Below are 57,671 nucleotides of genomic sequence, written 5' to 3' on the forward strand. Positions count from 1 at the left end.
GATTTTGATATATAATATACTTACTGAGGAGGTGCTTTATGCAAAATTATAATAAAGGAAAAATGGAAAATACATTTAGCTTATTTTCAGCAATTTCGATAATTTTAGGGATTGTAATAGGATATATTTCAATAATAAATATAGAAATTAATAAGGTATATGTTGTTGGAATAATTCTATCTGTGGTATTAATATGTTTTGGTATTTATTTTTATTTAAAAAAGAAAAGTTATAAAAGAATAAGAGAATTGAGAAATAACTGGGGAAATGAAGTTAGCAAGAAAAGAAACTTTGAACATATTAGAAAATTATATGATATATTAAAAAATGAAGAGGGATTTTACATAGATCAGCAAACTTGGCTAGATTTAGATATGGATAAAGTATTTTTAAAATTGGACAGAACTTTATGTACTCCTGGTGAACAATATCTTTATTATATGCTTAGAAAGCCATGCTTTAGTGAAGACAAACTTAAAGAGACTGGAGAAAAAATAGAGTATTTTAGAAATAGTGAAGCTGTAAGGGATAAAATTAGATTTTTTCTAGATAAGTTAGGAAAGGATAGAAAGGCCGCTTTTATCGAATTTTTAAATGGAAAATTTGAATATTCAAAAATCTTAAAAGTAGTATTAAATGTCCTTGCATTAGCGGCATTAGTAGCAGTTATATATGTTGTAGAGAAAAATCCTTCTACAGGTATTTTAGCAGTATTTGGTATATATTTTATAAATTTATCCATTCACTCAAAAGTTAAGAAAAAAATAGGAGCAGATACTTCTTGTATAAAATATATGTACAGGGTTTTAACTGCTGCAAAGAATATATCTTCATTAAATAATTTAAATAAAAACATAGAAGAGATAAATATTTTAAAGAAGGAAATAAGTAAATGCAGTAAGCTTATGAGAAGTTCTGCTTCTATTGCTATGGCTGTACCTGAAGGAGTAGATTTACTTTTAGATTACATAAATATATTCTTTTTAATGGAGACTAGATCATATTTTTCCGCAGTTAAGGAAATAGAAAAGCAAAGAGAAAGTATAAAAAAAATATATGAAAGTTTAGGTAAGATAGATGCTTATATCTCTATAGCGTCCTATAGGGAAGATTTAAAGGAGTATGCAGAACCTATTTTTGTAAAGGAAAGCAATGAACTTATTTTAAAAGAAGTGGCACATCCATTAATAGAAAATGCTGTATGTAATTCTTTGAATATGGACAATAATATAATAATAACTGGTTCTAATATGTCTGGTAAATCTACATTTTTAAGAACTGTAGGAATAAATGCATTGTTTGCTCAGACAATATATACTTGTATTTGTAAGGAATATAGGGGAAGTTTCTTTAGGGTTATAACTTCTATAAGTGTAAATGACAACATAACTGAAGGAAAAAGTTATTACTTAGGTGAAGCAGAAGCTCTTCACAGAATAATAAACTCTTCTGGTTTTAATAAATATCCTGTACTTACATTAATAGATGAGATATTTAGAGGTACAAATCCTGTGGAGAGAGTAAATGCTGCTGCAGAGATTTTAGATTATTTAGCTAAAAATAATTGCCGTATTATAGTAGCTACTCATGATTTAGAAATAACTAATATGGTAAGGGAAACTTATTACAATTACTACTTTACTGAAAATGTAACTAAAGAAGGTTTGAATTTTGAGTACAAAATAAGAGAAGGTATATCACCTACTAGAAATGCAGTTAAGATACTTGAGTATTTAGGATATCCAGAGGAGATAATAAACAATATTAATAATAGGATAGAACGTAAGGAAGCAGTAGTGTAGCTAAAGTTATTATAAACTTAGGATTTTAATTAGATTGTGAGGATTTTTAATGGGTAAATCGTTATTTGTAGCAGAAAAGCCTTCTGTGGCCATGGAGTTTGTAAAGCTCTTAAATATAAAAGGAAATAAGAGAGATGGATATTGGGAAGGTGACAAGGCAGTTTTCACTTGGTGCGTAGGTCACATGGTAACCATGAGCTATCCAGAAGTCTACGATCCAGAGCTTAAAAAATGGTCCTTAAATACATTGCCTTTTTTACCCGAGGAATACAAATACGAAATAATTCCTGCAGTGGCAAAGCAGTTTAATATAGTTAAGGATCTTATTTTAAGAGGGGATATAGATAAAATATATGTGTGTACAGACTCAGGAAGAGAAGGAGAATACATATATAGGCTAGTGGACATGATGGTTGGAAATCCTAAAAAGGAAAAGAGAAGGGTTTGGATAGACTCCCAAACAGAAGAAGAAATAAAAAGAGGAATAAAAGAGGCAAAGCCCTTAGAAGAATATGATGCATTAGCGGATTCTGCTTATTTAAGAGCTAAAGAGGACTACTTGCTTGGAATTAATTTTTCAAGACTTTTGACTATTATATATGGAAAAACTCTTTCAAATTCCATAAATACAGATAATTCAGTGGTGGCAGTGGGAAGAGTAATGTCCTGTGTTCTAGGTATGGTAGTGGATAGAGAAAGAGAAATAAGAGAATTTAGAGAAACACCTTTTTATAGGATAGTAGCTTTCCTAAATCTTAGTAAAGATGAAAATTCTAATTATGAAGGCGAATGGAAAGCGGTGGAAGGATCTAAATATTATAGTTCGCCTAAACTATACAGTGAAGTGGGTTTTAGAGAAAAGGAAGAAGCACAAAAATTTATAGAGGAAATTCTAAATAGTTTAGATGAAAATAACAATGAAAATAAAGAAGAAGGTAAAAATGCATTTATTGAAAAGGTTGAAAAAAAGGTTGAAAATAAGAATCCACCTCTTCTATTTAATTTAGCAGAACTTCAAAATGAATGCTCTAAGAGGTTTAAAATAGATCCTGATATGACATTGAGTACAGTTCAAAGTTTGTATGAAAAGAAACTATTAACTTATCCAAGAACCGATGCTAGGGTTTTATCCACTGCAGTGGCAAAAGAAATTCATAAAAACTTAAAGAAACTTACTTTTTTTAAAGGGGATGAAAAGGCAGTAGAATTTTCAAAGAAAATTTTAGAGGAAAAGTGGAATAGTAAGATTATAAAGAGCAAATATGTAAATGATAAAAAGATTACAGACCACTATGCTATTATTCCTACAGGAGAGGGTTTTGAGAACTATGATAGGTTAAAGCCTCTAGAGAAGGATGTTTACAAATTAGTACTTAGAAGATTTTTAGCTATATTTTATCCCAATGCTAAATATACAAAGTTTTCGCTTATAACCAAGGTAGGATATGAGAGATTCTTTACCAGTGCAAAAACTTGTACTTCTAAGGGGTATTTAGAGGTTTTAGGAGATGAAAAAGAAAATAAAAATGCTCTTTCACCAGAGTTTTTTAAAAACTTAAAAAAGGGACAATGTGTAAATGTAGAGAACATGGATATTAAAGAGGGAAAAACTTCTGCACCTAAGAGATATACATCAGGAACTATGATAATAGCCATGGAGAATGCAGGTAAGCTTATAGAGGATGAAGAACTTAGAGAGCAGATAAAGGGTAGTGGTATAGGTACTAGTGCCACTAGAGCTGAAATATTAAAAAAATTAAATAGAATAGAATATATAAGAACTAATAATAAAACTCAAGTGGTAACTCCAACAGTTAAAGGTGAAATGATATACGAGGTAATAAAAAAATCAATCCCGTCTTTATTAAACCCTAAGCTTACAGCAAGTTGGGAAAAAGGATTAGGAATGGTGGCAGAAAAGGAAATTCATCCAAAGGAATTTATGGATAAATTAGAGAAATACATACAAAGCAATGTACAGAAGGTATTGAAGGGAAGCAGAGTAATAGAGGGAGAAAGATTATTCAATAGAGTTTTACAGGACAATGATTTAAAATTAGATAAAGAGAAGGTTCAACAGGTACTAGGCATATGTCCTTTTTGTCACAATGGGCACATAGTTAAAAATAAAAAGGGCTATGGATGCAATAAATGGACGGAAGGATGCAAGTTTTTTATAGGAGAAATTTGCGGAGTGAAAATACCTAGACAGCAAGTTCAAAAATTAATACAAAATGGAAGTACGGATATAATTTCTGGATTCAAATCTAAAAAAGGAAATGTATTTAATGCTAAATTAGTATTGAAGGATAACAAAATAAATCTTAGCTTTGAAAATTAACAAAAACATATACAGAAATAAAAAAGAAAGATAAAAGGAGAGAGAAATATATGGAAGAAACTACTATAATTTTAATGGAAAGAAATAAGGAAACGGGATATTTAGAAAAAGAAGTAAATAGTTATACTCTTGAAGAAAATGGGAACTTAATAGATGGAATTTATTTAGTTAGGGAAAATGAAGAAGGACTTATTCATTTAAAACTAACTACAGATAGAGAAGTAGAAGATAGTGAATTTGACGCAATATATGACAACTACAATGGAGAAGAGTTTGGTGAATTAATAATGTCTATAGAGGAAGTGGAGGACACTTATAATCCCACTTGGGAAGTAGTATTTCCTTTTATAGAAAATAGGGATATGTTCCAAAATAAGCTTCAAGAAGTTTTAAATAAGCATAAGGAAATTTTAGATAAGTCTGAGAAAATTACAGCAGAGGCTTAATGAATAAATCTATAGTTACAATCACTAAGTTTAATCAATAAATGCCAATGAACAGTGACAAATTTTAAGGATAATCAATAATCCCCAATGACAAGTTACAATCATCAAGCATAAGGCACATTCAAATAAATAACAAGGCAGTATGCTAGTCTATTTTGCGTCATACTGCGTTAGCAGAACCCACCGATAGTTCTACTAGCGGCGGAACCTGCTTCCTTGTCTGACACAAAATATACCAGCATCTTTCACTTGTTATTTATTTTCATGTACCTAAACCAATAAGTAAATTGGCTTAGTAGTTTTGGTGATTAGACACTAGTAATTGGGGATTTATTATTGTGTTAGTATTTTGTTATCTTTTTTCTTTTATGAGACCTTTTCTATATGCAATTAAAAGCATTTCTAAATCTTTAATTTGTTTTTTTATTTCACTACCTATATCCGTATCTGCCACTCTTTTTCTACTGGTTACGTGTTCTAGTATTATAGTAGAAGAAAGAATATCCTTATTTTCTTTTATAGCCTTTTGCATAGATTCAAAAGGTTCATGAGAGGTAAGTAGTAGTCCGTAAGAATTATATATTAATGTATAGCCAGCGATACCAGTTTGCGGCTGATATGCTCTACAAAAACCTCCGTCAATTACAAAAAGCTTACCATTAGCTTTTATAGGACTTTCTCCTTCCTTAGATTTAACAGGAATATGACCATTTATTATATGAGAAGAATCTGGATTTAGATTAAATTCCTTTAATATGGTATTACACATTTCATCATTATCCCTATATTTATAGTAGCTGTCCTTCTTTTCTTTATGGGTAGTTTTATCATCTATAAAGTACCTTTCAAAGGTAGTCATTCTCTCTTTACCAAACACTGGAGAATCAGGACCGCACCATAAATACCACAATATATCCATTCCATAGGCTTTAGATTTTTTATCATATTTAAAGAAATATGCTTCCCTTGCATATCTATCTAAAGCATCAAGTAACTCTTTTCCCTTATGCTTACCATGGGCAATCTTTACTTCTTTAAAAGAACCATCTTCATTAAGAGGTATACAGCCATGGTATAATAAATTGGAATTATAAACCGTATACATGCCGCCTTTGCTATACATAAAGCGTATATGTCTTTGAAGTTTTTCACTGTTTACAAAAGAGTTAGTTAATTTATTTATTAGACATTGTTCTTCTTTAGTTAGTTTATAAGGGTCTTTCCAATCAATTGTAGGGAAATTAGTGTCATTCATCTTATATGTTTTTCCATACAAGTTGATGGTACCTTTTTCAATATCTATTTTATCTAGAAGCAATCTATCATCCATTAAAAATTCAGGATGAGATTTTATTAATTCACCTTCTAGCTTAAATTGCATAATGGATATAGCTTTGTGCATTCTTGAGAATAAAACAATATCTGTTTCACTAAGTTGCTTGTCTAAAGTTTTAGGTTTGAAATTTTTGCAAGGATCATTTTCATAGTTATTCATAGCAAAAGTAGCTAGTGGAAGAAGGTTTATTCCATAGCCATCCTCTATAGTAGATAAATTAGCATATCTTAGTGATATTCTAAGTACATTAGCTATGCAACACTTTGAACCTGCTGCAGCTCCCATCCAAAGTATGTCATGGTTCCCCCATTGGATATCTAAGGAGTGATGTTTTATTAGTCGCTCCATAATGATATCGGCCCCAGGACCTCTATCATAAATATCTCCTACAATATGAAGTCTATCCACTACTAGCCTTTGAATTACTTTTGAAATAGCTGTGATAAATTCGTCTGCTCTATCTATATCAATTATAGTTTCTATAATTCCATTGTAATATTCTAATTTATTTACTTTTTTATTTCCCTCATGTAGTAATTCTTCTATTATATATGCAAAGTCTTGCGGTAATGCCTTTCTCACTTTTGAACGGGTATACTTTGAGCAAACTTCTCTACATAATTCTATAAGTCTATAAAGAATTATCTTGTACCAATCTTTTAAATTAGTTTCTTCCTTTTTTATAAGTTCTAGTTTTTGCTCTGGATAATAAACTAAAGTTGCTAGGCTTTCCTTTTCTCTTTCCCTTAAAGAATTGCCGAAAACATCACTTATTTTTCTCTTAATAACTCCAGAAGCATTTTTTAATACATGAGTAAAAGATTCATATTCACCATGTACATCACTTATGAAATGTTCCGTTCCTTTTGGTAGATTAAGTATAGCTTGTAAATTTATAATTTCTGTACTAGCAGAACCTATAGAGGGATACTGTTTTGCCAATAATTCTAAATATCTTAAGTCTTCTTTAATCAAATCTATGTTATTTTCGTCACAGAAGGTCATGACTTTTCCTCCTCAAAATATTATTAAAATAGCACACATTAATTATATCATTTTATTATATTTTGTACACTATTTATAGTAAAAAAAATAATAAGTAATCACATATAATATATAGTATACAATTTATAAGCTATAATTTTAATATATAATATGAAAATATAGAGGAAAAGTTCTAAATATATGAGTAGGAATTTAAGATAATTATGTTAAAGATTTAATTTCATATCGTTGTCTTTTATTAATCCTTTTTTTCTCATAAGTGTAGAAAATATAATGGTAAGTATTGCAGGTGCTATAAATTCAAGAATTGCTATGTATATTATTAATGTAGTAGGGGATTTATAGGAACTCATAGTAGCGAAGGTGCCAATAGGACCTACTAATCCACTGGTACCCATACCGGCTCCTAAAGGATTATTTTCTAATTTAAATATAGTTGTAGATAAAGGGCCTAATATAGCACCAGCTAGAGTTGGAGGTATCAGTATTAGAGGGTTTCTTATTATATTAGATATTTGGAGCATGGATGTACCGATACCTTGAGATATTAATCCTCCAAGTTTATTTTCTCTATAGCTAGCTACAGCAAATCCCACCATTTGAGCACAGCAACCCACTGTAGCTGCACCAGCAGCTAATCCAGACATTTTAAGTGATATGGCAATGGCAGCACTGCTAATAGGTGCTGTAAGCGCAAGACCCATTAAAGTTGACACGGCTATGCCCATAGGAATAGGGTGAAGAGTAGTTGCTAAATTTATTACATGACCTAAATCTCCCATTAAAGTAGACACAAATGGTCCAATAAATTTACCGGCAATACATCCACAAATAATAGTGACAGCAGGTGAAATAATAATATCTACTTTTGTTTTTCCAGAAACTAAGCTTCCAATTTCACTGCCAACTATTCCCGCTACATATGCTCCTACAGGTCCACCTAGAATATATCCAAAGGCTCCTGTGGTAGCAGAGGAAAATACTACTAGTGGGCTACATTTAAACCCCCAAGCTATGGCAACAGCTATGGCAGAACCAACCACAGGAGATTTTGCTGAAATAACTGTAGAAAACTCCTGTATAAAGTTTAAACCAGGGATTTTAGAAATTTGAGATAATATAAGTCCTATTATTAATGAAGAAAATAATCCCAAAGCCATGTAACTTAATCCGTCAATAAGATATCTTTTAAGAAGTTTTTTTAATGATTCCTTTAAATTTTTCATACTTATTCCTCCATATATTAATATTAAAAACAATTACAAAGTTAATTATTAAAAAATAATATATCCTATTAAAAGTGTAGGCTAAATTATAAAGTGTATAACATATTTTATCCTATGCCTATCAGTTTTACTCCAATTTTACAAGGTGCAGAAAAGAAGGCCGCATAGTGGTAAGCAAATCTACTCATATATGCTATATAGTTTAGCATAAGTAAATTATTTCGTAAATCTTAAACAAACATAACTTCAATTGTAATTTTTTAAAACTTCAATTCGTAATTTGAAACTCGTCCACAAAATTTTTAACCAAATAATGCGGTTTTAGGGTGTTATTACAATCAATATTTATCCAAAAACCTATGTATATTTAGTGTATAAATTGTATATTACTAATTGCAGTTTTAAAACTGTAATTTTGAAATACACTATGTAATATGATATAATGGAAACATATCAGTTAAATTAAACAAGTAGGTAATGTTGAGGCAGTATCTATGACTTGTTATTTATTTTAATGTACCTAAGTTAAATATGACACAAAACTATTAAAAGAGGAGAAAAAATAATGAATGAAAAATATTCAAAAGCAAAAGAAATGTTAAAAGACACTATTAATAAAATAGAACATATAATAGATGAAGAAAGTCCAACAGGCTTAGAAAAAGGAATAACTTGTGGTGAAATTGATGAACTAATAGCTGCTTTAGATAAAATCTCTGAAATAATAGATAGGTATGAATAGTAATATGGTGAAATTTAGATAGTTGCATAGTATATAAATAGAATAGAAAAGTACCAGTTTTATATTTTGTAAGATTGGTATTTTTTTATATATTCTTATAAATAAAATCTTTGAACAATAAAGTAGTTAAAAACTAATTTACAATTTATTCATAAAATATACATGGATGTAATAAAAGTAACTGTTTGACAAGAATACCTTATATTGATACAATTACGTAAAGACACTATATACATATTAAACAATTATGAGGAGGTATGAGGTATGAACAGTATAACTGCTTTAGAAAGAAAAGAAAAAGGTATAAAGGCAAGAAAGGCTGGATACATACCAGGAGTATTGTATGGTACGGAAATTAAAGAATCTCGTCCAGTGAAGTTTGAAAAAGCTAAAATGATGAAGATATTAAAGAATAGTGGGGATAGTGCAAAGCTAATTCTTAAATTGGAAGATGACAAAAAATATGGAGTTATAAAAAATATTCAAAGAAATCCAATTAATGTAGAAGAAATATATAACATTGATGTGCTAGTAGCATCAAAGGATGAAGAAATAAAACAAGCTGTTCCTATTATATTGGAAGGAAGAACAAATATAGAAAATAGAGGTCTTACAGTACAAACTCAATTAACAGAAGTAGAGGTAGTGGCAAAGGCTATAAATATCCCAGAAAGCTTTGTAATAAATATAGAAGATAGAATTAATGGAGATGTAATTACTGTAAAACAAATAGAGCAAAACGAAGATTTTAAAATAATAAGTGATCCAGAAGGGGTCATAGGTGCAGTATTTTATGCTAAAAAAGAAGAGCAAAGTGAATAAAAGAGAAGCTTATTATATAAGTATTAGGTTAATTAAAAAACCCTATGTTTTTTATAAACATAGGGTTTTTAACTACATTTAATTCAAAACAGCTTAAATCTCTTCCGCTTCCATTAACAAAGTTTTTATAAGCGTTTTAACTGGTACTATTTCTTTTAATTTATAAGCATTTTCACCACAGAATATAAGTCCTTCATCCACATTTCCCTCAACGGAGTTAATAAGGGCTTTAGATATACAGTAAGGTGTAGTTTGGGGATTACAATGAGTTAAGCATTTATAACATTTATCTATAACCTTTTTTCCTGCGTCCAAAGAATTTATAAAAGAATTTCTTATAGCTCTTCCAGGCATTCCAACCGGACTAATTACTATGTCTATATCTTCTTTTTTTGAATTTATATAGGCATTTTTGAAATTAATATGTGCATCACATTCCTCTGTAGCTACAAATCTAGTGCCCATTTGCACACCAGAGGCACCAAGTTTTAGAAATTTAGAAATGTCTTTTCCACTATAGATTCCCCCAGCAGCTATTATTGGAATATTCTTTTTAGCATCATCCTCAAATGGTTTTATAACTTTAATAACTTCCTTTACTATATCCTCTAAATTTTTATCTCCCTTAGATAAATCTTCTTTAGAAAAACCTAAATGTCCACCAGCTTTAGGACCTTCAACAATTAAAGCATCAGGGGTATAGTTGTATTTTCTCTTCCAAAGTTTGCTTATTATTGAAGCTGCTTTGGCGGAAGATACTATGGGAATTAATTTAGTTAATTTATTTTTTACTAATGCAGGCAAATTTGTTGGCAGTCCAGCACCACAAATTATTAAATCTGCCCCAGAATTAGATGCAGTGGTAACTAATTCTTCAAATTCATTAGATGCGGTTAAAATATTAACTCCAATGATTCCATTTGAACTGGATTCCTTAGCTTTAGAAATTTCTTTTTTTAAAGCTCTTATATTTGCTTCTTTAGAATTATTTAAAAAATCACTTTCTCTAAAACCTATTCCAACACCAGAAATTACTCCAATAGCACCTTCTTTGGCTACTGCAGAAGCAAGACGAGATAAAGATACTCCTACTCCCATTCCTCCTTGAATTATTGGTAATTTGGCCTTTAAGTGGCCTATAGTTAAATAAGGTAAACTCATATTAAAATCTCCTTTTTATTTGGATTATCAAATATTTTGATTTTCAAAGTATTTAATAAACAAAGTATAAATAAATATTATTTTTATGTCAAGGGAAATATATATTTAGAATCAATAATGTTAATTTTCTGATTAATTCCATTTTTAATAAATTAAATGATATTATTATGAAGTGATTTTATTATGATAATCGGGAGGAAAATATGTTTAAGGGATATAAAGCAGAAAGTAGACTTAGTTATTTAGTAGCTGCAATCTTTATAATAATAATTTTTGCTACTATAAGTATAAATTTTACGTCTATGATAGAGAAGAATAAAGAAAGAAAATATGTATCTACATCTTCAGAAGAGCTATTAAATAAAGAAAAAAATATTTCACAAGAACAAATGAAAAAGAATATGATAAGATTTTATGAAACAAATAAGGGCAAATATGTAAAATGGACTTTAAAGGCTTATGAGGTAAATGAATTTTTTGATACAATCAAATGTCCGGTAAATTTAGAAACATCTAGTAATGTTGGACTCTTTATAAAATGTAAGTTTGAAAAACCTATTAAAGGTAAAATTAAAAAGGAAGATATTGTAACAGTGTCTGGACAAGTAACAGGATATTCTGAGTTTAGCAAATCTATAGAACTAAAGTATTGTAGAATAGAAAATATGAAATAAATGTATGGATTGAATTTTATTGGTATAACTATAATTAAATAAAACTAAATGAAAAAATTAATATATAAAGGTATTTTAAAATCGTAATAAATGTCAAAAAGTTTTAAAAAAAAATAAAAAGTATCAAAAAATATATAAAAGTAGAAGGAAAAAAAGAGCACTTATAGAATATATAAATACAGGTAGGATATATTATTATTATTATAAATAATAAGGAGGTAGTTTTATATGCTAGAAGTTGTACAAAATATTAATAAGGTGCTCTGGAATTATATTTTAATATTCTTGTTATGTGGGACGGGAATAGCATTTACTTTTGGATTAAGATTTGTTCAAGTAAGAAAATTTGGCGCTGCATTTAAAAAGGCATTTGGTGGGATATCTTTAAAGGGCAAAAAAGCTGGAGAAGATGGGATGTCTTCATTCCAAGCATTAGCTACTGCAATAGCGGCTCAAGTTGGAACTGGTAATTTAGCCGGTGCTGCAACAGCTATAGCAGCAGGAGGTCCTGGGGCTATATTTTGGATGTGGTTAAGCGCTTTCTTTGGAATGGGTACAATATTTGCAGAAGCAGTTTTAGCTCAGGTTTTTAAAGAAAAAGTTGATGGACAAATAACAGGAGGGCCAGCTTACTATATAAGAAAAGGTTTGAATAGTAAATTTTTAGCAGCTTTCTTCTCTATTAGTATAATAATAGCATTAGGTTTTATAGGAAACATGGTACAAGCAAATTCTATAGGAGCAGCCTTTTCAAAGGCATTTAATGTTCCTACATTAATAGTGGGTATAATAACGGCAGCCTTAGCAGGACTTATATTTATAGGTGGTATAGGAAGAATAGCATCTGTTACTGAAAAAGTAGTTCCTCTAATGGCTCTTTTATATGTAGTGGGAAGTTTATTTATAGTAATAGCTAATTGGGCAAATGTTATTCCAGCTTTTAAAATGATATTTGTAGGTGCATTTAACCCTAAAGCTGCAACAGGTGGACTTATAGGTGTTGGAGTAAAAGAAGCTGTTAGATACGGTGTGGCTAGAGGATTATTTTCAAATGAAGCAGGTATGGGTTCTACTCCTCATGCTCATGCAGTAGCAAAGGTTAAGCATCCAGAAGAACAAGGTTTAGTGGCTATAGTTGGGGTATGCATAGATACTTTTATAATATTAACATTAACTGCTCTTGTAATACTTACTACCGGTGCATTAGATGGGCATACAACAGGAATAGAGTTAACACAAAAGGCATTCGAGTTAGGCCTCGGTAATTTTGGAAATATATTTATTGCTGTATCCTTATTCTTCTTTGCATTTTCCACTATAGTTGGATGGTATTTCTTCGGAGAAGCCAATATTAGATATTTATTTGGAAAGAAAGGATTACCTGTATATAGATTACTTGTTTTAATATTCATAGTTTTAGGTACTACTATGGAAGTTAAGTTAGTTTGGGAATTAGCAGATACATTTAATGGTCTTATGGTTATACCAAACGTAATTGCATTATTAGGATTAATGGGAGTTGTTAGAAAATCTCTTAAAAAGTACGAAGAATTAGAATCTTAAAGCATAAATTGTGAAACAATACACTGAAGAAAAATCTGATTTTAATTCCGTAATAAATGTGTAATTTGGGACTGTTCACAATACGCCAAGAACTTCTAAATGTCTCACAGTTAAAGCCCCTAAAGCTTTCAAACTCACTCGTTCCTCGTTCAAACATGAAAGCTTCTTAACGGGTCTTTAACTGTGAGACATAAGAAGTTCTAAGGCTAGTTCAATAGTCCCCAATTCCACATTTATTACTACATTAAAATCAGATTTTTAGTTTAATATGTTTATGGTTGGAGAGGAAAAGCTTACTAAAGGATGATTTTCCTCCACTACGTTACGGAAAATCTTTAATTGGCGGCAGCCAGCCTAAATACATAGGCATTATTATGATTTATATATAAGAATATATAACTTTAATTGTTAGATAAATTAAGAATTTGTAGATAAGTAAGAGGTAATAGCTAAGAAGTAATAGTTGTGGTGAAAATTCAGCAAAGCTGAATTTTTTCAAGAGCTCTTATTTCTACTAGCTGTTCTTTTGTTACTTATTCATAAATTAATTATAAAAACTCTTTGAGTTTTATCCTTAACTCTTACTTTTTACTTTTTACTTCTTACTTCTTACCTCTTACCTCTTACCTGGTTTCTCCTACAAATTTAAGATTTATACAAACTAATGCCTTACGGCAAAATATATTAAATTTTATCTAATATTTTATTTTCATAATTAGGTATTAGTAGCTAGGATTGTAGATTAAACGAATGGCTACGCTTAAAAAAATTATGAGAGCTTTTTTATAAATTAAAGATTTTCCATAGCAACGCGGAGGAAAATCATCCTTTAGTAAGTTATTTTCTCCCAGTGGCGTTTTAAACATAATCTGAAAAATCTGCTTTTAAGGTAACAATAAATATATTTTTTTAGACTATTGAGCTAGCCTTAGAAATTCTTTGTTTTCAAATATTAATACCCGTTAAGAAGCTTTCATGTTTGAGCGCCGTCAGAAGCGAGTTTGAAAGCTTTAGGGTATTGATATTTGAAAACATTAGAATTTCTTAGCGTATTGCGAACAGTCTAAAAAATATATTTATTGTGGACTTAAAAGCAGATTTTTCTTATGCTACTTACATCACAATTTTTTTCCGAATAAAAAACTTTCAAAATTCCTAAAAGTATATTATAATTATAAATATAACGTATAATTTTGTTTTAAAGTATAAAAATATTCGTTAGTTAGTTTTGTATCATAAAGTTTAAGTGTTATCATAGACGTAAAAGTTAGTTAGTTTTTTAGTTAGTTGTGTTAGTTTCATAATTTGAAAAGGGGATGAAGGCATGATTAATGAAGTTTTTAGAATCTATGTTGAAAAGAAAAAAGGTTTTGATGATGAAGCTAAAAAATTATTAAAAAATATCAATAATGACTTAAATTTAAAAGAGGTAGAGGATTTAAGAATTTTAAATAGATATGATATATGTGGAATAGATAGGCAGCAGCTTAAAAAATCTATAAGTACTGTATTCTCTGAACCACCAGTGGATAATGTTTATGAGGAAGAAATAAATATTGAAAATGGAAGTAAAGTTTTTGGAATACAATATTTAGATGGACAGTATGATCAAAGGGCAGATTCAGCAGCTCAATGTGTTCAACTTATTGCTGAAGGAGAAAGACCTATAGTAAAAACAGCTAAAATTATAGTTATAGAAGGAAATATAGCTGAAGAAGACTTTAATAGAATAAAAGGTTATTGTATAAATCCTGTGGATTCCTGCGAAGCTAAATTAGAAAAACCTTCATCATTGGAAATGCAAGTAACTGAACCTAAGAATATAGAGATAGTAGAAAAATTTATAGATATGAAGGAAAAGGAATTAGAAAACTTAATAGAAAAATTAGGTTTAGCTATGAATTTAGATGACATGCTTTGTTGTCAAAAATATTTTTTAAGTGAAAAGAGAAATCCTACACTTACAGAAATAAAAGTATTAGACACTTATTGGTCAGATCATTGTAGACATACTACTTTTAATACTATTATAAAAAATGTAGAGATTAAAGACGGAAAATACAAAGATATATTAGAAGAGACTTTTGAAGAATATAAAAAATCAAGAGAGTTTCTTTATAAGGGAAAAAATAAAGAAATGTGTTTAATGGATATAGCTTGCATAGTAGCTAAGGAACTTAGAAAAAGGGGAATGCTAGATGATCTTGAAGTTTCAGAGGAGATAAATGCTTGCAGCGTAGAGATAGATGTGGATGTGGATGGAAAAGATGAAAAATGGCTTTTAATGTTTAAAAATGAAACTCACAATCACCCTACAGAAATTGAACCTTTTGGAGGAGCAGCTACTTGCCTTGGAGGAGCTATAAGAGATCCACTGTCTGGAAGAGCATATGTATACCAAGCTATGAGAGTTACGGGTTCTGGAGATCCTACAGTGCCTATAAGTAATACACTTTCATCAAAACTTCCTCAAAGAAAGATAACTACAGAAGCGGCTAATGGATATAGTTCTTATGGAAATCAAATAGGACTTTCCACAGGTCAAGTAACAGAAGTATATCATGAGGATTTTAGAGCTAAAAGAATGGAAGTAGGGGCAGTAATAGCAGCAGCGCCTAAGAAAAATGTAAAAAGATTAGAACCTGAAGAGGGAGATGTAATAATACTTTTAGGTGGAAGAACAGGAAGAGATGGATGTGGAGGAGCCACAGGATCATCTAAAGAACATGATGAAAATTCCATATACACTTGTGGAGCAGAAGTTCAAAAGGGAAACCCTGTAGAAGAAAGAAAAATTCAAAGATTATTTAGAAAAGAAGAAGTAGCATCTCTTATTAAAAGATGTAATGACTTTGGTGCTGGCGGTGTTTCAGTGGCTATAGGGGAATTAGCGGATGGTTTATATATAGATTTAGATAAAGTACCTAAAAAATATGAGGGATTAGATGGAACAGAACTTTCCATATCAGAATCTCAAGAAAGAATGGCAGTGGTGATTTCAAAAGAGCACCAGGATAAATTTATAAATTATGCAGAAAAAGAAAATATAGAAGCTGTTGTGGTGGCTAAGGTAACTTCTAACAATAGATTGACTATGAATTGGAGAGGCCAAAACATAGTGGATATAGATAGAGATTTCTTAAACTCCAATGGAGCTTCTAGATATACAGATATAGTGGTAAATGAGCCAGAAGAAAGTGGATTCTTAGATAATTTCAACTGTGATTTATATAAAGATTTATCTTTAGAAGATGCATGGATCAAAAACCTTGAAAATTTAAATGTATGCAGCCAAAGGGGTCTTGTGGAGAAGTTTGATTCAACTATAGGTGCAGGTACAGTGCTTATGCCTCTAGGTGGTAAGTATCAATCCACACCAGTGGAAGCTATGGTAGCAAAAATCCCTGTGCTTAAGGGAGAAACAGAAACTGCCAGCATAATGAGCTTTGGATATAATCCATATATTGCTAAATGGAGTCCTTTCCATGGAGCTGTTTATGCATCACTAGAAGCTATAACTAAAGTAGTTGTAACTGGAGGAGAGTATAATAAAATAAGATTAACTCTTCAAGAATATTTTGAAAAACTAGGAGAAGATAAGGAAAAATGGGGTAAACCATTCTCAGCTTTACTAGGAGCTTTATATGTTCAAAAGAAACTAAATATACCAGCTATAGGTGGTAAGGACAGTATGTCAGGAAGCTTTAAAGATTTAAATGTACCACCTACACTTGTGACTTTTGCTGTGGGAACTTCTAAAATTAACAATATAGTTTCTGCAGAATTTAAAAAGGCTGGAAGTAAGGTTATTATTTTAGATTTACCTATAGATCATAAAGATATGCCAAACTTAGAAATATTAAAAGAAAATTATAATATAGTTACAAGGCTTATAAATAAGGATAGTGTACTGGCAGCATCTTCTGTAAAATTTGGTGGCATAAGTGAAGCTATATCTAAGATGTGCTTTGGAAATAAAGTGGGATTTAAATTTAATGAAAATATAGATAGAGAAGAGTTATTTAAATTTAAATATGGCTCTATAATACTAGAATTAAAGGATGATAGAGTTTTAGAAGGATTAAATTCAGAAAGATATAGAGTTTTAGGTAATACAATTGAAGAAGAAAAAATAGAAATAGAAGAAACTCATATAGATTTACCAGAAGCTGTGAAGGCTTGGGAAGAAACTTTAGAAAAAGTATTCCCAACTAAGACAGAAAAAACAGAAGATATAAGTGGCAAGATAGAAGAAATCTTATATAAAGAGGGAAGAAAAGATACATTAGATAAAACAATATATTTAGGTAAGGATATAAAACCTACAGTGCTAGTACCTGCTTTTCCAGGAACTAACTGTGAATATGACAGCCAAAGGGCATTTGAAAAGGCCGGGGCCAATGTAGAAACTTTTGTATTTAGAAATTTAACTCCTGCATATATTAAAGAGTCTGTACAGGAGTTATCAAAAGCTATAGATAATAGTCAAATAATAATGCTTCCAGGAGGATTTAGCGCAGGAGATGAGCCAGATGGTTCAGGAAAATTCATAGCTAATATATTTAGAAATCCTTTAGTTAAGGAATCTGTAATGAATCTTATAAAAAATAGAGATGGACTTATGCTTGGAATCTGTAATGGCTTCCAAGTGCTTATAAAGCTAGGTTTAGTGCCTTTTGGAGAAATAAAGGATATAGATAAGGAGTGCCCAACACTTACTTATAATAAAATAGGAAGGCACATGTCTAGAATAGTAAGCACTAAGGTAGTATCCAATCTATCTCCATGGTTTAGCAATGTAAATGTGGGAGACATTCACAGTATACCTGTTTCTCATGGAGAAGGAAGAATTGTAATTAAGGAAGATTTAGCTAAAAAGCTTTTTGAAAATGGTCAAGTAGCTACTCAATATGTAGACTTTAATGGAAATCCTACTTATGACATAGAATTTAATCCTAATGGTTCATCTTATGCCATAGAGGGTATCACAAGTCCTGATGGAAGAATTCTTGGTAAAATGGGCCATAGTGAAAGAAGAGGCAATGGCGTTATTAAGAATATTTTGGGAGAGAAGGATCAAAAGATATTTAAAGCTGGAGTAGAGTACTTTAAATAGAAATTAGCAAAAAACAAGTAGTAAATATAAATATGCCTTTAAGGTTTAAAAACAGATAGTTTAATTTAATGAAATATTATAAACTATAGTTTTATATTCCTTAAAGGCATATTTTTTAGTATAAATCAAAAGACTTGTAAGCTCTTAATAAATTTTTTTAGTCTTGAGGCTATTTCTTGCTGCTTCATGATTTTCTGTTGTATGGTCCAGGTACTTCTGGGCATTTTAGAAGGAGTTTTTAGGATTTCATTATCAAAAAATAAGTAAAGATCTTTTTCTAAAGAAGATATGAAGATCTTTTTCTGTTGGTCGCTTAGTTTGTCATATCTTTCTTTTAGTAATTCATTAAAAGCGTTAAAATTATCAGAAAGATATTTAGTTCTATTCACATAATTTTTTCTAGAAACTACAAACACTAATATAAAAATAAAAGCAATTATAAATATAGACCACATTTGTAACACTCCTTTTGCAAAAATAGTTAGTTTAATATCTAATCTAGCCACCAGTCTGATGACACACTAGCCCTTTGCAGCTCTAGCGTCCTACTTTAAGCCATATGAAAAATTTAGAACTTAGAACCTAGTATAAATATACTTAATTATACAACAAAAATAAACGTATGATAAGTTAATAATTCAACTCTCCCGGTTATGAAATAAAAATGTAAAATTTACAATTGAGAGTTGAGAATTGAGTATAAAACTCCTTTAGGAGTTTCAACATTCATTTTACATTCTAAATTTTAAATTAAAACCCTTTATTCATCTAATGTAAAGCTTAAAATTTATGTGCGAAAGTTGAGTTAATAATTGAAGTATATCCTCATGATAGTAATTCTTAAAAAGATAAACACGAATGATACACTAAAAAAATCTTTACAATATATAGTATTAATACGAATGTTTAAAAATAATTTAACTAAAATGTATTGATTTTTACAAAGTATAGTGTTATTATTTAAATATGATAAAAACTAAAACTAACACTAACTAACTCATATATGCTTGATGATATGGATCAAGTGTTTCTACCGGAAAACCGTAAATTTTCTGACTATGAGTAAGTTTTATAGGGATAATAATCTTTAAATAGAGAATATTTCATCCGTTATAGAGCTTACTTATGGCTGTATAACGGATTTTTATATGTAAAAACAAATTTTAACAGAATTTAGAAACAAATTTATAGAGAAACTTTTATAAAAATTTCTTGAGGAAAATTTTAAAATTATCATTTAATATTAAATTCTTAGCTTAAAAGCCAATTTGCAAAAGAGAGGAGAATAAATGTGAAAGTAGCTATAATATTTGGAAGTAAATCAGATATGGAAATTATGAAAAAAGCTTCTGATCTTCTAAAGGAATTTGGAATAGAACATAAAGGATATATATTATCAGCTCATAGAGTGCCGGAAAAACTTTCAGAAACCTTAAAAGAATTAGAAAAACAAGGAGTGGAGTGTATAATAGCAGGAGCAGGTCTTGCAGCACACCTTCCAGGGGTTATTGCCTCTCAAACAATCTTACCAGTAATAGGTGTGCCTATAAATGCCGCAGTAGGTGGCATGGATGCACTTTTGTCTATAGTACAAATGCCAAAATCAATTCCAGTAGCAACCGTAGGAGTGAATAACAGCTTTAATGCAGGAATGCTTGCTGTAGAAATATTATCTTTAAAATATCCAGAACTTAAAGAAAAACTTTTAAAATATAGAAAAGACATGAAGGAAAAATTTATAAAAGAAAATGAGCAGGGGGTAGAATTCTAATGGAAAATTTAAAATTTGAAAAAAAGGAACTTATGTATGAAGGAAAGGCTAAAAAAGTATATAGTACAGAAAATGATGATTATGTAATAGTAAACTATAAGGATGATGCCACAGCTTTTAATGGAGAAAAGAAAGGAACCATAGAAGATAAGGGAATTTTAAATAACAGCATCAGTTGCGCACTTTTTAATATGTTAGAGAAAAATGGAGTGGAAACTCACTTAGTTGAAAAATTAAATGAAAGAGATCAGTTATGTAAGAAAGTAAGTATAGTTCCTTTAGAGGTAATAGTAAGAAATGTAGCAGCAGGAAGTATGGCAAAGAGATTAGGGGTTGAAGAAGGAACAGAATTAAAAACTACAATTTATGAAATATGCTATAAAAATGATGATTTAGGAGATCCACTTATAAATGATTATCATGCAGTGGCATTAGGACTAACTACTTTTGAGGAACTAGATAAGATATATAAAGCTACAGAAAAAATAAATAATTTGCTAAAAGAATTCTTTATAGAAAGAGGAATAAAGCTAATAGATTTTAAATTAGAGTTCGGAAGATTCCATGATGAAGTATTATTAGCAGATGAAATTTCTCCAGATACTTGCAGATTCTGGGATGCTAAAACTAACGAAAAACTAGACAAAGATAGATTTAGAAGAGATCTTGGCAACGTAAAAGGTGCTTACGAAGAAATAATGAGCAGAATAAAATAGGTAGCTGTTACCTGGACATTATCACCAGGTAGCTGTTGTCCATTAAGGAGGGGAACAACTTGTGCATGGAAGGCTTTAACCTAGAGGAAGACAAATTAAAAGAAGAGTGCGGTGTATTTGGAATATATTCAAATGAAATAGATGAAGAAATCAGCCATTTAACTTATTATGGACTATATGCTCTTCAGCATAGGGGACAAGAGAGCTGCGGTATATCAGTAAAAAGTGGAGAAAAAATTAAATGTTATAAAAATACAGGACTTGTAAGCGATGTTTTTAATAAGGAAAGTTTACAAAATTTAAAGGGAAATATATCTATAGGACATGTGAGATATTCTACAGCAGGGGGCGGTGGAAGTATAAATGCTCAGCCACTAGTTAGTAAATTTAAACTAGGATCTATTTCTATAGCTCATAACGGAAATCTTGTAAATGCAGATGTCATAAGAGAGCTTTTAGAGGAAACAGGATGTACATTTCAAACATCTATAGATACAGAGGTTATAATAAACCTTATTGCTAGAAGTTATAAAAAAGGTGTAGAAAGATCTATAGTTGATGCATTGAAATTCGTAAAAGGTTCATATGCAATGCTTTTAATGGCAGAGAATAAACTTATTGGTGCTAGAGATCCAAATGGTATAAGACCACTTTGTCTTGGAAAGATTGATGAAAAATATGTATTAAGTTCTGAAAGCTGTGCGTTAGATTCCATTGGAGCTGAATTTATAAGGGATGTAGAGCCAGGAGAAATAGTTATAATAGATGAAGAAGGAGTAAGAACAATAAAATTTGCAGAAAAAACAGGATGTGCAACTTGCTCTTTTGAATACATTTATTTTGCAAGACCTGACAGTGTAATTGACGGAGTTAATGTGTATGAATCAAGAATAAAGGCTGGAGAAATACTTTATAAAGAAAGTCCAGTGGATGCAGATGTAGTAATTGGTGTGCCGGATTCAGGAGTACCAGCAGCTATAGGATATTCAAAAGCTTCAGGAATACCTTATGCTATGGGAATTATTAAAAACAAATATATAGGGAGAACATTTATATCACCTACTCAGGAAATGAGAGAGAGAGATGTTTCTGTTAAACTAAATGTACTTAAGGTGAATGTAGAAGGAAAAAGAGTTATTATAATAGATGACTCAATAGTTAGAGGAACAACTAGTAAGAGACTAGTGAGTATACTTAGGAAAGCAGGAGCAAAAGAAGTTCACTTTAGAGTTTCATCTCCTCCGGTAAAGTTCCCATGCTATTTTGGAATTGACACTCCTTACAGAGAGGATTTAATAGGTTCATGCAGTAGCTTAGATGATATAAGAGTAAGAATAGGTGCAGACAGCCTAGAATACTTAAGTATAAATGGACTTTTAAAATCCCTAGGAAAAGATAAAGGGTATTGTCTAGGATGTTTTTCAGGAGAATATCCATTGTCAACGCCAAGTGAGGACTTTAGATAAATCCTAGTTTCCAGCCCAAATTGCTAGTGTTTATTGGAATGGATTTTGGATATTTATGATAAGTGTATGTGCTAAACAAAGTGTTTTAATAAAGAACATTGCAAATAAAATTTTTCTTGGGTTGGGTATTGTACATTGAACATAGGGGATTAGGAAATAAGGACAAATACAGTTGGAAATGTAGGAGGGAATATAAATGATAGATTATAAATCATCAGGAGTAAACATAAAAGAGGGATATAAAACTGTAAGTTTAATTAAGGAATACACTAAAAGAACTCAAAGCTCAAATGTTTTAAATGGCATAGGCAGCTTTGCAGGAATGTTTCAATTAAGTGGAGAATATAAAAATCCTGTTTTAGTATCTGGTACTGATGGTGTAGGTACAAAACTTGATATAGCTTTTAAAATGAATAAATATGACACTGTGGGCATTGACTGTGTAGCCATGAGTGTCAATGATATATTGTGCCATGGAGCAAAACCATTATTTTTTCTAGACTATATAGCTTGCGGAAGATTAGAATCAGATGTGGCAGCAGGGCTTGTTAAAGGGGTTGCAGAAGGTTGTATGCAATCAGAGTGTGCTTTAATTGGTGGAGAAACTGCTGAAATGCCAGGATTTTATGATGATGGAAAATATGATATAGCGGGTTTTGCTGTAGGAATAGTAGATAGAGATAAAATAATAGATGGCAGTACCATAAGTGAAGGAGATATACTAATTGGTATAGAATCTTCAGGAGTTCACAGCAATGGATATTCATTAGTTAGAAAAGCTATAAAGGATTTAAATGAAGATTTTCAGGGTAAGAAAATAGGGGATGTTTTATTGACACCTACTAATATATATGTAAAAACTGTTTTGGGACTTTTAAAGGAATTTAATATAAAGGGAATGAGCCACATAACTGGTGGTGGTTTCTATGAAAATATTCCTAGAATGTTTAAAGAGGATTTTACAGCAGTAGTAGATAAAAACAGCTTTAATGTACCTGATATATTCAAGCATTTAATGAGTCTTGGAGTAGAGGAAAAAGAGATGTTCAACACATTTAATATGGGCATAGGTTTTGTTCTATGTGTAAACAAGGAAGATGAACATAAAATTATAAACAAAATAAATGATTTTGGATTTAAGGCTTATAAAATAGGTCATGTAGAGCGTGGAGGCAAAGAAGTATGTTTAAAATAGCAGTACTTATATCCGGTGGAGGTACAAACCTCCAATCTATAATTGACAATATAGAAAATGGATACTTAAAAGACTGTGCTATAGAAATGATTATAAGCGATAGAGAAGGTGCTTATGGTTTAGAAAGAGGAAAAAAGAACGGAATTAAAACTTACTATGTAGACAGAAAAAAACATAAAGGAAAACTATCAGATGAAATATTAAAAATAGTAGATGGAAAAGTGGATTTAATAGTTTTGGCAGGATATCTTTCTATATTAAAAGGAGATATAATTAAAAAATTTAAAAACAAGATTATAAATATACATCCATCGCTAATACCAGCTTTTTGTGGAAATGATATGTACGGAATTAAAGTACATGAAAGGGCTTTAGAGTATGGAGTTAAGGTTTCAGGATGTACTGTTCATTTTGTAGATGAAGGCACAGATACAGGTCCAATAATACTTCAAAAGACAGTACCAGTGTACGGGGAAGATACACCAGAAGAACTTCAAAAAAGAGTGTTAGTTCAGGAGCACAAAGCACTACCAGAGGCAATCAAGTTGATTTCTCAAGGAAATATATCTATTCATGGCAAAAAACTTATTGTTAATGAATAATAAGGTACATGAAAATAAATAACAAGTCAAAGATACTAGTATATTTTGTGTAAGACAAGGAAATAGGTTCCGTTGCTAGTAAGACTATGGGCGGGTTCTGCAGACGCAGTATGACGCAAAATAGATTAGCATACTGACTTATTATTTATTTGAATGTGCGTAAAGGTAAATAGAAAAGAGGAGGAATAATTATGTTAAAAAGAGCTTTAATAAGTGTATTTGATAAAAGTGGCGTATTAGATTTAGCTAAATTTTTAGTAAATAGAGGAGTGGAAATAGTATCTACTGGGGGAACATATAGATATCTTAAGGAAAATGGAATAGACGTAATAGAAGTAAATCAAGTTACAGGTTTTGATGAGATATTAGATGGAAGAGTTAAAACTTTAAATCCATATATTCATGGAGGAATACTTGCTATAAGAGATAAAGAAAGTCATATGGAAACTATAAAGGAAAAAGGAATAACTCCAATAGATATGATAGTTGTAAATCTATATCCTTTCTTTAATAAAGTTCAAGAAGATTTAGCTTTTGAAGAAAAAGTAGAATTCATAGATATCGGCGGACCTACTATGTTAAGATCAGCAGCTAAAAACTTTAAAGATGTTATAGTTTTAACTAAAGTAGAAGACTACGGAAAAATAATAAATGAAATAGAAGAAAATGGTGATGTTTCTTTCCAAACTAGAAAAAGTCTAGCTGGAAAAGTATTTAATTTAACATCTGCTTATGATGCGGCTATAAGCAACTTCTTATTAGAGGAAGAATACCCAGAGTATTTATCTCTATCTTACAAAAAAATGATGGATTTAAGATATGGAGAAAATCCACATCAAACTTCAGCTTACTACGTATCCACTTATGAAAAAGGAGCCATGAAAAACTTCCAGCAGCTAAACGGAAAAGAATTGTCTTATAACAATATAAAAGATATGGATATAGCTTGGAAAACTGTATGGGAATTTGAGGAAATTGCTTGTTGTGGCTTAAAACATAACTCACCTTGTGGAGTAGCTATAGGAGAAACTGTTTGTGATGCATATAAGAAAGCTTATTCTTGTGATCCAGTATCTATATTTGGTGGTATAATAGCAGTCAATAGAACTTTAGATAAGGAAACTGCTGAGGAAATTGTAAAGATATTCTCAGAAATAGTAATAGCACCAGATTTTACTGAAGAAGCATTAGAAGTTCTTAAAACTAAAAAGAATTTAAGAGTTATAAAAGGTGAACAAGTGCCTAAGGATAAAGTAGAGTTAGTTAAAGTAGATGGAGGAATTTTAGTTCAAAGTGCTGACGACAAATTATTAAATGAAACTAAGGTAGTTACAGAAAAAACTCCTACAGAAGATGAAATGAAAGATTTAATATTTGCAATGAAAGTTGTTAAATACGTTAAATCCAATGCAATAGTAGTGGTTAAGGATAGAAAAGCTGTAGGTATAGCTGGAGGCCAAGTAAACAGAATATGGGCAGCTACACAGGCATTAGAAAGAGGAGAAGAAGGAGTAGTCTTAGCATCAGATGCATTCTTCCCATTTGGTGATGTAGTAGAAGAAGCAGCTAAGCACAATATAAAAGCTATAATTCAGCCAGGCGGATCTATAAAAGATCAAGCTTCAATAGATGAATGTAACAAAAATGGAATGTCTATGGTATTTACAGGAATGAGACACTTTAAACACTAAACGATATATTAGTGGGCTAGATATTAGTTGGCTAGAGGGCTAGATAATAGAGGGCTAGGGAAGGAGGATTTTCCTTCGCGATGCTACGGAAAATCTTTAAATTGAAAGTTTTTGAGAGTGAAGCGAGCAAAAACAACTTTACCTAGCCCCCTAGCCCTCTGACACTCTAGCCCACTTAATTGAGATAGTGTAAAGTGAAATATGAAAAAGCTAAGTTTAAAAATGTTTTGCCCGAAGGGCGCAGAATAATAAAATACTTTGTGATTTGAAGATGAAATAACGAATTTTAGGCATGACAAAAAATCCTTTTGAGTGAAGGAAAATTTTTGATATTAGTAATCTCTACATTGAGTTATTCACGTAGTGGTTAATAAATATCCCATATTTACTTTACAACTAAATTAAGCAGAATTTTCAGTTTGCATCTTTAATATTGTTTGTTGACCAAGGTAAATAAGTAATTGCCACTTAGCAGGCATATTGCCCGCATTAGTTAAAATATCTATCTCATTTAGTGGCTTCCAGTAGTTATAAGGATGAGGACGTAGAAAGTTATAATAGGCAACCCAAAGGGAAACGCCATAAAGTGCACCATTCTCGCTTCCATAACCGCAGGTAACGCGATAAGAAGACTTGAAGGTGCGGTTAAGCCGTTCTACTACTTGCTTTACCCAACGAAATTCGGTGGATACAGCATCATTATTGGTGAGTCCGATAACTTGAGTAACATCAAAGTCCCAGCCATTAACGAGTTTACACTGCTGACTTGCAAGAGGGTAGGCACTATAGCCATCTGCAATGAATTTTAAGGCTTTATTAGGGAAGTTTTTAAACTTCTCAAAAGCCATACGCATAGCGAGGATACATGGACCTACAGCACGAGTATCGGATACTTGGTAGCCAAGAATAGACTTTTTACAAGCATCCATGATAATCCAAACATAATGCTTTATGCCTTTTACCTTAATGTATGTTTCATCAGCAGAAAGGATGTTAGAAGGATTATAGTCAAAAGTATCTACAAATGGCTTTATAACTGCGGCAGCAGTCATAGCATAATTAGCAATCATTGTATGTGAAATCTTTATACCATGTACTTCCTCCAAGGCATGTGCTGTCTGCCTAGTAGATAGCTTAAGATTAACGTGATAAGTAAGGCAAAGCCCCATAATGTGGGCATTGAACTTCTTATACTTAAAGTTAATTGCTCTAGAAGGAAGTTCATGTAAGTCCATTTTGAAGAAATCTATGGTGAACTCACGATAGATGTAGTGGAGCTTGTACTTGTGTTTATCAGCGTCACTTAAGTCTTTAGGCAGTTTGTCTAAGTTCTTGCGGTAGTAGGAACACTTAGGATTAACACATTTATGTATTCTAAAATGCTTACGATCTTTCTTTGGAGAAAGAGTTTGTCCGCAATAAGGACAACTAAATACTATAGGTTTAGTAGTGTGGTTACTTTCATTAAAATTTTGACCACAAACCTTGCACTGGTATTGACCTCTAGAGCCATTATTATCGTAGATATACTGGTGAGGGGCACCGCATTTAGGACATAGGATATTTTCAGGGACGGACTTCCCATTACGTCTCTGAACAGGTTTGGTTAGTTTATTATATTTATGTTTATAGTAAGCTAAAAGAAGTTGATAGTCTACCTTTTCAAAACGAACAATTTTAGGTAGTTTATCCACTTTGAATTTTTGATATTCGGGACTATGTGAATCCTCAAAAGCCCACTGCTTAAGAGGAATGTATTTACAAATAAACATAAGTAATTGATAAATTATTTTTAAAAGATATTGATTATAGGAAATTAAATAAGTTATAATTGAATCCATAGCAATGACATCCTTTCATGTTATTTTTGTGTTTTGGCGATTCAATTATAGCATAAAAAAGGGGGTCATTGTTTTTTTATTTAAAAAACTCTGTAACCCTTGATATATAAAGAAATTTTATAAAAATAGTGTAAAAAAACTTTACACTAACTTAATTGAAACGGGGGGATATAAATGAAACTATTAGTTATTGGTAGTGGTGGAAGAGAACATGCTATAGCATGGAAACTTTCAAAAAGTAACAAGGTACATAAGATTTATTGCGCTCCGGGTAATGGTGGAACAGCTTTAGAAGAAAAATGTACCAATATAAATTTAAACAGTGTAGATGAATATCTTTCCTTTGCAAAGGAAAATAAAATAGACGTAACAGTAGTTGGACCAGAAGCACCTTTAGTTGAAGGTATAGTTGATACATTTAAAAAAGAAGGATTAAAGATATTTGGACCAGATAAAAAAGGTGCGTTTTTAGAGGGAAGCAAGGCTTTTGCTAAAGAATTCATGAAAAAGTATGGAGTTAAGACTGCTGAATATGAGGCATTTACTGACTTTAAAAAAGCAAGTGAATATATAAAAAACTGTGCCTATCCTGTAGTTATAAAGGCAGATGGCCTTGCAGCTGGAAAAGGCGTAGTTATATGCCAAGAAGAAAAAGATGCTCAAAAAGCCTTAGAAGATTTTATGGTTAAGGATATATTTAAGGGGTCTGGTAAAAAGATAATAATAGAGGAGTTTTTACAAGGTGTAGAAGCCTCTATACTTTCTATAACAGATGGAGAAACTATAATACCTTTTATATCTTCTAAGGATCATAAGCAGATTTATGATGGAGATAAGGGACCGAATACCGGAGGTATGGGTGTTATAGCACCTAATCCATATTGTAGTGATGAAGTGATAAAGGAGTTTACAAAATATGTATTAGAGCCAACGCTTAAGGGAATAAGACAGGAGCATATGGACTATATAGGGATTATATTCTTTGGAATAATGATAACTAAAAAAGGTGTATATCTTTTAGAATATAATGTTAGAATGGGAGATCCAGAAACTCAGGCAGTGCTTTATTTAATGGAATCGGATTTTATGGATATAATAATGGAAGCTTTAAATAAGAATTTATCAAATATGAACATAAAATGGGAAAATAAGCACAGTTGCTGTATAGTAGCTGCTTCAGAAGGTTATCCTTCCTCATATAAAAAAGGGTTCACTATAGAAATAGAAGATAATTTGGAAAGCAAGGTAATAGCAGCAGGTGTAAAGCTACAGGATAATCAATTAATGACTAATGGAGGAAGAGTTCTTTGTGTAGTTGCTAAGGGTGATAGCTTGGAAAGTGCCAGAGAAAAGGCTTATAGAGATATAGAAAAGGTTAAATTTAAGGGGATTTATTATAGAAAAGACATTGGAAAAGCTAATAGTTAAGAGTTGAAAAATATGTGCTTTGTATTATCAAGACTTTGTAAAATTTAAGTGTTGATAGTGCAAAGCACTTTTGTTATATAAGAAATTAGTAGAAGATAAAAATGAATGGCATTTACTTTTGTTGTATATGAAGTTAATAGAAAATAATAATAGGTGTTATTTAATTTTATTATATGTTCAATTGGTAGAAAACAAGAGTGGTATTGTTTACTTTTTATAATATAATGTGTTTTAATATAGGTGTAATCAATGAACTAATGCTCAATGATCAATTAAGTAAAACTTTTTTGTGAATTTTAACAAAATACAAACAAAAGAAATTCCCAAGAAATTTCAATCTATGATTTAAATATTAAATTAATATAGAGAGGAGATATTTTTTTGGAGCAAATAAAGAAGATAAAAAATAAAGATATGTTTAAAAAAATGATATTTGTAGTTTTGATAGTTTCTCTTTCTTCACAAATTTATTTAGATTTAATTATAGCAAATTTTAGAATCTCCTTTGCCATAATACTATTTGGAGTATTTATGTATTCCTTTGATGAGTTAAATTCCATAATAACTGGAGCTTATACTTCTATAGGAGTTTATATTTTAAGAGTAGTTATGCATGCTACTAGGGGAGGTAAAGTTGTAGATGGAATGCAGTTTTATTTCCCAGAAATATTTTTTTATTTTTCTTATGCGGTATTTTTTTATTTTATATTGAAAAAAGTATCTAGAAGGAATATAAACAAAATGTTCATTTATATAGTGTTCAGTGATTTTTTTGCAAATTTCATAGAACTACTTATAAGGGACATAAATAATATTAAACCGCTGTATAACTATGATATTAAATGGACTTTACTTATAGTAGCTGTAGTTAGAACAGTGATTTTGTGGCTTAGCTTAAATTTTATTAAATACTATAAAATGTTATTATTAAAAGAAGAACATGAAAATAGATATAGAAAATTACTACTTATGACTGCTAGATTAAAAACAGAGACTTATTGGATGAAAAAAACCATGGATAGTCTTGAAAAGGTAATGGCTGAAGCTTATGATTTATTTGAAAAAATAACTTTAGATAAGGAAAGAGAGCTTTGGGCTTCAAGAGCAGTGAATATAGCAAAGAACGTTCATGAAATAAAGAAAGAATATGGCATAGTAGTAAGAGGGGTTGAGGAGGTCACAAGTTCTCCAGATGAAGGCAAGGGAATGTACTTTAAAGACTTAATAAATATACTAGAAATAAGTATCAAAAATGAGATAAAGTATAAAGAGAAAGATATAGATGTGAAATTTAAAATCAAAAATAATTTTTATACAGAAAAGCATTATTTTCTAATGTCTATATTTAGAAATATACTTATGAATGCCATAGAGGCTTTAGACGAAAAAGAAAAAGGATATATACTTTTTGAGCAGCATAAAGAAGAAAGCAACTATATATTTGTCATAGAGGACAATGGATGTGGCATAAAAGAGAAGGATATGAATTACATATTTTCACCGGGATATTCTACTAAAATAAATTATGGTACTGGAGTGATAAATAGAGGACTTGGGCTTAGTATTGTAAAGCACATTATAGAAGGAGAATTAAAAGGTGAAGTTACTATTACTTCTAAGGACAATGAAGGAACTGCCTTTCACATATCTATACCAAAAAAAATATTGGAGGAAGAAGAAAAATGCGAATAATTATAGTTGAAGATGATATAAGTGTAATTAAAATATTAGAGAAAATAATATATGATAGATTTCTTGGAGAAGTAGTGGATTATGCTATGGATGGAAATGAAGGAGTAGAAAAGATAAATAAGTACAATCCAGATATAGTCTTAGTGGATCTTTTGATGCCTGAAAAGGATGGCTTGTCTTTAGTAAGGGAGGTTGCAAAGCAGAATAATAAAGTACATTTTATAATGATATCTCAAGTCATGTCTAAGGATATGATAGGAAAAGCTTATGAATACGGAGTGGAATACTACGTAAGCAAACCTATAAATGCGGTGGAAGTAGAAAATGTAATTAAGAAAGTGCAAGAAAAAATTAAATTAAATAAAACATTAGAACAGATAAAGTACATATTTTCAGAAAATATTCCTATGGATTCACCGAAAATTCAAAAGGAATTAGAGGACCAGAAGGAACCTATGGAAAATTATGAAGAAAAGATAAGGAATGTAATGAGTAAAATAGGAATAATGGGTGAAGTAGGTAGTGAAGATATAGTAAAAATAGTTTCATTCTTAATTAAATCTAAAAAGACCATGAATGAGTATAGTATTAAAGATTTGTGTAGCAAATTTACAGATAATCCAAAATCCATGGAACAAAGAATTAGAAGAACTGCTACAGTAGGAATGGTTAATTTAGCTAATATAGGTATAGAAGACTATATGAATGATGTATTTGTGGATTACTCTAATGGAATATATAATTTTGAACAAATAAAGAAAGAAATGGACTTTATAAGAGGTAAAAGTAGTGAAAGGGGAAAAGTAAGTTTAAAGAAGTTCATACAAGGAATGGCATTTTACTGCGAGAAATAATCAAATAGTTAAAAAATTATAAAAATAAAAAAATATATATTTTGATACTTTCCTAAGTTTTTCGAAACTTAGGATTTATTATTATATACAAGAAGAAAATAGTGATATTCTCCATTTTTAATGTAAACGAATTGAATGTTAAAGTTTTATCTTACACAAATGTAAGTATTAATTTTAAAGGGTACATTAAGGTAATTGTTTTATTAGTGGGTTTAACAGCATATTAAAATTTATCATTGGGTGGGACTATTGATGAATTTTATTATATAAATATAAAAACTTCTATTGGCTAATGTGGGAAAAGGTTAATGGAAGCTTTCAATGGTTTATCAATGAAGATATTTTAAACTGTGGGAGTTTAAGATTGTTTTATTGATGAACTTATAAAATTGAAAAATGGAGGGATAAATTTGTTTGTTATTGTTAAAGGTTTAGGTTTATTGATTTTTACATTGGTATTATTTTCGATTTTTAGTCTTAAGGCTCCAAAAGGTGATAAAGCCATGTCAGGACTAGCTAATGCAGCAGTAGCAAGTTTTCTTGTAGAAGCTATCCACAAATATATTGGTGGCAATTTCCTTGGATTAAAGTTCATTGGAGAAGTTGGAGCAACGGCAGGAAGCCTAAGTGGTCCTGCAGCAGCTATATTAGTTGGACTAAGTATGGGAGTAAATCCAGTGTATGCAGTAGTTATGGGTGTTGCAGTGGGAGGTCTTGGAATATTACCAGGATTTATAGCAGGATACCTAGTAAGTTTAATAGCACCAAAGGTAGAAGAAAAATTACCAGAAGGATTGAATATAATATTTGGAGCATTACTTTTAGCACCACTAGCTAGATTTATAGCTGTAGGAGTTAATCCAATAGTAAACTCAACTTTACTTACAGTTGGAGACGTAATTTCTGTGGCAGCTAATCAATCCCCAATAGTTATGGGATTCCTTTTAGGTGGAATAATGAAGATAATATGTACATCACCACTAAGTTCCATGGCAGTAACAGCTATGCTTGGACTTCAGGGACTTGCTATGGGTATAGCAGGTATTGCCTGTGTAGGTGGAGCTTTTGCTAATGGAATAACATTTAAGAGATTAAAACTAGGAGAAAACAGTAAAGTAATAGCAGTTATGTTAGAACCTCTTACTCAAGCTGACATTGTAACAGCAAATCCACTGCCTATATATGGTGGAAGTTTCTTGGGAGGAGCGCTGGCAGGGTTATCAGCTGCGTACTTTAAAATTGTAAATAATGCACCAGGAACTGCATCTCCAATACCAGGATTCTTAGCATCTTTTGGATTTAATAAACCATTAACAGTCCTTATGGCATCTGCACTAGCAATAGTTGGAGGAATAATAGGAGGACTTATATCATCACAGATATTTAAGATGATGGGATACCAAAAGAGAACTCATAATAGTACAAAGGTTGAGTCAAAAGAAGAAATTAATCAAGGAAAAATTCGTAAGGAAGCTATTTAATATATACCTTAGTTTTATAGAAAGATGGTAATTAATTTTATCATCTTTTTTTATTTTTTTACTTATAATAGAGGATTTATCCTTTTTATATTGAATTTATATAGAATAACTTTTTAAGTAAATAGGTATTAAAGTATAATTATTATAATGTAATTTAACGTAGCATGGGGGGCTTGAAAATGACAAAAAAGACAAAAAAGTTTTTTTTAATAATTACAGTATTATTAGCAGTGGTTATATTAGGAACACAATATAAATTAAATTATGACATAAACAAGGAACCACCTTCTAAAAAATGGGGTAAAGGAAAGAGTTTAGGTGAAGCAAATGTAAATTCCTATGTTAAAATACAAAAACATGGAGAAAAATATGTTTTAGCTATAAGTGACAAAAAGAAAATTAAAGTAATGGAAATAGATTCATTAGGTAATAAGATAAAGGAAAAAGATATACCTGTTAAAGATGAAATTATAAATAGCATTACTCTTATGAAAGCTAAGGGAGATGAATACTTTGTTAGTTGGAATTCTAAAAAGTTAGAAAATAATGAAGAAAGTTATGTTATCCTGGATAAGGAATTAAATAAGGTAAAAAGCAACAAAATAATTGGCGTAAATGAAACATTTCAAATAGATGATAGCATACTAGTGAGAGCTTATGATGAATATATAGAATTATACGATTCAGCTACTGAAAATACCCAAAAAGCATCTATAGGTAAAGCAGATTTTATAAGGGGAGCAAAAATTGCTAAAGATAATTATTTAATTATGAGTGTAACGGGAGATGGACTCATTAAATATTGTAATTATAAAAGCGGTAAATTGACAGAACCAAAAGTAGCAACGGCACTAAATTTATCTACAGGTCAAACTATAATGAATTCAACCCTTGGAATAGATGATAAATATGCATATTTACTATTACATAAAAAGACTAAATTTGGTTTTGAATCTGAAAAATATAATTTTAAATTAGACAACATGGAAAAGTATTCTAGAAAAAAATTGGAATTACCTGGAGTAGATGAAGTAAAGGACGTAATGTATGTTTCTACAGAAAATGGCAGTGCTAAATTTTTAGCAGGGGTGTCAAGATATTTTGGTATAAAAAAGCAGTATGAAGATATAGCAGAGTTTTATATTAAAGATAATAAAATAACTTTAGGAGATTTTATAAGTAAATCTAGAAATGTATCATCTTATGGTGCAACTAAAGGGGATATAGCGGTGTATTGTGATTATATTCCGGAATCAGAAAATCACAAGGTGTACATGACATCTTTAAAAGATGAATTTAAAAAAGAAAATAATGTAATGAAAAAGGAAGAAAAAACTACATCTTTTCAAGACACACTACAAGGACTTCTTTATAGCTTTGTATATATAATTGTTTTGGGAATGAAGTGGATTTTACCTGCATTGGTGGCAATAGGCATAATAAGTTTCTTAGAATATAAGTTAAGTAAAAAGACTAAAAAATTACTTTATATAGCAACAGCAGTTATGACATTTTTAATTAAATATCAAACTATATATACAACTAATTATAAGCTATATTCCTATTACTTACCTAAACAGCTTTCATCTGCTGTATTAGGATTTGTAATATGTCTAATTATAAGTGCTGTATTCTACTTGTTTGGATATTTAAGTTATAGGGAAGATTTAGATGCTATGCCAGTGGCTAAATTTATACCTTACTTAATGTTAGATTCAATATTTACATTGTTGGTTTTTGCACCATTTATGCTTTAATTATTGGGGAATATTAAAGTACTATGTAGAATAAAATGGTATAAATAGGGGGTAATAATAATGGGGACAAATTCAAGGAAAAAGTGTTTCATAGGTATAGTCATATGTGTAGCTGCTATTATCATTGCTTTACAGTACAAATTAAATATAGAAATAAATAAGCAGCCACCTTCATCAAAATGGGGAAAAGGGAGATATTTAACCAATGTTTCATCCATAGCAGATCCTAAAATATTAAAGAGTGGAAAGGATTACGTAGTTGCCGTAGATAATGGAGAAAAGATTAAAGTATTAAAAATCGATTATTTAGGAAAGGTATTAAAAGAATCAAATATAAAAGTAGATGGAGAAAAAATTACAAATATAAATCTAGGTAGATTAAAAAACGGTCACTATTACATAGAAGCTTTAGCTATGTATGGAATGAATTTTACCTATGAATTAGATGAAAATTTTAAAGTTGTTCAAAGTAAAAAAATGTCTCAAGTATTAGAGGCAACTCAAGCAGATGAAAAAATTTTTCTAAGAGCAGGAGAAGATTATTTAGAAATTTTAAACCTTTCAACTGGAAAGATAAATAAAATTAAAGCAGAAGCCCCTATAAATATAGGAGCTGCAAAATATAAAGATAAGTATGTAATAACATATATGAACAGCAAGCAACCTGTAAAAGAGCAAAAATATTTTTATTACAAAGATGGAAAGTTGTCTGATTCAAAAAAATTATTTCAAATGACATCATTTATGTTCTATGCAAATCCCAAAATAACTATGGCTCATGATGGCAGATATATGCACTTTATGGCTATTTCCTATAGTAAAAGGGGTGAAGTATATAAAAAATATACTTTTGATTTAGAAAATCCTAAATTTGAAGAGCAAACCCAGGGGGAAATTATTGAAATTCCAGAATTTAAAAGTATAAAGAGATTTAAATCAGAAGGTTACTATGACAGCAAAGCAAGATTTTTTGTTGAAGGACTAAGAGACTTTGGTACTAAAAAAGAATATGAAGATATAGGAGAATTTACAATAAAAGGAGAGAAAATTAGTCCTACTACAATGATAACAAAATCATATGATACAGATACGCATAGTTGCGCAATAGATGATATTGTAGTTTATTCAGAGTTTTCTCCAGAAGGTAATGGAGTGTATGATTTGTACATGACTTCTAAAAATAATGAATTTAAAGCTTTAAACAATAATTTAACTAAAAAAGAAAAATCAATAGCTATACAAGATACTTTACAAGGAATAGCATATATTTTTATTTATATACTTCTTTTAGCTACTAGATGGATAATACCAGCATTGATATTTATGGGTATCTTTACATTGGTTCAGTATAGAATAAATCCTAAACTACATGGTTTTATATTTGCTATAGGTTTAATCTTTGCAGCAGGAATAAAAACTTTTTCAATATATAGTATATCGTATAATAGATTTAAATATTATCTGCCAAGTGAAATAAGTTCGCCTTGGATTGGTATAGTATTTAATTTACTCATTAGTTTTTTATGCTATTTTTATGCTTTAAAGGTTTATAAAGAAGATATGGATGCATTACCTTCATTACATTCTTTGCCAGCATTGGGGTTGGACTCCTTATTAACATTACTTATATTTACTCCATATTTACCAGGCTAAAATATTTTAGCCTGTAACTTTATATTTTAAATATTCTAAATTTTTTGTAAATAAGAAGGAAATGGCAATATACTATAGAAATATAAATGTAAATAAGTATTGAGTATTAGAGAGGGGGAAATAAATTGAGTAAATTGTATTATTGTAGTGATTGTAAAAGGGTGTTCAATAATGCAGATAAATGTGAGTTCTGTGATAGTTTCTATGTAAAAGAATTAAAAGTGGGTAAATCTGTAAATGTAATAGGTTCAAAACAAAAGGGTAAGGTTTTGAAGGTTAAGGATGAAAATGTTACATTGATATTGATAGATGAATTTAACAATAAATACACAAAGGACTATAAGGCAGAAGAACTTAGGAAAATACTATAATTAAAAGGGTAAGTAAATTTTATTTACAAATATTTTACTAAGGAAGGGAGAAAATAATGAAAGTAATCAAGAGAGATGGAAGAACCCAAGAATTTGATATAAGCAAGATCATGGTTTCCATAGAAAGATCTTCTGATGATGCAGGAAATCCTATGACATCTTCAGATATACTTAATATGTCAGAAGATGTTAAAAATAAGATATGGGATGATTTTAAGAACAAAGTGAGCTATAATGACATAAGGAATATTGTTATAGAAAAATTAAGCAATTCCGGATTTGAAAGTGTAGCCAAAGCTTACGAATCACAATAACTTATAAATGTATTATCCATGGGAAGTTTAAACTTTTCTTAAAAGTTTCTTTTAAAGTAGAATTACTTGATACTATTACAAATAAAAATCTGTCTTTAAGCCTCTAATAAAGTTGTGTACTTTAGGCTGTAAAGACAGATTTTATTTATGTAATTTATTATTTATGTATTTATGGTTTTCTGTGTTACGTGAACTTCTTTACAACATTAAGGTTTTATTCTAAGTAAATAGTTTAAAAACCATTTTCCCTGCAACAGCTAATGACATGGTTATAAAAATAGGTTTTATAAGTTTTGAACCTTTTTTTAAGGCTACCTTTGTTCCAAATTGAGCACCTAATATCATAAATATCGCCACGGGTATAGCATAAGCGTAAAAAATTCTTCTATGTAAAGCAAATAAAATTAATGAGGACACATTGCTTGTAAAATTTAAAACTCTAGCATTTCCACTGGCATTTACAAAATCATATCCAAATATATTTATAAACCCAAATATTAGAAAGGAACCAGTGCCTGGACCAAAAAATCCATCATAAAATCCTAGAGAAAAAGCTAGCAGTATTCCAAGAAACATATTTTTCTTATTTAACCCCTTAAAGTTGTTAGTAAGGCCTAATGACTTAGAAAACAAGCTGTATATCCCTATAAATAATATGAGTACTAAAACTAAAACATTTAATATTGCTTCATCAATAGCAAGTACTGTATTCACACCTAAATAAGCACCTACTAAAGTGAAGGGAATAAGAAACTTCAATATTTTAAAGTTTACTTTTTTAGAAGTAATAAATTTAATGGAACTAGTAAGAGATGCAGTGGTGGAAGAAAATTTATTTGTTCCAAGAACATAAGTTGGTGAAAGTCCAGCTAGCATAAAAGCAGGTACGCTAATAAGTCCCCCTCCTCCAGCAATGGAATCCACAAAGGCAGCTAAGAAGCCAGCTACACACAAAAATATAATGTTAAACATAAGATACCTCCTAAGTGTCAAGCATACTAAGGCACATTCAAATAAATAATAAGTTGCAAGACATAAAGTTCACGTTAAGTTTATAGTATAAATATAAGGCTTACGTTTTTATTATACATCATAAATCTATAATTCCCAATGCAAAAATTCTTCTTAGTATATTATTTTATTTGAGCCCTGTTTCCTTAGATTTAAAGGTATAGATAGATTATAGTAGTAAGAGCTACTAGTTGTATTTAGGTACTAGATAATGTGTATAAAGAACCCCCTACAAATGAAATATATCATTGTAGGGGGTTACTTATATATTTGTTTGTTTTTCAATTTTATTTATAGAAAGTTTGTAAAAACCTCCGCTGCGTGTGCTTAAATTAGTCTATTTATTTTCCGTAAATTTCTTAATTAAATTGTGATCTAATAGAGTATCACTATAATCTAAGTGTTTTAAAGCTTCTTCTTTTTTCTTTTTTAAAGCGTCAGTTTCTTTTACTTCCTGGCCAGTTTTTAAATCGTAATATTTTTTTGAAGAAGAAGAATAGAACACATTATTGTCTATGAAAGAACCGGTTCTAAATACTACTAGTCTGTCCTTAACATTAAACAAATCTCGTCCAAATTTATAAGGATTCTTAAGGTCAAACATATTACACAAAGTAGGGAATACATCCATTTGACCAGAAACCACACTGTTAACTCCCTTATGAGCATCCTTAGGGAAGTGCATTATTAGTGGAACCTTTTGATGTTTCATCCAGGTAAATTCATCATTGCCAGTTTCGCCTACAAAGGTATAAAGTTCTTCAGCGTGATTTTTTGGTATTGCAAAGTGGTCACCATATAGAACTATTATAGAATCGTCCATAATACCGTCCTTTTCTAACTGATCTAAAAACATTCCTAACTGTTTATCAGCATAATGTATAGATTTTAGGTAATTTCCTGTAAAGGTTCCTTCTAAATTTCCTACATTGAATTCACCGTATTTATCTGTGGCTTCAAAAGGAAAATGGCTAGTTAAGGTTACTAAGAATGAAAAATATGGTTCCTTAAAGGATTTAATCTCTTCTAAAGATTGTTTAAAGAAAGATTCATCACTTAGACCAAGTCCAATTTTTTCATCTATATTAAAGCTCTTTTCTCCATAGAACTTATCAAAGCCTTCTTTTACATACATAGCATTTCTATTCCAAAAGCCTTCTTTATATCCGTGGAAAGCAGCGGAATAATAGCCCTTTTTATCTAAAAGCTTTGGAAGAGAATTAAATTCGTCTCCGCTATATATGTAGTATGCAGCTCCTGAAGAAGCAGGGTAAAGTGAGTTGTTAGACATAAACTCTGCATCAGAAGTATTTCCACCAGCTACCTGATAATAATAGTTATCAAAATACAAGCTTTTCTTTAACCATCTATTTAGGTTAGGGGTAATTTCCTGGCCTTCAATCTTTTTATTTATTACAAAGCCTTGAAGAGCCTCAACTTGTATCATTATTAGGTTTTTATCTTTACCTACATTTTTAAGCTTACTTCCAGAATTCTTTGAATTTGCATTTAAGTAAGTTTTTATTTCATCCGCTTTTTCATCATCTAAAGATTTTTTGTCAAAAAAGCTTTTTTTAGCAAAGTTGTATACATCCAGTGCATGACAATTTATATTTCCAAGGGAATTGATTATATAAATCTTATTATACATACCTTCAATAAGTCTTGGTTGTTCAGTTCTTAATTTATTTATATAATATCCATCAGAATAAAGTGATAAAGCAAAAATTAATGTAAAACTTAAAGCTCTTAATTTAAATGGCACATGAGCATTTTTAATTTCCATGTAACTAGAATATATATTATTGAATTTAAATTTAAATATTTTCTTGAATATAGGAATTAGAAGTATATCTATAAGTAATAATAAATCTTGAGGTTTTAATATACTTTTTACAGCTTGATTCACAGCTCCAAGTAAAATACCATTTTTAATAACAGGTATAGAAATAATATCTTTATAATATCTAAAATAATTTATGTCAGCTATAAGTACACAGGTAATTATTATATTACATATATATAGGTATCTGCTTCTTCCCTTAGGTTTAAACAAAAGAGATATAGATGCAATCACTACTATAGATGCCAAGGTAGGACCTAAAATATATTTAATATTAAAATATGGATTCACCATGTCACCATAAATTGTTACCTTAATAGTGACTAAAATTAAAAATAGCACTAGGTCTAAATAACCTAATATTTTTTTCATTTTTTTCAATCCTTTCAACAAACATTTTTTATTAGACAAAAGAAAATTTATTTGATAACATTATAGTCGATAATTTAGATTATTATGCCTATAAAAGTATAACATACTGGGTCATTTTTTCAACAAATATAGAAGAAAATTAATTGGAAATTAACAAAAAGTACAGAAATAAATTACAATGTTAAGATATATTTTATAAAGTGATTAAACTACAAAAGGTACAATGTGGTGGAATTATGAAATTTCTCCTCCATGACTGGCATAAGAGCACGGAACAATAAATTTAATTTAAATAGTTCCTTCGCTTCTTATGCAAATCATTACAGAGAAATTTCATAATTCAAGTAATGTAATATCTTTTGTGGGATAATCATGGTAATACATTAAAATAAAACATAGGTAGAGGAGTTTTGTTTATGCGAAAAGGAAAAGAATACATATTAGATATAGTGGATACAGAATTTCCAGGCATGGGTGTTGCGGAATACGAAGGAGAAAAGGTATATGTAAAAGGCACTCTTCCAGGACAAAAAATACTTGCACAAATAACTAAGAAAAAAGGCGGCAAAATAGAAGGAAGATTAAAAGAAATAATAGAGGACGTGGATTACAAAATAGATGCAAAATGCCCACACTTTAATTACTGCGGCGGCTGCTCTCACCAATTCATATCCTACGAAAAGCAGCTAGAATTTAAAAAGCATCAAGTGCTAAAGCTTTTTAAAGATGCAGGCATAGAAAATTTTGAATTTCTAGGCATAGAGGGAAGTCCAGAAGTTTGGGAATATAGAAACAAAATGGAGTTTACCTTTGGAGACCTAGAAAAAGGCGGAGAGTTAAACCTAGGCATGCACAAAAAAGCCTCAGCCTTTGGCATAATCAATACAAATAACTGCCAAATAGTAGATGGAGACTTTAGAATAGCACTAGACACTGTAGTAAATTACTTCAGAGAAAAGGCTTTTCCTCACTACAGAATAATGAGTCACCAAGGCTATTTAAGAAATCTAGTTATAAGGAAGGCAAAAAATACAGGGGAAATACTTATAAATTTAGTAACTACCTCTCAAATAGATTTTAACTTAGAAGAAATAACTGAAATACTAAAGGCACTGCCATATGAAGGTAACCTTAAGGGAATAGTTCACACTATAAATGACTCTCTTTCCGATGTGGTTCAAGCAGACTCCATGGAAATACTATATGGTCAGGACTACATAATAGAAGAGCTTCTAGGACTTAAATTTAAGATAAGCCCATTTTCTTTCTTCCAAACTAATTCTAAGGGCGCAGAAAAACTATATTCAATTGTAAAAGATTTCCTAGGAAATGCTGAAAATAAAACTGTTTTTGATTTATACTGCGGCACCGGCACCATAGGCCAAATAGTAGCCCCTAGCGCCAAGAAGGTAATAGGAGTAGAACTCATAGAAGAAGCCGTAGAAGCTGCCAAAGAAAACGCCAAACTAAATGGTCTAGACAATTGCCAGTTCATTGCCGGCGACGTAGCTAAGGTCATCCAAGACATAAAGCATAAGCCAGACATAATAATCCTAGACCCACCAAGACCAGGAGTACACCCAAAGGCCATGGAATACGTAATAAAATTCAACGCCCCAGAGATCATCTACGTATCCTGCAACCCTAAGACATTGGTTAATGATTTGAAGGTTTTAGAGGAGAATGGGTATGTGATTGAGAGGGTGAGGGTGAAGGATATGTTTGCGCACACGCCACACGTGGAGACGGTAGTACGACTATGTCGTCAAAACCATTGATTTTACTAGTGTTTAAGCAGTTTTGTGCTTTCTATTCTTTTAGTAAAAATAGCGAAAATTACGTTGAAAAAGACTTAAAAAGGAGTATGGAAATAAGAATTGCTATATGATGTGGTATGTGGAAACACGTTAACTAACTGTCGATTTTTCCTTGAAAATTTAATGAAATGGATAGTAAAAAATCCTGAATTCAAACCAAGTGAATTCAGGATTTTTTAGTGTCTATTAGTAATAATCATAATCCATGTTAGACCAGTTTTCTGCTTCCATTTCCATCTGTATATCTAGGTGGTAATCTAGTTGTTGTTCAACGCATCCAAAAAAATAGTTTATATCGTTGAAACATTGTCCAACATTTCTAAAATTATACCTTTTTTCTCTTTTAAAGAAATAGTCTCCATTTTTATTGATGGGATATCTGAAAGTACTCGAGCATCCATCCCAATTATTAAGTTGCTCAATATATACAGAGCAATCTTCTACAGTGGTATCATCTTCTGGTGCATTTGAATGCTCATCTATAGTTGATTGAGTAATTTTCCATAATTTTAATAAGCGATGCTTATACTTTGATAAGTCAGGAGATTTATTATTTAAGCTACAATGTAAAATATAAATTTTCTTAAGCTCTAATTCAATTGAATTTCTAAATAAGTAACACATTGGTAGGAATAGATCTAGGTGACTATTGTTAGAATTCATTAGCTCTAATAGGTAATTGGCACATTCGGAATATGCTCTAATATAGGGATAAAAATCACGTTGAGAGAGTTTATATCCAATTACTGCCTGCTGATAGTAGTGTCCACCTTCTATTAATAAAGTAGGTTCGTGAGTGTATTTAGCAATGTATGTATCAATTGACATATTCATTAAAGATAATAGGGTTGTTTTCGCTCGCTCTACATTTTCGTAAATTGCAATATAGTCATAATGCTTTTGTTCTCTAAAAAATGCTTCCATTTTATTGTTAAATGGATACCTAAACATATCTGACTCTTTATCAATATCAGAAATATTGGTTAGATACTTATACAACCAAATATAATTTGCGTTGGACTTAGTAGATTCACCAACTTGCTGATCTAATAATTCAATACCAATTGCTAAATCATGACGCATTTTTGAGATGATGTCTTCTTGATTGATATTATATTTATATAAAGTTGCTTTTAGTATTAGTTCTAGACTTTGACGATAAAGGTAAGTAACTGCAAAAAACCAAGTGTCTAGTGTGGCGATATCACTATTCTCACAGACATCGGTTACTAAATGCTCAGCAATTAATTCGGCTGCTTTGAAATAACTATCAGAATATGATAAGAATTCATCACATAATTCTTTTGAATTGAGTAAAACAATTTTATCATCATCATGTTTATTGTATTTTGTAAAGTTTACATCCTTCCTAATCCAATGTTCACTTATCATATTTTTTCCCCATCCTTATCCACAAAATACCCTTCAAATTCACATCCCAAAGCTTCAGCAATCTCTTCTAATTCTTTAGTAGAAAAATTATCCCGCTTAAACTTATTAGCTAGATTCTGATTTGAAGTTCCTATTCTACGACTTAACTCAACAATCGTAACATTTTTTCTCTTTAGTAAAATACGGAGTTTTTCACCCATAGTAAGCTTCATTTTTATCACCTGCCTAAAGAATATAATACACTATAGAGTGAATTATATCAATTTTTATCTGGAAACTTAATTTTAAACTTTTAAGCAGATATGTCTTAAGCAGATATGTAGATGTCTTAAAAAATGATAAGCTAAAAAAAATAATTGACATTATAAAACTAAAAGTTTATACTAGCAATATATTTTCCTTACAGATGGGGTGAGAAAGATGACTATCTCAGAACAAATTAAAGTACTTTGTGTTAGGAGCAATATAAGTGTGGCAGAATTAGCCAGGAGATTGGGAAAGTCTCCTCAAAATCTTAATTCAAAGATGAAGCGAGAAAGTTTTACGATATCAGAATTAGAACAGATTGCAGAAGTTGTAGAAGCAAAATTCGAAAGAAATTTTATATTAACAAATGGTGAAAAAGTATAGATAAGAGAGGGAGTTATAAATGATATTTCAATTAGGAGAATTGTTTTGTGGACCGGGAGGTTTAGCTTATGGTGCTACAACAGCGAAAATTGAAAATAAGGAATATAGGATAGTTCATAAATGGGCAAATGATTATGATCATGATACATGTGATACTTATATACATAATATATGTCCAGAAAGACCCGACTCTGTTATTTGCCAGGATGTAAGAAAATTGAATATAGGTTCTCTTGAAGCTATAGATGCATTAGCATTTGGTTTCCCATGCAATGACTTTTCAGTTGTAGGTGAACAGAAGGGATTTGATGGAGAGTATGGTCCTTTGTACACATATGGGGTAAAAGTATTAAAAAAGTATAAACCAAAGTGGTTTCTAGCTGAAAATGTAGGCGGATTAAAGTCTGCCAATGATGGTGGAGCATTTAAAAAGATACTCAATGATTTAAAAAAAGCAGGATATAGATTATACCCACATTTATATAAGTTTGAAGAATATGGGATACCCCAGGCTCGCCATAGAATAATTATTATAGGTATTAGAAAAGATTTACCTTACGAGTTTAGAGTGCCTTCGCCAGCTCCTTATGCTGGAATAGATAATACTTCTAGGAGTGCATTAGAAATACCACCAATTCCTGAGGATGCACTAAATAATGAATTAACAAGGCAGTCAGCAATAGTAACGGAGAGATTATCATATATAAAACCAGGAGAAAATGCTTTTACAGCAGATTTGCCACAGGAGTTACAATTAAATGTCAAAGGGGCAAAGATAAGTCAAATATATAAAAGATTAGATCCTAATAGACCAGCTTATACAGTAACAGGTTCTGGCGGAGGTGGTACACATATGTATCATTATGCTGAACCAAGAGCATTAACTAATAGGGAAAGGGCAAGGTTACAGACATTCCCAGATAATTATGTATTTAAAGGTTCAAAAGAAAGTGTAAGAAGACAGATAGGTATGGCAGTTCCAGCCAAGGGGGCAAAGATAATATTTGAAGCTATACTAAGAACATTTGCAGGTATTGATTATGACTTTATTCCCTGTAATGTAAATGACTAGGGGGGATTCGTTTGTTAAATTATTGGTGGGTTACAAGACCAAAGCGGAAATTAAATTCTATTCCAGATGTGTTGGCAACATTTGCTGATTTATCATTAGACCAAGAGTGGCAGGGACAAAGAGAATCACATTTATCGTTTGAAGATGCATTAGAACAAGCTGGTTTAAAGCGTATAGGTGAGCGCAGGGATCAGACCGGTGGTGGTGCGAGAACATATAAGGCTTGGGTTGCCAGCTTAGGATTAATATTCACTCAGGAGTCTACTAAAAAAATAAAGTTAACATTAGCAGGTGAAGCTATAATGGCAGGAGATTCTCCTGTTGAAGTATTGAAAAATCAGATTTTAAAATATCAGTTTCCATCCTCCTTTTCATTAAGCCGAGGAGTTCAAGTTGCTGAAAGGTTTAAAATAAGACCTTTTAGATTTCTTCTGAAATTACTAAATGATTCAGATATAGAATATTTGACAGAAGAAGAAATTGCAAAAATTATAGTTACTAAGGCAGAAAATGAAACAGATAAATGTTATAGATATATAGTGGAGAAAATTTTGGAATTTAGACAAAGAGGTGACATGATTCATGAAGAGGATTTTTTTGATAAGTATAAATCCTCAAAAGGTAAAGTAAATCCTGAACATCCTTTTAGTCATTTAATGGATTTAGCGAATACTATTGTAAATTGGTTGGAATATACACAGCTTGTAAAAAGAGAAAGTGGACAAGTATGCATTCTTGAGGATAAAAAATTGGAAGTTCAGCAGATTCTATCGGTACGTCCGCCTTTTATTGATCGTCCTGAAGAACATGAATATTTCCAAAGAAAATATGGTCTGGATCCTAAGCATAAAAAGGATACTAGAAATCTTACAAAAACAAAGACTATTACAGCAAAAATAATTGCCGAACAGAAGATTAAACAGGCATATATTACAGAATCTCTAAAACAACCTATAACTAAAATAACTACATATCTTATAGATAAAATAGTTGAGCAAACAGGTTTTGAAGACAAGCTGGTAGAAGAAACACTTTTAAAGTTGTATCCAAGAGGTTCTGTTGGCGCTTTTATGACAGAATACTTTGAAATGGCTTTCAAAGGAAGAGATGAAGCTATAGATTTTGAAAAAGCGACAGTTGAGTTATTTCAAAATGTTTTTGGGTTTCAAGCTAAACATGTAGGACCTATAGGTCTTACACCTGATGTATTAATTTTATCCAATGCAGACGGCTATCAAGCTATACTAGATAATAAGGCATACAGTAAGTATACCATTAATAATGATCATCACAATAGAATGGTTCATAATTATATAAAGAATCTTAAACGTTATAGTAAGGCTGATGTTTCGCTTGCCTTCTTTTCATACATTGCGGGTGGATTTGGAAAGAATATTAGTTCTCAAATTAATGATATTGTGAATGTTACTGGCGTATCAGGTTCTGCAATAAGTGTGTCTAACATGATTAAGCTTGTTGAGTTATACGAACCTAAAAATTATACTCATAAAAATATCAGAGATATATTTTCTGTAAACAGGCAGATATTGTTGTCTGACTTATAAATTAAATTACAAGAATGGATTTGACGGTAAAACTTATATGTTTTGAGTGGTTTACCAGCATTTTTTCATAGCAAACTTGAGAATATAAAAAATATAAATGTGCTCTTTTATATTGTCAAAAGTTTTTTTGCTTTAAGCTATCTATAATCTCATGTTTTTTATGAAATAAGAGCTAAAGATACATTCTCTGGCTCTTATTGTTTTGATGTCAAGTGTCTTAAAAATTATAATAACGTAAACTGTACATCTGTAGAAGAAATAAACTCTACCTGCACTCTGTCTCCAATTTGGGCATTGCATGAGACATACCATGGTGTAAATGCCTTGCATGCACCATGACCAATACCCTCAAACTGCTTAGCATACTGAACTCCATTTTCAAAAGGTCCATTACCTGCAGCTTTAATTTCAAACGAATTATGACCATTAGTGAAATGAGCAGTATACGTCGAACCTCTAGCTATTCCATACTGTCTGGCAACATCAGACGGTATCTTTACATAAGATTCACCTTCGATAAAAGTTCTGTTAGTAGGATTTCTGTATTCTCCCCAATCAATATGAGAAGGTTTGATTGTTACAACATAAATATCTCCAGCTTGTGGCATATTATCCCTCCTATAAGTTAGGCAATAAAGCCTGTCCATTTAATATCATGCATATAACTTTTGGCATCATAACACTGTTATTTTATCATATTAAAGGCATTAATGACAAATATTTGGATAGCTAATACATTTATTATTAATGTATTTAAAATGAATCCAAGGGAAGCCAAATTTATAAAGCTATGAGGTGATGACCTTTTTTGACATAATTTATCTATAAAATAAAGTAGCGAATATAATTTGTTTATAGAAATAAATTTAAGGTTATTTATAAGGGTCATACTAATACAAGAACTGAGATATTTTATACTTAAGTTTAGCACCTTGAAAAATCAATAAGCGATAGCAACCAGAAAAAGTCTTCTGTTTCACTTCAACCTTTTTCTGGAACGATACCAGGGGGCACGTCCAGCTAAGCTGGACCATACTAGCTGGTGAAAGTCCAGCAAAGGTAATCGTCAAGGAGCCTTTTAGCTAGCCACGGTGCATATAAGAAATTATATGTGCTAAGTGTGGTGACAAAGTGTTCGGAAGAATGCGAGCAAAAGTATAGCAACCAGAAAAAGTCTTCTGTTTCACTTCAACCTTTTTCTGGAACGACCCCAGCAGGTTGTGCGCAAATTATTTTCAATGCAATATTTTCATAATTAACTTTCAAAAATAACTTATGTTTTATCTTAAACCAATAAAATAAGACTTTTTAAAACTATTTTAAAGACACATTTTTGGTTTTTTTATCAAAAATAAAATGCTAAACTAAAAACTTGCAAGCAATTTTGATTTTCGCACAACCTGCCAGGGGTCGTGACATAAACTGGAAGTTTATGTTTGCTAAAAATTTGAAAGTAAGGTTTTTTTATTTTATAAATTTATAGGTAATATTTATAATATTTAATTAAATTAATACATTAATGTAATATAGTATGATATAGTTATATAAGCAAGCTTGTTAAAAATAGTAATTATTTAGGATAACTGAATAGTTACATGAAATATTTAAAAAAATTAATCGGTGAAAAGTGTTATTTGGCACAAATGGTTTATGATGATCATGAAAAATTTGCAGAATGGTTTACAGACATGAATACAGCTATTGGGCTTGGAGATGCAGCAGGCAATTATTCTATAGAAAGAACTAAAGAATTTTTTGGAAAACATTATAGTAGCCAAGGTAATCATTTTTCAATAGTTGATTTAAAAGAAGATAAGTTAATTGGATTTCGTTGGCTTAAAGAAGTATGCTCTGTAGATAGGTCAACGGAATTAGCTATTTTAATAGGTGATGAGAATTTCAGATGTAAAGGGTATGGTGTTGAAGCAATGCAGCTTATTGTAGATTATTGCTTTAACATATTAAACCTACATAATGTTATGGTAGTTGTTTATTCTCATAATAATAAAGCAATACAAATGTATAAAAAAGTTGGTTTCAAGGAATTTGGAAGAAGGCGTGAATCTCATTTTATAGGTGGAAAGGCTTTTGATGAAGTGTATATGGATATTTTACCTAAGGATTATAAAGGAAAATCAATTACAGATGTATATTTTTCTAATAATTTATAGTTTTAAATAACGAAGAGATTAGTGGAAATATCACATATGCTACTGTATAGTTCAAGAAAATTATGAGGGTAGGGGGCGGTTCTCAAAATTGAAGCTATAAAAATTTGATAACCGTCCCTATATATATATGGGGGGAAAGCTATGAATTTTGAAAAATGGTCGAAAGAAACAATAAAATATGATTTAGGTGATGGGTTTGTATTAGAAAGAGTAGATTACATAGAGTTTTCTAAATATCATGCAGTTTATCATGAGTTACAAAAGGCTAATGGATGGTTTAAGAAGAGCTTTGATATTATGCGTTCTACAGTTTGTAAAGATGATGATTATTTTTGGATAATGAAAGATGGGCTTAAAGTTGGTGGAGTTCTTATAGAACCAAACCTTATAGGTGAATTATTTGTTATCCCACCTTATTCAGATGAATATGAATTATTAAAAAAACTAAAAGAGATTTTAGTTTATTGGTCAGATGTAAATAAAGATATAGAAGCATTTGTAGTTAATCCAGCACAGATAGATATATATGAAAAAATAGGTTTTGTAAAAGTCGAGAGTGGTCGCTGGATGATAAGACCAACAGAAGAGTTTAACGTTATTTGGGAAGGTGATTTTAATATTATTTTGCCTAAAGAACAGAACAAATTAGAAGTTGCACAATTAATATTTGAAGCATTTCAAAATGATGTAGGATCAAATTCCACATATAGTGTAGAAGAGCGTGCTTCGTGGATTGAAGATTATTTTAAAGATAATTATCATATAGAAATTTTAAATAAAGCTTCTACACTTATATATGATAAGAAAACTAAAGAATTAGTAGGAGTTTGCTTAATATCTTTATGGCAGGAATGGCCGCTAGTATGGGAAATAGCTGTTAAGCCAAGCTATGCAGGCAGAGGGCTTGGAACTAAAATGCTAAAAAAAGCATTATCAGTTTTAAAGGAAGAGTATCCAGTACTTAGGTTATATGTAGATGTGGAAAATGAAGCTGAAAATGTATATCATAATTTGGGATTTTTAAAGGGGCTTGAGCTTATGGATATGAAGCTTATAGTAAATGATAAATAATTAATGAAACATAAATTTTATAAATGAAAGTAGTAATCCCGGATTATTCATGATCTCAAATTCTATGATTTTAATTTTAAAAATACATAGGATTTGAGTTTTTTTACTTTTTTTCATTATAAAATTCTTATGCATTTCATAAAAATTAAAAAAATTAGTTTGATACATATATTTACATTTAGCAACCAGAAAAAGTTTTTCGCTCCGCTACAGCCTTTTTCTGGCAGCACCCAGGGGTCGTGACATAAACTGGAAGTTTATGTTTGCTAAAAGATTTTACTCACCAGCTTTCAAAGATAGGTACAAATCTTAATCAGATAACAATGCTTTGTCATCAGGGAAAGGTAAATTGTGTGGATATAGCAGTGGTGAATAAGATTTTGAAGGAGGTATGGGAGGAATTAGTTTGTATTAGAAAGTAAAGATATGAGATTATTAATGATTTGATGTTTGTTAATATGTGGTATATAATTTAATTAATGTGAAGTAGTAGAATATAATGACAAGTATAGAGGAGAGATATCATGAATGATATTTTTGTATGCAAAAGTCAAAAGGAGTTTATACCAGGACTACAATTAAACAGAGAATTTTATTTTGAAATTATTAAACCATTAATAGATAAAGAATATCCTAATCTTAGATATACAGCAGCACTTATTGGACATTGCTCAGACGTATTTGGATTTGATGATTATAAATCAACAGATCATGTTTGGGGTCCGAGATTACAAATTTTTTTAGAAGAAGAAAGTTTTAATGTTTTAAAAGAAGAGTTAGATACTTTCTTTAAATATAATCTGCCATTTAAATACAAGGGATTTCCAACTAACTACAAGGCTGTAGAGGGATGGTTTAATAATGCCTATATGCAATTTAAAAAAACATATCCCATTAATCATTTTATAGAAATAGAAAAAGTTGATGCATTTTTAAATAGTGATATTAGAATTAATCAAGATTTGAAAATCAACTTCGATGATTGGCTAATGTTTCCAGTTGAGCATCTCCTTGAATTAACAAGTGGCGAAGTATTTCATGATGGAATTGGGTATTTAACTAAAGCTAGAAAGGTTCTCGAATTCTTTCCAGATGAAGTTTTAATTTTGCGTATTTTTATATTATGGAAATCTATTAATGAAGAACAAGCGTTTATAGGACGATGTGCAGAAAAAGATGACAGAATAGGTGAAAGTGTTATTACAAATAGGATAATAAATAAACTGATGAAAATATGTTTTTACTATGAAAAAAAATATTTTCCTTATAGTAAGTGGTTTGGGACAGCTTTTAAAAAATTAGAAATGTCTAAAATTGTTTCTCCTTTAATAGAAAAGGTGATAATCTCAACTGAACGAAAAGAAAGAGAAACAGCTTTGAATGAGTTATATACTCAGTTAATACATAAACATAATTCCCTAGGATTAACAGATTATGTTGAGCCTAAGATTATAAACTATTATGTTAGAGGATATATGGGATTTGATTCTGAACTAATATTGAAAGAGTTAAGTAAGAAAATTAACTGGAGTAAAGTGAAGGATATTGATTTATTATCTAAGGTAGAGTTATTTGATGATTCTTATTTTGGTTGTAATTATTTAATAAATAAAAAGATTGTAGAAGAATCAATAATCAAAAACTATAATAATGTATAAAAATTCAATTCAGATGTTAAAACATAATATTCTTATAGAACAAAAATTAAAAGAGCTAAGAGGCCGATAGTCAACAAATAAAGAATCAGAAAAATTAATCTTAAAAATAGGGTTAGGTATAACGCTATTGTATATAACACTGTAACTTAATTTGTTGTGACAGTTTTAGCTCAAGCTTTTGAATTAGCCACAAAATATTTTCCAAGTGCATGTGGAAATACCCCAGGGGTCGTGACATAAACTGGAAGTTTATGTTTGCTATGTTTTGTAGAATTTTATATTAGGGGGATTTTTTATGTTGATTTATGATAATAAAAGCAGAGTAGCAGTTAAAGGTAACGCTTGTGAAGAAGTGCAAAAAAATGTTAGGTTAACATTAACACGATTTCAAGAGGGATATGGAAAGAGAGACTTGGATGCATTGGATGAATTTGTTGAGGAGCTTTTTGTAAATGACGATGATTCTCTAATAGTTGGAACAGCAGATTCTGAATGGTGTAACGGAAAAGATGAAATTAAGAATTTAATTAGTTCAGACTGGAAGTATTGGGCGAATGTTGTCCTTGATATTGATGGAGCTACAGTTTCTTCACTAGGAGATGTTGCTTGGGTTACTACAGAGGGATTCTTACATAGTGCACTTAAAGAAGCTAGAGCATATGAGAAATGCCTAGATAAAATCAAACAAAGTATAGATTCAGATATCAAATCAAAAGATAAAGTGCTAGATACACTAAGAACTATTTCAATGAGTTTGTTTGATCTTAATCTAGGTGAAGAAGTAATAAGACCGTTTAGATTTACTGCAGTCTTATTGAGATGTAATAATTGCTGGAAGTTTCATAGTATACATTTCTCACATCCAACAAATTTACCAGCAGATGTAAGAATAGTTGGAGATATGAGAATCAGCTAACTTTGGGCATCGTCTAACAATACACTCCCATTTGCTGTGGCAGGTAGTGCAATTTTTATAGATTTATGTATTAAAATGTGGTTTGTAAACAAAATTTAGTATAACTAAGAAAGCTACAGCCAACCTGGGAGCCTAAGAAACGAGCTTTCTAAGGCTCGCGGCTGTGGAAGTTTATGTTTGCTAAAAATACTATTATATTTACAAATTAATACAATTATTGAGTTCTATTAAACATAATTTATATTCGATGATTATCCCACAAAAAGCATTATATTACTTGAATTATGAAATTTCTCTGGAATGACTTGCATAATAAGCGAAGGAACTGTTTAAATTTATTGTTCCGAGCTTTTATGCAAGTCATGGAGGAGAAATTTCATAATTCCACCACATTGTACCTTATTGTGGGTTAATCATTCTATTAATTTTTTAAAATACCATAAAGAAGTATCTTTAAAGTGTCATCCATTGCATCTTTCATAGTTATATTGTTTTTACTTAAAAATTTATAATCTAAAAGGGTACTACTGACGCTTTCTAATATAAAACTTATAATGTGAATATCTATACCCTCTTTAAGCTCACCTGATTCCATAGCTTCTTTCAATATATTTTCTATGAGTTTTAATTTAAAATTTTTAAGAGATTCAATTTCCTTCCATTTTTCATAATAAAACTTATAGGCTTCATCTAATATGCTAACAGGAAGCTTATATTTATGATAAGAAAAAATTATTGAACTTAACTTATCTTCTAAAGAGCTTTCTTTTTCTATTCCTTCCATAGTGTACTTTTTATCACTTTCAATTATTTCTTTAAAATATTCAAAAATAATATCATTTTTACTTTTAAAATACTTATATATAGTTTTTTTACTTATTTTAAGCTCAGAAGCTATTTCATTCATAGTAAATTTTCTTAATCCGTGACACTGTATTTTTTCAGCAGCAACTTTCATTATTGTATTTTTCAATTGATCACCTCTATTTTAGTTTTAACTCTCTGGATAAAATATTTTTAGGCCTTTTTACAGTAAATATGCCAAGGACACATATTAAAATTATTAAAAATAATTCAATATCTTTATGATTATTCCACAAAGCGCCTGTAATCACAGATCCTACAAAGGAGCCAACATATTGAAAACTATTTATTATTCCATTTGCAGTTCCTCTATAACTATTTTCTGCGATATCATTAGCTACAGAAGGTATTACAGTAGCTAATAAAATATACCCTGTCATAAATAATATACTTCCTATTAATATAAAATAAAAGGAGTTTTCATTAAAATAAAAGCATATTCCTACAGCAGCCAAAACAAAGGCTAACATAATTAAAGTTGAACTGTACCCTTTTTCAACTAATACAATAGATTTTCTCATAAATATTATTGCAATAATAACAGAGGGCATAAAAATCTTCCACATACCACTTGACCCAGTAATTGGGTTAAGGTAAATAGGAACTATATAAAATACAGCAACCATTATATAATTATTTAAAAACCCTGCTATATTAAGCCCTAAGAATTTCTTATTCTTTAATAAAATCTTTACTCCATCTTTAATTTTAACTTTATTTTCAATGGTTTTATGAGAGTTTTTATTATGATCTTCTTTTAAAAAAACTAATATAATAAGCCATACTAATAAAATTAAAATAGCACATACTAAGAACATTTGTCTTACAGATAAATAATTATTGATTAAAGGACCTATAGCAAAGGCTGATGCTGCTGCAAATCCTATAATTATCCCTAAAATACTTAAAGCTCTAGGCCTTTTTTTATTATCTACACTACTACTAATCCATGAATATCCAGTAGCTAACACAGCTCCACTTCCTTGCAAAGCTCTAGCAAAAATAAGCATATATATGCTTTTAGAAAGAAAAGCAATAAAAAGTCCTACTATTACTTGTAAAAGTCCAATTAAAATTACAGGTTTGTTTCCTATTTTATCACTCCATATTCCAAAAGGAATTTGAAATACAGCTTGCATTAAACCAAACATACCAAGGGCTACCCCAGCTAAAGTTGCATTACTATAGGTTAAAGTTTTACTATAGGTAGAAATAAAGGGCATAACCATAGTCATTGCCATTTGTCTAATACCTAAAGCTAAACTTATTGTAATTAAAAATAAAAGCTCTTTTCTAGAAAATACCTTGTTTTTCATTTTAAAAACCCTCTCTTTCAATCAGGAAACCAATTAAGTTTTTGTGGTTTCCTGATTGAAATTATAGTTTTTATTTATGTAATTGTCAATATGTAACTATTCAGCTATAACAAAATTTAACTATATTTTAAAATAAAATTTAATATATTGCCATTATCATTGAGTATTATAAATATATCTAAAAAATTAGCAACCAGGGAAAGTCTTTCGTTTCACTTCAGCCTTTTTCTGGAACGACCCCAGGAGTCATGACATAAACTGAAAGTTTATGTTTGCTAAAAACTCAAATATTGATGCATATAGAAAGTCCTTGATTCAGGGGATTTTCGTGTTTTTGAGAGAAGTTATAGTTGTTTAAAAAGAAGTTTTGAAAATAAAATTTAGAAATGTAATTAAAAAAATGCACCCACCTTACTAAAATAGATAAGGTGGGTGCATTTTTTTGTGGGGGTGTGCACAATTTGGCAGAAATAAAAAACATGGTAATATTAATATAGTATATTTAGAAATTACGAATTTAATAAGGAGTGGTAAAAATAGTGGCTGTTACAATTGGAAAATTTAATGATAACTATATAATGGTAAGCTTTAATTATAGCTATGATAATGTTTTGGCAATCAAAAAAATAGAAGGTAGCAGATGGAATGAAGCAAAGAAAGCATGGATAGTACCCAATACTAATAAAGCCATATATGCAATATCTGTAGCTTTTTGTGATGAAGATATTATATTTGATTCATCAATTGATTTGTTTGATTTATAGTTGATAATTCTTAAATATTTCGTATTCGAAGGATAAAATATGTTTTGTGTAACCAAGTCTATTTAATATTCAAAAGATTCACATAAAAAGTGTAATCCAGGTATATCTTTATGTGGTATAATTTAGAAGAAGATATGACATGGGGGCGTTAGGATGAAGTGTATATTTTGTAAAAAACCAGCTGGATTTTTCAAAAGCTATTATTAGAAACCAGAAAAAGTCTTTCGTTTCACTTCAGCCTTTTTCTGGAACGACCCCAGGAGCCATGACATAAACTGGAAGTTTATGTTTGCTACAAGTGGAAAGATTTAAGTACAAAAACATTTATTTAATAGAGTGAATTCGGAAACTAATTTCCAGTAAGTTTTTCAATAACACTAATATTATTTTAGTGCGGAGCACTCACTATATTATGGTTTTTATTTAGTTTTACTTAAAAAAGAGTATAGCGAAGCTAACTCACCAATAGGTGAATTTTCTCAAGACTTAACATTATCTAGATTAGCATGCTTTGTTTATAGCTAATTCTAGAATGTCCAATATGTTAGTTTTAGAAATAGATAGTTGAGCATCCAAATGAATATTGATGCTATGGATTAATGTCCACCAACACCAACGTTTTTTACCACGGCAGTGGGATTCTTCCATATTATAGTCTTCAAGTATTCTTTTATTTACTCGCTCTGAAGAAGTTCTCTTTTTCATTATTTGTTTCCAAAGGTCAGAGTTTCTAGGTATAACAGTAAATAAACGCAAGTCATCACTTGGCTTTACGTATATTACACGGCCGTAGGCACTAGGAGAACATTCTTCCTTATGAGGACATTCTTTAATTTTACCTTTTACTAAAGGACATCTATATTTAATTCTACTTCTGCCTTTATCGTACCAATCATATACCATTGGTTGGTTGCATTTGCAGATGGGAATACCGTCCTTAGTATATCCAATTGGTGGTTCATATTTATTTTTACCTTTACCCTTTGGATTAAGGGATATAACAGCTTTTATATTCCATTCATTAAGAAGTTTATACGTAGGATAGTTATCATGAGCAGCATCTGCGATGAACTTATCGAAGTTAAACAAAGGATACATCTTTCTAACTTCTGAAAGTGCAAAAATTGCAGTAACACCATCATAACGTTGTGCTTGTACCATCCTAAAATATATAGGAAGATCCTTTTTAACATTAGGATTATAGACACTAAGAAAATATAGGCAATGACCATAATACCACTTTTCGTGGTAACTGTCCCAACCGCGTCTAGCGTCAGGGTCAGAGAATCTTCTATTGCATTTGCAGTTAAAAACACCTTTTTTAACACAATCGCAGGTCTTAATGCCTAATGAGCTTCCGCCTGTTTCAAGACAGGTGCCATCTCCAGATATATCAAGTTTTTGAGTATCACCAAGGAGACCTAGTTTGGCAGAAGGCTCAACAGCTAACTTTGCAAAAATTTGTTGAAATAGCTTTTCATGGCGAGTTTCGATGGTTCGTCCCGTAAGAGCTTGTTCAACTAAATTTTTAATAACACCAGGATGTTTTGGTGGTAGTTTTTCATTCTTGCCAAGTTTTTTACGGGGCTTGGAAGTAAAAGGATGAAGGGAGTCCTTGGCTGATTTTTCAGCCTCAGGGCTCATACCCCAAAATTTTGATATGAAATCATAATGAGTACCTAATCCTGGTACATTAGATTTTTCAACACCAATGATGGTGCAAAGTATATCATGTGCACGTAAGTGCTTAATCCATTTAGGTAAACTATAAAAACCTAAATCGGACATTAAAATAAATGACCTAAGAAGTTCAGGTTGCTGATTTGAAGGTTTACCAGTTAAAGAATACATTGGACTGACCAATGATTTTATGTCATCAAGATTTAAAGTGTAGAGTTTTTGGATGCTTGATGAATAGTATTCTACGATAGTAGGGTTAGTTTTATAAAGTTTAATAATGTTTGATAAAAGAAAATTTTGATAATCAAAATGGCTACGCCAATAACCTAACATAAAAAATCACCTCGCAATATTTTGTAAATGGTTTCTATAGTGCGAGGCTGCAAATTTTACAAACTTTGTCAAGTGTTTTTGGAAAAAATATAAGCTTTTTTGATATTTTGTTTAAAATTCTGGGGGGAAG

At 30.5% G+C, this 57,671-nt stretch carries 45 protein-coding genes and 1 riboswitch; of the genes, 32 read left to right on the plus strand and 13 right to left on the minus strand.

What is annotated here, in order from left to right; all coding sequences use genetic code 11:
* The first annotated feature begins 38 nt into the window (after nucleotides 1–38).
* From C1715_RS09290 to C1715_RS09300, 3 genes are read left to right on the plus strand one after another with little or no spacing between them, the layout of a single operon-like run.
* The gene (locus tag C1715_RS09290) at nucleotides 39–1,802 is read left to right on the plus strand and encodes a MutS-related protein (RefSeq protein ID WP_102400224.1); all 1,764 of its coding nucleotides are present in this window, start codon (nucleotides 39–41) and stop codon (nucleotides 1,800–1,802) included.
* Between the two features lie 49 nt (nucleotides 1,803–1,851).
* Nucleotides 1,852–4,143, plus strand: coding sequence for a type IA DNA topoisomerase (locus C1715_RS09295; RefSeq protein WP_102400225.1), 2,292 nt, complete (start codon nucleotides 1,852–1,854; stop codon nucleotides 4,141–4,143).
* A gap of 50 nt (nucleotides 4,144–4,193) precedes the next feature.
* The gene (locus C1715_RS09300; protein WP_102400226.1) at nucleotides 4,194–4,589 is read left to right on the plus strand and encodes a DUF6762 family protein; all 396 of its coding nucleotides are present in this window, start codon (nucleotides 4,194–4,196) and stop codon (nucleotides 4,587–4,589) included.
* A gap of 352 nt (nucleotides 4,590–4,941) precedes the next feature.
* Here C1715_RS09300 and C1715_RS09305 read toward each other — a convergent pair whose 3' ends face one another.
* Nucleotides 4,942–6,930: a fructose-1,6-bisphosphatase gene (locus C1715_RS09305; protein ID WP_102400227.1), complete on the minus strand. Its 1,989-nt coding sequence runs from the start codon at nucleotides 6,928–6,930 to the stop codon at nucleotides 4,942–4,944.
* Nucleotides 6,931–7,136: 206 nt separating this feature from the next.
* Nucleotides 7,137–8,156, minus strand: a complete 1,020-nt coding sequence (locus C1715_RS09310) for a PTS sugar transporter subunit IIC (protein ID WP_102400228.1) — start codon at nucleotides 8,154–8,156, stop codon at nucleotides 7,137–7,139.
* Nucleotides 8,157–8,721: 565 nt separating this feature from the next.
* On the opposite strand from C1715_RS09310, the gene C1715_RS19380 reads away from it, so the two are divergent.
* Nucleotides 8,722–8,898 carry a hypothetical protein gene (locus tag C1715_RS19380; protein WP_180964038.1) on the plus strand — a complete coding sequence of 59 codons (177 nt, stop codon included), beginning with the start codon at nucleotides 8,722–8,724 and terminating at the stop codon, nucleotides 8,896–8,898.
* A 264-nt stretch (nucleotides 8,899–9,162) separates the two neighbouring features.
* The gene (locus tag C1715_RS09315; protein WP_102400229.1) at nucleotides 9,163–9,720 is read left to right on the plus strand and encodes a 50S ribosomal protein L25; all 558 of its coding nucleotides are present in this window, start codon (nucleotides 9,163–9,165) and stop codon (nucleotides 9,718–9,720) included.
* 93 nt (nucleotides 9,721–9,813) lie between these two features.
* On the opposite strand, the gene C1715_RS09320 is transcribed toward C1715_RS09315, so the two are convergent.
* The gene (locus C1715_RS09320) at nucleotides 9,814–10,881 is read right to left on the minus strand and encodes an NAD(P)H-dependent flavin oxidoreductase (RefSeq protein ID WP_102400230.1); all 1,068 of its coding nucleotides are present in this window, start codon (nucleotides 10,879–10,881) and stop codon (nucleotides 9,814–9,816) included.
* Between the two features lie 203 nt (nucleotides 10,882–11,084).
* Here C1715_RS09320 and C1715_RS09325 point away from each other — a divergent pair, with 203 nt between their 5' ends.
* The 3 genes from C1715_RS09325 to C1715_RS09335 all read left to right on the plus strand — a co-directional run bounded on the left by C1715_RS09325 (nucleotide 11,085) and on the right by C1715_RS09335 (nucleotide 18,234).
* On the plus strand, nucleotides 11,085–11,555 hold the full coding sequence (locus C1715_RS09325; RefSeq protein WP_102400231.1) for a hypothetical protein: 471 nt from the start codon (nucleotides 11,085–11,087) through the stop codon (nucleotides 11,553–11,555).
* Between the two features lie 228 nt (nucleotides 11,556–11,783).
* Nucleotides 11,784–13,118, plus strand: a complete 1,335-nt coding sequence (locus C1715_RS09330) for an alanine/glycine:cation symporter family protein (protein ID WP_102400232.1) — start codon at nucleotides 11,784–11,786, stop codon at nucleotides 13,116–13,118.
* Between the two features lie 1,324 nt (nucleotides 13,119–14,442).
* Nucleotides 14,443–18,234, plus strand: coding sequence for a phosphoribosylformylglycinamidine synthase (locus C1715_RS09335; protein ID WP_102400233.1), 3,792 nt, complete (start codon nucleotides 14,443–14,445; stop codon nucleotides 18,232–18,234).
* A gap of 125 nt (nucleotides 18,235–18,359) precedes the next feature.
* Here the strand turns inward: C1715_RS09335 and C1715_RS09340 are convergent, their stop codons facing one another.
* Nucleotides 18,360–18,740, minus strand: coding sequence for a hypothetical protein (locus tag C1715_RS09340; protein WP_146005380.1), 381 nt, complete (start codon nucleotides 18,738–18,740; stop codon nucleotides 18,360–18,362).
* A gap of 471 nt (nucleotides 18,741–19,211) precedes the next feature.
* Nucleotides 19,212–19,313, plus strand: a riboswitch (purine riboswitch).
* A 212-nt stretch (nucleotides 19,314–19,525) separates the two neighbouring features.
* On the opposite strand from C1715_RS09340, the gene purE reads away from it, so the two are divergent.
* From purE to purH, 6 genes are all read left to right on the plus strand, one after another.
* Nucleotides 19,526–20,005 (plus strand): 5-(carboxyamino)imidazole ribonucleotide mutase, encoded by a 480-nt coding sequence (gene purE / locus C1715_RS09345; protein WP_102400235.1) that lies wholly within the window; start codon nucleotides 19,526–19,528, stop codon nucleotides 20,003–20,005.
* Entirely contained in the window at nucleotides 20,005–20,721 is a 717-nt protein-coding gene (purC, locus tag C1715_RS09350) for a phosphoribosylaminoimidazolesuccinocarboxamide synthase (RefSeq protein ID WP_102400236.1), read from the plus strand. Before purE ends, purC begins: the two co-directional genes overlap by 1 nt.
* 65 nt (nucleotides 20,722–20,786) lie before the next feature.
* Nucleotides 20,787–22,187, plus strand: coding sequence for an amidophosphoribosyltransferase (gene purF / locus C1715_RS09355; RefSeq protein WP_102401920.1), 1,401 nt, complete (start codon nucleotides 20,787–20,789; stop codon nucleotides 22,185–22,187).
* A 196-nt stretch (nucleotides 22,188–22,383) separates the two neighbouring features.
* Entirely contained in the window at nucleotides 22,384–23,382 is a 999-nt protein-coding gene (gene purM / locus C1715_RS09360) for a phosphoribosylformylglycinamidine cyclo-ligase (protein ID WP_102400237.1), read from the plus strand.
* The gene (gene purN, locus C1715_RS09365) at nucleotides 23,370–23,984 is read left to right on the plus strand and encodes a phosphoribosylglycinamide formyltransferase (protein ID WP_102400238.1); all 615 of its coding nucleotides are present in this window, start codon (nucleotides 23,370–23,372) and stop codon (nucleotides 23,982–23,984) included. The genes purM and purN overlap by 13 nt, the downstream gene beginning before the upstream one ends.
* Nucleotides 23,985–24,175: 191 nt before the next feature.
* Nucleotides 24,176–25,675 (plus strand): bifunctional phosphoribosylaminoimidazolecarboxamide formyltransferase/IMP cyclohydrolase, encoded by a 1,500-nt coding sequence (gene purH / locus C1715_RS09370; protein ID WP_102400239.1) that lies wholly within the window; start codon nucleotides 24,176–24,178, stop codon nucleotides 25,673–25,675.
* A gap of 401 nt (nucleotides 25,676–26,076) precedes the next feature.
* On the opposite strand, the gene C1715_RS09375 is transcribed toward purH, so the two are convergent.
* Nucleotides 26,077–27,516, minus strand: a complete 1,440-nt coding sequence (locus C1715_RS09375) for a DDE-type integrase/transposase/recombinase (RefSeq protein WP_102400240.1) — start codon at nucleotides 27,514–27,516, stop codon at nucleotides 26,077–26,079.
* A gap of 174 nt (nucleotides 27,517–27,690) precedes the next feature.
* On the opposite strand from C1715_RS09375, the gene purD reads away from it, so the two are divergent.
* From purD to C1715_RS09415, 8 genes are all read left to right on the plus strand, one after another.
* A complete protein-coding gene (gene purD / locus C1715_RS09380; protein WP_102400241.1) occupies nucleotides 27,691–28,944 on the plus strand; it encodes a phosphoribosylamine--glycine ligase in 1,254 nt (417 codons plus the stop codon).
* Between the two features lie 381 nt (nucleotides 28,945–29,325).
* Nucleotides 29,326–30,636 carry an ATP-binding protein gene (locus C1715_RS09385; protein WP_102400242.1) on the plus strand — a complete coding sequence of 437 codons (1,311 nt, stop codon included), beginning with the start codon at nucleotides 29,326–29,328 and terminating at the stop codon, nucleotides 30,634–30,636.
* Nucleotides 30,627–31,490 carry a response regulator gene (locus C1715_RS09390; RefSeq protein ID WP_102400243.1) on the plus strand — a complete coding sequence of 288 codons (864 nt, stop codon included), beginning with the start codon at nucleotides 30,627–30,629 and terminating at the stop codon, nucleotides 31,488–31,490. Before C1715_RS09385 ends, C1715_RS09390 begins: the two co-directional genes overlap by 10 nt.
* A 410-nt stretch (nucleotides 31,491–31,900) precedes the next feature.
* Nucleotides 31,901–32,971 (plus strand): PTS sugar transporter subunit IIC, encoded by a 1,071-nt coding sequence (locus tag C1715_RS09395; protein WP_242971936.1) that lies wholly within the window; start codon nucleotides 31,901–31,903, stop codon nucleotides 32,969–32,971.
* Nucleotides 32,972–33,150: 179 nt separating this feature from the next.
* The gene (locus tag C1715_RS09400; RefSeq protein WP_102400244.1) at nucleotides 33,151–34,728 is read left to right on the plus strand and encodes a hypothetical protein; all 1,578 of its coding nucleotides are present in this window, start codon (nucleotides 33,151–33,153) and stop codon (nucleotides 34,726–34,728) included.
* A gap of 60 nt (nucleotides 34,729–34,788) precedes the next feature.
* Nucleotides 34,789–36,381 (plus strand): hypothetical protein, encoded by a 1,593-nt coding sequence (locus C1715_RS09405; RefSeq protein WP_102400245.1) that lies wholly within the window; start codon nucleotides 34,789–34,791, stop codon nucleotides 36,379–36,381.
* A 125-nt stretch (nucleotides 36,382–36,506) separates the two neighbouring features.
* Nucleotides 36,507–36,752, plus strand: coding sequence for a hypothetical protein (locus C1715_RS09410; protein ID WP_102400246.1), 246 nt, complete (start codon nucleotides 36,507–36,509; stop codon nucleotides 36,750–36,752).
* A gap of 56 nt (nucleotides 36,753–36,808) precedes the next feature.
* Nucleotides 36,809–37,066 carry an ATP cone domain-containing protein gene (locus C1715_RS09415; RefSeq protein WP_102400247.1) on the plus strand — a complete coding sequence of 86 codons (258 nt, stop codon included), beginning with the start codon at nucleotides 36,809–36,811 and terminating at the stop codon, nucleotides 37,064–37,066.
* A gap of 219 nt (nucleotides 37,067–37,285) precedes the next feature.
* Here the strand turns inward: C1715_RS09415 and C1715_RS09420 are convergent, their stop codons facing one another.
* Together C1715_RS09420 and C1715_RS09425 are read right to left on the minus strand one after the other, a co-directional pair.
* Nucleotides 37,286–38,038, minus strand: coding sequence for a TSUP family transporter (locus C1715_RS09420; protein WP_102400248.1), 753 nt, complete (start codon nucleotides 38,036–38,038; stop codon nucleotides 37,286–37,288).
* Between the two features lie 376 nt (nucleotides 38,039–38,414).
* Nucleotides 38,415–40,292 carry an LTA synthase family protein gene (locus tag C1715_RS09425; RefSeq protein ID WP_102400249.1) on the minus strand — a complete coding sequence of 626 codons (1,878 nt, stop codon included), beginning with the start codon at nucleotides 40,290–40,292 and terminating at the stop codon, nucleotides 38,415–38,417.
* Between the two features lie 416 nt (nucleotides 40,293–40,708).
* Between C1715_RS09425 and rlmD the strand changes: the two genes are divergently transcribed.
* Nucleotides 40,709–42,070, plus strand: a complete 1,362-nt coding sequence (rlmD, locus tag C1715_RS09430) for a 23S rRNA (uracil(1939)-C(5))-methyltransferase RlmD (RefSeq protein ID WP_102400250.1) — start codon at nucleotides 40,709–40,711, stop codon at nucleotides 42,068–42,070.
* 225 nt (nucleotides 42,071–42,295) lie between these two features.
* Here the strand turns inward: rlmD and C1715_RS09435 are convergent, their stop codons facing one another.
* Together C1715_RS09435 and C1715_RS09440 are read right to left on the minus strand one after the other, a co-directional pair.
* Nucleotides 42,296–43,501, minus strand: a complete 1,206-nt coding sequence (locus tag C1715_RS09435) for a hypothetical protein (RefSeq protein ID WP_102400251.1) — start codon at nucleotides 43,499–43,501, stop codon at nucleotides 42,296–42,298.
* Nucleotides 43,498–43,713 carry a helix-turn-helix domain-containing protein gene (locus C1715_RS09440; protein WP_102400252.1) on the minus strand — a complete coding sequence of 72 codons (216 nt, stop codon included), beginning with the start codon at nucleotides 43,711–43,713 and terminating at the stop codon, nucleotides 43,498–43,500. The genes C1715_RS09435 and C1715_RS09440 overlap by 4 nt, the downstream gene beginning before the upstream one ends.
* Nucleotides 43,714–43,921: 208 nt before the next feature.
* Between C1715_RS09440 and C1715_RS09445 the strand changes: the two genes are divergently transcribed.
* The 3 genes from C1715_RS09445 to C1715_RS09455 are packed head-to-tail and all read left to right on the plus strand — an operon-like array spanning nucleotide 43,922 to nucleotide 46,768.
* Complete coding sequence (locus C1715_RS09445; RefSeq protein ID WP_102400253.1) at nucleotides 43,922–44,131, plus strand: helix-turn-helix domain-containing protein; 210 nt, start codon at nucleotides 43,922–43,924, stop codon at nucleotides 44,129–44,131.
* Nucleotides 44,132–44,150: 19 nt separating this feature from the next.
* On the plus strand, nucleotides 44,151–45,203 hold the full coding sequence (gene dcm, locus C1715_RS09450) for a DNA (cytosine-5-)-methyltransferase (protein WP_102400254.1): 1,053 nt from the start codon (nucleotides 44,151–44,153) through the stop codon (nucleotides 45,201–45,203).
* Between the two features lie 11 nt (nucleotides 45,204–45,214).
* Entirely contained in the window at nucleotides 45,215–46,768 is a 1,554-nt protein-coding gene (locus C1715_RS09455; RefSeq protein ID WP_102400255.1) for a PDDEXK family nuclease, read from the plus strand.
* A 224-nt stretch (nucleotides 46,769–46,992) separates the two neighbouring features.
* On the opposite strand, the gene C1715_RS09460 is transcribed toward C1715_RS09455, so the two are convergent.
* Nucleotides 46,993–47,376, minus strand: coding sequence for a hypothetical protein (locus C1715_RS09460; protein WP_102400256.1), 384 nt, complete (start codon nucleotides 47,374–47,376; stop codon nucleotides 46,993–46,995).
* Between the two features lie 987 nt (nucleotides 47,377–48,363).
* Between C1715_RS09460 and C1715_RS09465 the strand changes: the two genes are divergently transcribed.
* From C1715_RS09465 to C1715_RS09485, 5 genes are all read left to right on the plus strand, one after another.
* Nucleotides 48,364–48,939, plus strand: coding sequence for a GNAT family N-acetyltransferase (locus tag C1715_RS09465; RefSeq protein WP_102400257.1), 576 nt, complete (start codon nucleotides 48,364–48,366; stop codon nucleotides 48,937–48,939).
* A 141-nt stretch (nucleotides 48,940–49,080) separates the two neighbouring features.
* On the plus strand, nucleotides 49,081–50,010 hold the full coding sequence (locus tag C1715_RS09470) for a GNAT family N-acetyltransferase (protein ID WP_102400258.1): 930 nt from the start codon (nucleotides 49,081–49,083) through the stop codon (nucleotides 50,008–50,010).
* Between the two features lie 263 nt (nucleotides 50,011–50,273).
* On the plus strand, nucleotides 50,274–50,432 hold the full coding sequence (locus C1715_RS09475; RefSeq protein ID WP_102400259.1) for a MobC family plasmid mobilization relaxosome protein: 159 nt from the start codon (nucleotides 50,274–50,276) through the stop codon (nucleotides 50,430–50,432).
* A gap of 102 nt (nucleotides 50,433–50,534) precedes the next feature.
* The gene (locus tag C1715_RS09480; protein ID WP_102400260.1) at nucleotides 50,535–51,668 is read left to right on the plus strand and encodes a DUF4037 domain-containing protein; all 1,134 of its coding nucleotides are present in this window, start codon (nucleotides 50,535–50,537) and stop codon (nucleotides 51,666–51,668) included.
* A gap of 295 nt (nucleotides 51,669–51,963) precedes the next feature.
* A complete protein-coding gene (locus C1715_RS09485; protein WP_102400261.1) occupies nucleotides 51,964–52,584 on the plus strand; it encodes a nuclear transport factor 2 family protein in 621 nt (206 codons plus the stop codon).
* 421 nt (nucleotides 52,585–53,005) lie between these two features.
* Here C1715_RS09485 and C1715_RS09490 read toward each other — a convergent pair whose 3' ends face one another.
* A complete protein-coding gene (locus C1715_RS09490; protein ID WP_102400262.1) occupies nucleotides 53,006–53,557 on the minus strand; it encodes a TetR/AcrR family transcriptional regulator in 552 nt (183 codons plus the stop codon).
* Nucleotides 53,558–53,567: 10 nt separating this feature from the next.
* Nucleotides 53,568–54,764 carry an MFS transporter gene (locus C1715_RS09495; RefSeq protein ID WP_102400263.1) on the minus strand — a complete coding sequence of 399 codons (1,197 nt, stop codon included), beginning with the start codon at nucleotides 54,762–54,764 and terminating at the stop codon, nucleotides 53,568–53,570.
* Nucleotides 54,765–55,303: 539 nt separating this feature from the next.
* Here C1715_RS09495 and C1715_RS09500 point away from each other — a divergent pair.
* Nucleotides 55,304–55,528 (plus strand): integrase, encoded by a 225-nt coding sequence (locus tag C1715_RS09500; RefSeq protein WP_102400264.1) that lies wholly within the window; start codon nucleotides 55,304–55,306, stop codon nucleotides 55,526–55,528.
* Between the two features lie 501 nt (nucleotides 55,529–56,029).
* Here C1715_RS09500 and C1715_RS09505 read toward each other — a convergent pair.
* Complete coding sequence (locus C1715_RS09505) at nucleotides 56,030–57,379, minus strand: transposase (RefSeq protein WP_207654969.1); 1,350 nt, start codon at nucleotides 57,377–57,379, stop codon at nucleotides 56,030–56,032.
* Nucleotides 57,380–57,671: the final 292 nt, after the last annotated feature.

It is taken from the genome of Haloimpatiens massiliensis (genome assembly GCF_900184255.1).
Taxonomy (GTDB): domain Bacteria; phylum Bacillota; class Clostridia; order Clostridiales; family Clostridiaceae; genus Haloimpatiens; species Haloimpatiens massiliensis.

Excerpts from the sequence above, each read along its gene's own strand:
- C1715_RS09290 (WP_102400224.1), top strand. The coding sequence starts at position 39 with ATGCAAAATTATAATAAAGGAAAAATGGAAAATACATTTAGCTTATTT.
- C1715_RS09295 (WP_102400225.1), top strand. The coding sequence starts at position 1,852 with ATGGGTAAATCGTTATTTGTAGCAGAAAAGCCTTCTGTGGCCATGGAG.
- C1715_RS09300 (WP_102400226.1), top strand. The coding sequence starts at position 4,194 with ATGGAAGAAACTACTATAATTTTAATGGAAAGAAATAAGGAAACGGGA.
- C1715_RS09305 (WP_102400227.1), bottom strand. The coding sequence starts at position 6,930 with ATGACCTTCTGTGACGAAAATAACATAGATTTGATTAAAGAAGACTTA.
- C1715_RS09310 (WP_102400228.1), bottom strand. The coding sequence starts at position 8,156 with ATGAAAAATTTAAAGGAATCATTAAAAAAACTTCTTAAAAGATATCTT.
- C1715_RS19380 (WP_180964038.1), top strand. The coding sequence starts at position 8,722 with ATGAATGAAAAATATTCAAAAGCAAAAGAAATGTTAAAAGACACTATT.
- C1715_RS09315 (WP_102400229.1), top strand. The coding sequence starts at position 9,163 with ATGAACAGTATAACTGCTTTAGAAAGAAAAGAAAAAGGTATAAAGGCA.
- C1715_RS09320 (WP_102400230.1), bottom strand. The coding sequence starts at position 10,881 with ATGAGTTTACCTTATTTAACTATAGGCCACTTAAAGGCCAAATTACCA.
- C1715_RS09325 (WP_102400231.1), top strand. The coding sequence starts at position 11,085 with ATGTTTAAGGGATATAAAGCAGAAAGTAGACTTAGTTATTTAGTAGCT.
- C1715_RS09330 (WP_102400232.1), top strand. The coding sequence starts at position 11,784 with ATGCTAGAAGTTGTACAAAATATTAATAAGGTGCTCTGGAATTATATT.
- C1715_RS09335 (WP_102400233.1), top strand. The coding sequence starts at position 14,443 with ATGATTAATGAAGTTTTTAGAATCTATGTTGAAAAGAAAAAAGGTTTT.
- purC (WP_102400236.1), top strand. The coding sequence starts at position 20,005 with ATGGAAAATTTAAAATTTGAAAAAAAGGAACTTATGTATGAAGGAAAG.
- purF (WP_102401920.1), top strand. The coding sequence starts at position 20,787 with ATGGAAGGCTTTAACCTAGAGGAAGACAAATTAAAAGAAGAGTGCGGT.
- purM (WP_102400237.1), top strand. The coding sequence starts at position 22,384 with ATGATAGATTATAAATCATCAGGAGTAAACATAAAAGAGGGATATAAA.
- purN (WP_102400238.1), top strand. The coding sequence starts at position 23,370 with ATGTTTAAAATAGCAGTACTTATATCCGGTGGAGGTACAAACCTCCAA.
- purH (WP_102400239.1), top strand. The coding sequence starts at position 24,176 with ATGTTAAAAAGAGCTTTAATAAGTGTATTTGATAAAAGTGGCGTATTA.
- C1715_RS09375 (WP_102400240.1), bottom strand. The coding sequence starts at position 27,516 with ATGGATTCAATTATAACTTATTTAATTTCCTATAATCAATATCTTTTA.
- purD (WP_102400241.1), top strand. The coding sequence starts at position 27,691 with ATGAAACTATTAGTTATTGGTAGTGGTGGAAGAGAACATGCTATAGCA.
- C1715_RS09390 (WP_102400243.1), top strand. The coding sequence starts at position 30,627 with ATGCGAATAATTATAGTTGAAGATGATATAAGTGTAATTAAAATATTA.
- C1715_RS09400 (WP_102400244.1), top strand. The coding sequence starts at position 33,151 with ATGACAAAAAAGACAAAAAAGTTTTTTTTAATAATTACAGTATTATTA.
- C1715_RS09405 (WP_102400245.1), top strand. The coding sequence starts at position 34,789 with ATGGGGACAAATTCAAGGAAAAAGTGTTTCATAGGTATAGTCATATGT.
- C1715_RS09415 (WP_102400247.1), top strand. The coding sequence starts at position 36,809 with ATGAAAGTAATCAAGAGAGATGGAAGAACCCAAGAATTTGATATAAGC.
- C1715_RS09420 (WP_102400248.1), bottom strand. The coding sequence starts at position 38,038 with ATGTTTAACATTATATTTTTGTGTGTAGCTGGCTTCTTAGCTGCCTTT.
- C1715_RS09425 (WP_102400249.1), bottom strand. The coding sequence starts at position 40,292 with ATGAAAAAAATATTAGGTTATTTAGACCTAGTGCTATTTTTAATTTTA.
- rlmD (WP_102400250.1), top strand. The coding sequence starts at position 40,709 with ATGCGAAAAGGAAAAGAATACATATTAGATATAGTGGATACAGAATTT.
- C1715_RS09435 (WP_102400251.1), bottom strand. The coding sequence starts at position 43,501 with ATGATAAGTGAACATTGGATTAGGAAGGATGTAAACTTTACAAAATAC.
- C1715_RS09440 (WP_102400252.1), bottom strand. The coding sequence starts at position 43,713 with ATGAAGCTTACTATGGGTGAAAAACTCCGTATTTTACTAAAGAGAAAA.
- C1715_RS09445 (WP_102400253.1), top strand. The coding sequence starts at position 43,922 with ATGACTATCTCAGAACAAATTAAAGTACTTTGTGTTAGGAGCAATATA.
- dcm (WP_102400254.1), top strand. The coding sequence starts at position 44,151 with ATGATATTTCAATTAGGAGAATTGTTTTGTGGACCGGGAGGTTTAGCT.
- C1715_RS09460 (WP_102400256.1), bottom strand. The coding sequence starts at position 47,376 with ATGCCACAAGCTGGAGATATTTATGTTGTAACAATCAAACCTTCTCAT.
- C1715_RS09465 (WP_102400257.1), top strand. The coding sequence starts at position 48,364 with ATGAAATATTTAAAAAAATTAATCGGTGAAAAGTGTTATTTGGCACAA.
- C1715_RS09470 (WP_102400258.1), top strand. The coding sequence starts at position 49,081 with ATGAATTTTGAAAAATGGTCGAAAGAAACAATAAAATATGATTTAGGT.
- C1715_RS09480 (WP_102400260.1), top strand. The coding sequence starts at position 50,535 with ATGAATGATATTTTTGTATGCAAAAGTCAAAAGGAGTTTATACCAGGA.
- C1715_RS09485 (WP_102400261.1), top strand. The coding sequence starts at position 51,964 with ATGTTGATTTATGATAATAAAAGCAGAGTAGCAGTTAAAGGTAACGCT.
- C1715_RS09495 (WP_102400263.1), bottom strand. The coding sequence starts at position 54,764 with ATGAAAAACAAGGTATTTTCTAGAAAAGAGCTTTTATTTTTAATTACA.
- C1715_RS09505 (WP_207654969.1), bottom strand. The coding sequence starts at position 57,379 with ATGTATTCTTTAACTGGTAAACCTTCAAATCAGCAACCTGAACTTCTT.